At 68.6% G+C, this 57,671-nt stretch carries 47 protein-coding genes and 1 pseudogene (1 of these 48 running past the window's edge); 39 read left to right on the forward strand and 9 right to left on the reverse strand.

All coding sequences use genetic code 11. The features are described from left to right. Window positions 1-322: pseudogene (locus BW971_RS05625) on the forward strand (MFS transporter); the annotation flags it as partial. Between the two features lie 29 nt (window positions 323-351). On the opposite strand, the gene yaaA reads toward BW971_RS05625, so the two are convergent. Further along, the gene (yaaA, locus tag BW971_RS05630; RefSeq protein ID WP_076478141.1) at window positions 352-1,086 is read right to left on the reverse strand and encodes a peroxide stress protein YaaA; all 735 of its coding nucleotides are present in this window, start codon (window positions 1,084-1,086) and stop codon (window positions 352-354) included. A gap of 132 nt (window positions 1,087-1,218) precedes the next feature. Here yaaA and BW971_RS05635 point away from each other — a divergent pair, with 132 nt between their 5' ends. Continuing rightward, window positions 1,219-2,946 carry a proline--tRNA ligase gene (locus tag BW971_RS05635; protein WP_076478143.1) on the forward strand — a complete coding sequence of 576 codons (1,728 nt, stop codon included), beginning with the start codon at window positions 1,219-1,221 and terminating at the stop codon, window positions 2,944-2,946. A 6-nt stretch (window positions 2,947-2,952) separates the two neighbouring features. Here the strand turns inward: BW971_RS05635 and BW971_RS05640 are convergent, their stop codons facing one another. Together BW971_RS05640 and BW971_RS05645 are read right to left on the reverse strand one after the other, a co-directional pair. Continuing rightward, on the reverse strand, window positions 2,953-3,396 hold the full coding sequence (locus BW971_RS05640) for a ferritin-like domain-containing protein (RefSeq protein ID WP_076477516.1): 444 nt from the start codon (window positions 3,394-3,396) through the stop codon (window positions 2,953-2,955). Beyond that, complete coding sequence (locus tag BW971_RS05645) at window positions 3,393-3,935, reverse strand: hypothetical protein (protein WP_076477518.1); 543 nt, start codon at window positions 3,933-3,935, stop codon at window positions 3,393-3,395. The genes BW971_RS05640 and BW971_RS05645 overlap by 4 nt, the downstream gene beginning before the upstream one ends. Before the next feature lie 179 nt (window positions 3,936-4,114). Between BW971_RS05645 and rimP the strand changes: the two genes are divergently transcribed. From rimP to truB, 12 genes are all read left to right on the forward strand, one after another. After that, entirely contained in the window at window positions 4,115-4,783 is a 669-nt protein-coding gene (gene rimP, locus BW971_RS05650) for a ribosome maturation factor RimP (RefSeq protein WP_076477520.1), read from the forward strand. Next, window positions 4,780-5,775, forward strand: a complete 996-nt coding sequence (gene nusA, locus BW971_RS05655) for a transcription termination factor NusA (RefSeq protein ID WP_076477522.1) — start codon at window positions 4,780-4,782, stop codon at window positions 5,773-5,775. Before rimP ends, nusA begins: the two co-directional genes overlap by 4 nt. 101 nt (window positions 5,776-5,876) lie before the next feature. Continuing rightward, window positions 5,877-6,191, forward strand: a complete 315-nt coding sequence (locus BW971_RS05660) for a YlxR family protein (protein ID WP_076478145.1) — start codon at window positions 5,877-5,879, stop codon at window positions 6,189-6,191. A 67-nt stretch (window positions 6,192-6,258) separates the two neighbouring features. Continuing rightward, window positions 6,259-9,105 carry a translation initiation factor IF-2 gene (gene infB / locus BW971_RS05665; protein WP_076477524.1) on the forward strand — a complete coding sequence of 949 codons (2,847 nt, stop codon included), beginning with the start codon at window positions 6,259-6,261 and terminating at the stop codon, window positions 9,103-9,105. Window positions 9,106-9,343: 238 nt separating this feature from the next. Beyond that, window positions 9,344-9,796, forward strand: a complete 453-nt coding sequence (rbfA, locus tag BW971_RS05670) for a 30S ribosome-binding factor RbfA (protein ID WP_076477526.1) — start codon at window positions 9,344-9,346, stop codon at window positions 9,794-9,796. Next, entirely contained in the window at window positions 9,797-10,765 is a 969-nt protein-coding gene (locus BW971_RS05675) for a DHH family phosphoesterase (RefSeq protein ID WP_076477527.1), read from the forward strand. Next, window positions 10,762-12,153 (forward strand): MATE family efflux transporter, encoded by a 1,392-nt coding sequence (locus BW971_RS05680; RefSeq protein ID WP_076477528.1) that lies wholly within the window; start codon window positions 10,762-10,764, stop codon window positions 12,151-12,153. The genes BW971_RS05675 and BW971_RS05680 overlap by 4 nt, the downstream gene beginning before the upstream one ends. Window positions 12,154-12,232: 79 nt before the next feature. Then, window positions 12,233-14,872, forward strand: coding sequence for a LuxR C-terminal-related transcriptional regulator (locus BW971_RS05685; RefSeq protein WP_076477530.1), 2,640 nt, complete (start codon window positions 12,233-12,235; stop codon window positions 14,870-14,872). Window positions 14,873-14,918: 46 nt separating this feature from the next. Continuing rightward, on the forward strand, window positions 14,919-16,121 hold the full coding sequence (locus BW971_RS05690) for a DUF2235 domain-containing protein (RefSeq protein WP_076477532.1): 1,203 nt from the start codon (window positions 14,919-14,921) through the stop codon (window positions 16,119-16,121). A 58-nt stretch (window positions 16,122-16,179) separates the two neighbouring features. Continuing rightward, window positions 16,180-17,169, forward strand: coding sequence for a metallophosphoesterase family protein (locus tag BW971_RS05695; RefSeq protein ID WP_076477534.1), 990 nt, complete (start codon window positions 16,180-16,182; stop codon window positions 17,167-17,169). Beyond that, window positions 17,166-17,822 carry a 4'-phosphopantetheinyl transferase family protein gene (locus tag BW971_RS05700; protein ID WP_076477536.1) on the forward strand — a complete coding sequence of 219 codons (657 nt, stop codon included), beginning with the start codon at window positions 17,166-17,168 and terminating at the stop codon, window positions 17,820-17,822. The genes BW971_RS05695 and BW971_RS05700 overlap by 4 nt, the downstream gene beginning before the upstream one ends. A gap of 75 nt (window positions 17,823-17,897) precedes the next feature. After that, window positions 17,898-18,809, forward strand: a complete 912-nt coding sequence (gene truB / locus BW971_RS05705; protein WP_076477538.1) for a tRNA pseudouridine(55) synthase TruB — start codon at window positions 17,898-17,900, stop codon at window positions 18,807-18,809. A 6-nt stretch (window positions 18,810-18,815) separates the two neighbouring features. On the opposite strand, the gene BW971_RS05710 is transcribed toward truB, so the two are convergent. Beyond that, window positions 18,816-19,556, reverse strand: a complete 741-nt coding sequence (locus BW971_RS05710; RefSeq protein ID WP_083709327.1) for a metal-dependent transcriptional regulator — start codon at window positions 19,554-19,556, stop codon at window positions 18,816-18,818. A gap of 193 nt (window positions 19,557-19,749) precedes the next feature. Here BW971_RS05710 and BW971_RS05715 point away from each other — a divergent pair, with 193 nt between their 5' ends. From BW971_RS05715 to BW971_RS05735, 5 genes are all read left to right on the forward strand, one after another. After that, window positions 19,750-20,721, forward strand: coding sequence for a bifunctional riboflavin kinase/FAD synthetase (locus BW971_RS05715; RefSeq protein WP_076478149.1), 972 nt, complete (start codon window positions 19,750-19,752; stop codon window positions 20,719-20,721). A 139-nt stretch (window positions 20,722-20,860) separates the two neighbouring features. Beyond that, window positions 20,861-21,130, forward strand: a complete 270-nt coding sequence (gene rpsO, locus BW971_RS05720; protein WP_076477540.1) for a 30S ribosomal protein S15 — start codon at window positions 20,861-20,863, stop codon at window positions 21,128-21,130. Between the two features lie 465 nt (window positions 21,131-21,595). Next, window positions 21,596-23,869, forward strand: coding sequence for a polyribonucleotide nucleotidyltransferase (locus BW971_RS05725; RefSeq protein ID WP_076477542.1), 2,274 nt, complete (start codon window positions 21,596-21,598; stop codon window positions 23,867-23,869). Then, window positions 23,866-25,218: a M16 family metallopeptidase gene (locus BW971_RS05730; RefSeq protein ID WP_076477544.1), complete on the forward strand. Its 1,353-nt coding sequence runs from the start codon at window positions 23,866-23,868 to the stop codon at window positions 25,216-25,218. The genes BW971_RS05725 and BW971_RS05730 overlap by 4 nt, the downstream gene beginning before the upstream one ends. 148 nt (window positions 25,219-25,366) lie before the next feature. Further along, a complete protein-coding gene (locus BW971_RS05735; RefSeq protein ID WP_076477547.1) occupies window positions 25,367-27,901 on the forward strand; it encodes an alpha/beta fold hydrolase in 2,535 nt (844 codons plus the stop codon). A gap of 78 nt (window positions 27,902-27,979) precedes the next feature. Here the strand turns inward: BW971_RS05735 and BW971_RS05740 are convergent, their stop codons facing one another. Continuing rightward, window positions 27,980-29,455, reverse strand: coding sequence for an amino acid permease (locus BW971_RS05740; RefSeq protein WP_076478151.1), 1,476 nt, complete (start codon window positions 29,453-29,455; stop codon window positions 27,980-27,982). Between the two features lie 208 nt (window positions 29,456-29,663). On the opposite strand from BW971_RS05740, the gene BW971_RS05745 reads away from it, so the two are divergent. Then, the gene (locus BW971_RS05745) at window positions 29,664-31,484 is read left to right on the forward strand and encodes a putative nucleotidyltransferase substrate binding domain-containing protein (protein ID WP_234974287.1); all 1,821 of its coding nucleotides are present in this window, start codon (window positions 29,664-29,666) and stop codon (window positions 31,482-31,484) included. Window positions 31,485-31,572: 88 nt separating this feature from the next. Here the strand turns inward: BW971_RS05745 and ald are convergent, their stop codons facing one another. Then, window positions 31,573-32,682, reverse strand: a complete 1,110-nt coding sequence (gene ald, locus BW971_RS05750; protein WP_076478155.1) for an alanine dehydrogenase — start codon at window positions 32,680-32,682, stop codon at window positions 31,573-31,575. Between the two features lie 139 nt (window positions 32,683-32,821). Between ald and BW971_RS05755 the strand changes: the two genes are divergently transcribed. Continuing rightward, window positions 32,822-33,307, forward strand: coding sequence for an Lrp/AsnC family transcriptional regulator (locus tag BW971_RS05755; protein WP_076477549.1), 486 nt, complete (start codon window positions 32,822-32,824; stop codon window positions 33,305-33,307). A gap of 54 nt (window positions 33,308-33,361) precedes the next feature. Here the strand turns inward: BW971_RS05755 and BW971_RS05760 are convergent, their stop codons facing one another. Both BW971_RS05760 and BW971_RS05765 read right to left on the reverse strand, forming a co-directional pair. Continuing rightward, entirely contained in the window at window positions 33,362-34,561 is a 1,200-nt protein-coding gene (locus BW971_RS05760; RefSeq protein ID WP_083709334.1) for an NAD(P)/FAD-dependent oxidoreductase, read from the reverse strand. Beyond that, the gene (locus tag BW971_RS05765) at window positions 34,558-34,974 is read right to left on the reverse strand and encodes a bifunctional 3-phenylpropionate/cinnamic acid dioxygenase ferredoxin subunit (RefSeq protein ID WP_076477551.1); all 417 of its coding nucleotides are present in this window, start codon (window positions 34,972-34,974) and stop codon (window positions 34,558-34,560) included. The genes BW971_RS05760 and BW971_RS05765 overlap by 4 nt, the downstream gene beginning before the upstream one ends. Before the next feature lie 167 nt (window positions 34,975-35,141). Between BW971_RS05765 and BW971_RS05770 the strand changes: the two genes are divergently transcribed. The 13 genes from BW971_RS05770 (at window position 35,142) to BW971_RS05830 (ending at window position 50,108) form a co-directional block, all read left to right on the forward strand. After that, on the forward strand, window positions 35,142-35,942 hold the full coding sequence (locus BW971_RS05770; RefSeq protein ID WP_076478159.1) for an IclR family transcriptional regulator: 801 nt from the start codon (window positions 35,142-35,144) through the stop codon (window positions 35,940-35,942). Window positions 35,943-36,065: 123 nt separating this feature from the next. Further along, complete coding sequence (locus BW971_RS05775; RefSeq protein ID WP_143690220.1) at window positions 36,066-38,546, forward strand: GcvT family protein; 2,481 nt, start codon at window positions 36,066-36,068, stop codon at window positions 38,544-38,546. Next, window positions 38,547-39,689, forward strand: coding sequence for an N-methyl-L-tryptophan oxidase (gene solA, locus BW971_RS05780; protein ID WP_076477555.1), 1,143 nt, complete (start codon window positions 38,547-38,549; stop codon window positions 39,687-39,689). It begins immediately after the preceding gene. Next, window positions 39,686-40,834 (forward strand): aromatic ring-hydroxylating oxygenase subunit alpha, encoded by a 1,149-nt coding sequence (locus BW971_RS05785; protein ID WP_076477557.1) that lies wholly within the window; start codon window positions 39,686-39,688, stop codon window positions 40,832-40,834. Before solA ends, BW971_RS05785 begins: the two co-directional genes overlap by 4 nt. 90 nt (window positions 40,835-40,924) lie before the next feature. Next, window positions 40,925-42,409 (forward strand): aldehyde dehydrogenase family protein, encoded by a 1,485-nt coding sequence (locus BW971_RS05790; protein WP_076477559.1) that lies wholly within the window; start codon window positions 40,925-40,927, stop codon window positions 42,407-42,409. Between the two features lie 87 nt (window positions 42,410-42,496). Next, window positions 42,497-44,071, forward strand: coding sequence for an APC family permease (locus BW971_RS05795; RefSeq protein ID WP_076477561.1), 1,575 nt, complete (start codon window positions 42,497-42,499; stop codon window positions 44,069-44,071). Continuing rightward, window positions 44,072-45,676, forward strand: coding sequence for a GMC family oxidoreductase (locus tag BW971_RS05800; RefSeq protein ID WP_076477563.1), 1,605 nt, complete (start codon window positions 44,072-44,074; stop codon window positions 45,674-45,676). An 82-nt stretch (window positions 45,677-45,758) separates the two neighbouring features. Next, window positions 45,759-46,511 (forward strand): 4-hydroxy-tetrahydrodipicolinate reductase, encoded by a 753-nt coding sequence (gene dapB / locus BW971_RS05805; RefSeq protein WP_076477565.1) that lies wholly within the window; start codon window positions 45,759-45,761, stop codon window positions 46,509-46,511. Then, window positions 46,508-46,978 carry a hypothetical protein gene (locus BW971_RS05810; protein ID WP_076477567.1) on the forward strand — a complete coding sequence of 157 codons (471 nt, stop codon included), beginning with the start codon at window positions 46,508-46,510 and terminating at the stop codon, window positions 46,976-46,978. The genes dapB and BW971_RS05810 overlap by 4 nt, the downstream gene beginning before the upstream one ends. Window positions 46,979-47,028: 50 nt before the next feature. Further along, window positions 47,029-47,430 carry a flavodoxin family protein gene (locus BW971_RS05815; RefSeq protein WP_076478161.1) on the forward strand — a complete coding sequence of 134 codons (402 nt, stop codon included), beginning with the start codon at window positions 47,029-47,031 and terminating at the stop codon, window positions 47,428-47,430. 18 nt (window positions 47,431-47,448) lie between these two features. Then, on the forward strand, window positions 47,449-48,276 hold the full coding sequence (locus tag BW971_RS05820) for a thymidylate synthase (protein WP_076477569.1): 828 nt from the start codon (window positions 47,449-47,451) through the stop codon (window positions 48,274-48,276). Then, window positions 48,266-48,817, forward strand: a complete 552-nt coding sequence (locus BW971_RS05825) for a dihydrofolate reductase (protein WP_076477571.1) — start codon at window positions 48,266-48,268, stop codon at window positions 48,815-48,817. The genes BW971_RS05820 and BW971_RS05825 overlap by 11 nt, the downstream gene beginning before the upstream one ends. 40 nt (window positions 48,818-48,857) lie before the next feature. Continuing rightward, window positions 48,858-50,108 carry a winged helix-turn-helix domain-containing protein gene (locus BW971_RS05830; protein ID WP_083709336.1) on the forward strand — a complete coding sequence of 417 codons (1,251 nt, stop codon included), beginning with the start codon at window positions 48,858-48,860 and terminating at the stop codon, window positions 50,106-50,108. Here BW971_RS05830 and BW971_RS05835 read toward each other — a convergent pair. Beyond that, window positions 50,098-50,916 carry a tyrosine-protein phosphatase gene (locus tag BW971_RS05835; RefSeq protein ID WP_234974262.1) on the reverse strand — a complete coding sequence of 273 codons (819 nt, stop codon included), beginning with the start codon at window positions 50,914-50,916 and terminating at the stop codon, window positions 50,098-50,100. The two genes, BW971_RS05830 and BW971_RS05835, sit on opposite strands and share 11 nt — an antisense overlap. A gap of 210 nt (window positions 50,917-51,126) precedes the next feature. Here BW971_RS05835 and thyX point away from each other — a divergent pair, with 210 nt between their 5' ends. The 5 genes from thyX to BW971_RS05860 all read left to right on the forward strand — a co-directional run. Then, window positions 51,127-51,879, forward strand: a complete 753-nt coding sequence (gene thyX / locus BW971_RS05840; RefSeq protein ID WP_076477573.1) for an FAD-dependent thymidylate synthase — start codon at window positions 51,127-51,129, stop codon at window positions 51,877-51,879. Between the two features lie 62 nt (window positions 51,880-51,941). Beyond that, the gene (dapA, locus tag BW971_RS05845) at window positions 51,942-52,847 is read left to right on the forward strand and encodes a 4-hydroxy-tetrahydrodipicolinate synthase (RefSeq protein WP_076477575.1); all 906 of its coding nucleotides are present in this window, start codon (window positions 51,942-51,944) and stop codon (window positions 52,845-52,847) included. After that, window positions 52,844-54,895 carry a ribonuclease J gene (locus BW971_RS05850; protein ID WP_076477577.1) on the forward strand — a complete coding sequence of 684 codons (2,052 nt, stop codon included), beginning with the start codon at window positions 52,844-52,846 and terminating at the stop codon, window positions 54,893-54,895. The genes dapA and BW971_RS05850 overlap by 4 nt, the downstream gene beginning before the upstream one ends. Before the next feature lie 107 nt (window positions 54,896-55,002). Next, window positions 55,003-55,623: a TIGR03085 family metal-binding protein gene (locus BW971_RS05855; protein ID WP_076477579.1), complete on the forward strand. Its 621-nt coding sequence runs from the start codon at window positions 55,003-55,005 to the stop codon at window positions 55,621-55,623. Between the two features lie 114 nt (window positions 55,624-55,737). Next, a protein-coding gene (locus tag BW971_RS05860; protein WP_083709341.1) for an FtsK/SpoIIIE family DNA translocase crosses the window boundary here: on the forward strand, window positions 55,738-57,671 show its 5' portion. Its footprint extends 904 nt past the window's final position; only the first 1,934 of its 2,838 coding nucleotides appear in the window; the start codon lies at window positions 55,738-55,740; its stop codon lies beyond the right edge, outside the window.

A 57,671-nucleotide genomic window follows, 5' to 3' on the forward strand; every position in this document is an offset into this window, starting at 1 on the left:
CGAGATCGGACCGCTCACCGCGTTGGCCCAGGTGGCTCAGGACCTCGGTGGCGCGATCGGGTTGGTGATGGTCGGTGCCGTGGTCACCTCCCGGACGCTGTCGCTGGGTGGTACCACCGGCCCGGTCGAGACGATGAACGCCGACCAACTCGACGCCCTGGCCAACGGTTACGGGCTGGCGTTCGTCTGCTGTGCGGGGATCGCGGTGGTCGCCGGGGTGGTGGTGCTGTTCATGCGGTTCACCCCCGACGACGTGGCCGAAGGGCAGGCCGCGCAGGAGCGGGCCAACTCCGACCTCGACCCCGATGAACTGACGCACTGATCCCGGTGCCCGGAACCGGTCGCGTCGGCTCAGTCGGTGACGACGACGAGTTCCCGCTCGCCGGCGATCTCCACCCGCTGACCACCGTCGGCGATGACCGCGGCCACCGCGGCGATGTCACGCGGGTTGCGTCGGGTGACCACCAGGGACCGCGCCGCCACCCCCTTGTGGTGTTTGTTGAAGTGGCTGACCACCCCACGCGACCCGTCCGACTTCTCGGTGACCACCGTCGCGGTGATCGCCCCCGGCACCGGACCGAGCTGCTGATAGACCCCCGACCGCAGGTCGACGACGAGGTCGTCGGCGTGGGCCAGTGCCGGGCCCAGCACCGGTTTCCAGGTCGCGGCCAGCGTCGGGCGTCCGGGTAGCCGGGTGCCGCCGGACAGCCGGTACGTCGGGATCGGGTCGCCGGCCCGGACCGCGCCGAACAACGCCGACCCGATGGCCACCCGATCCCGGGTCTTGGCCCGTTGTGCCCGCGTCATCGACCGATGGTCGAACGCGTCGTAGAGCACCCCCGTGTACCGCTCGATGGCGGGCGCCGTCGGCGACGTCCACAACCGGGTGTTGCGTTCGATCTCGGCGTTCTTGGTGGTCCCCAGCACCGACGCCGCGGTGCTCGGATCGGCGGACAACCGCGCCGCCGCGTGCGCGATGTCGGTACGCACGTCGGTGAGCTCCGGCCAGGACAGTACGGTCAGATCCAGCGGGGCCCCGGTTCCGCCGTCGGTCTTGGTCTCCGACGGGGGCAACAGGATCAACACGGACGCCTCGTACGCACGGGTGACCACGTTAACGGCCTACGGCCGGACCGGGATCACGCGGTCCGCTGCGGGGTGACCGAGCGGCGGGAGATCGACGGCAGCCGTCTAGGCTGGTCGATCGTGATCACCCGCATGTCGCACCTCTTCCTGCGCACCCTGCGCGACGACCCGGCCGACGCCGAGGTCCCCAGCCACAAACTGCTGGTCCGCGCCGGATACGTCCGGCGCGTGGCCCCGGGTGTCTACAGCTGGCTGCCGCTCGGGCTGCGCGTGCTCAAGCGGGTCGAGGACGTGGTGCGCGACGAGATGAACGCCATCGGGGCGCAGGAGATCTCGCTGCCCGCGCTCTTGCCGCGCGACCCCTACGAGGTGACCGGCCGCTGGAACGAGTACGGCGACGCGTTGTTCCGGTTGCAGGACCGGAAGGGTGCGGACATGCTCCTCGGCCCCACCCACGAGGAGCTCTTCGCGCAGCTGGTGAAGGGGGAGTACTCGTCCTACAAGGATCTGCCGGTCATCCTGTACCAGATCCAGACGAAGTACCGCGACGAGGAACGCCCGCGCGCGGGCATCCTGCGCGGCCGTGAGTTCGTCATGAAGGACTCCTACTCGTTCGACCTCGACGAGGACGGACTGAAATCGGCCTATCACGCGCACCGGGAGGCCTATCAGCGCATCTTCGCCCGGTTGCTGGTCCGCTACGTCATCGTCGCCGCCACGTCCGGGGCGATGGGCGGCAGCGCGTCCGAAGAATTCCTGGCCGAGAGCGACATCGGCGAGGACACCTACGTCCGCTGCCCGGAATCGGGATACGCGGCCAATGTCGAGGCGGTGGTGACGCCCGCCCCCGAGGCGTTGCCCGTCGACGGGCTGCCTGCCGCGCAGGTCCACGAGACCGGGTCCACCCCGACCATCGCCACTCTCGTCGACTGGGCCAATGCCACCCTCGACGACCCGGTGACCGCCGCCGACACCCTCAAGAACGTGCTTCTCAAGACCCGCGTGCCCGGTGGCGACTGGGAACTGCTCGGCGTCGGCGTCCCGGGTGATCGCGAGGTCGACATGAAACGTCTCGAGGCGTCACTGGAACCCGCCGAGGTGGTGCTGCTCGATGACGCGGACTTCGCCGCGAATCCCTTCCTGGTCCGTGGGTACATCGGTCCGCCGGGACTGCAGGCCGCGGGCGTGCGGTATCTCGTCGACCCGCGGGTGGTGGATGGGACCACCTGGATCACCGGCGCCGACGAACAGGGCAAACACGTCGTCGGCCTGGTTGCCGGGCGCGACTTCACCCCCGACGGCACCATCGAGGCAGCCGAGGTCCGCGACGGCGACCTGTCGCCGGACGGGCAGGGCACGTTGGTGTCGGCCAAGGGTATCGAGATCGGCCACATCTTCCAGCTCGGGTACAAGTACACCGACGCCTTCGCCGTCGACGTCCTCGGCGAGAACGGCAAACCCAACCGGTTGATCCAGGGGTCCTACGGGATCGGAGTGTCCCGGTTGGTCGCCGTGATCGCCGAACAGCAGCACGACGACAAGGGCCTGCGGTGGCCTGCCGAGGTCGCGCCGTTCGACGTCCACGTGGTGATCGCCAACAAGGACGACGCGGCCCGCACCGGTGCGGAGGAACTCGCCGCCGATCTGGACGTCGCGGGCTTCGAGGTGCTCATCGACGACCGCACGGCATCGCCGGGGGTGAAGTTCAAGGACGCCGAACTGCTCGGCATGCCGACCGTGGTGGTGGTCGGCCGCGGTTTCGCCAACGGCGTGGTCGAGGTCCGCGACCGTTTCACCGGTGAGATCACCGAGGTGGCGCCGGACGCGGTGATCGGGACCCTGCGCGCCGCGCGGGGTTGAGACCGGTCAGCGCTGGGATCCGGCCCCCGGCAACGCGACGGTGGACGGTGAGATCTTCAGGGCCAGTCGCCACGTCGCCGCGCGGGTGGCGACGTCGGTGAGCCGGTCGAGTCCCAGTCGCCGCAGCGCGTCGGCATCCGCCTGCTCCAGCAGCGCGCGATATCCGGTCGCGCAGTCCTCCTCGAGGACCAGGGCGAGTCGGATGGCCGACTCGGCATCGGCGACCGGGAACGGCGGGTTGTAGCCCAGTGCGGCGGGCGGTGCCTGGGTGCCCCCCGCGGTGAGGGCCGCGGCCACCCGGTCGCGTGCCGCGCGGTGTTCGGTGATCGCCGTGTTCACCGCCGAGCGTCGGTTCTCCGCGGCCCGTGCGGCGACGACCCCGTAACCGAACACGGCCGCGTTCTCCGCTGCCAGTGCCGCGATGAGTGCCTTGGAGGCGGTGTCGTTCATGCCAACTGCACCTTCACCAGCGTCGCGACCGACGCGCTGATCGACCCCAGCATCCCTGCTCGGTACCCGTTCTGGGTGACCGCGAGGTCGCCCGTCGTCCGTGCGGTGGCGGTCAACCGGGAGCGCAGATCGGCCAGCGTCGGTGCCGCGGGTGCGACACCCGGTGCCGACGGCGGGGCGCTCGACGACGGTGACGCCTGATAGGCGGCGGGGTGCAGTCGCGCGATCTCCTGTTCGAGCACCGTCGCGTGGGTCTGCCGTTCGTCGGCGATCACCCGTAACGCGGCCGCGCGGTCGGGTTGGGTGGCGATCAGGGCACGTGCGTCGGCGGCGTCGGTCGCGGCGGCGATCGCCAGTGGTTGCAACGACTCCGCGGTCCGCTGCTCGGCGGAGATCCCGCCGTCGGAACAGGCGGACACGATGCCGGCACCCGCGATCCCCACGGCGGTGACCGCACCACAACGCATCAGGTCACGCCGGCTGAGCCGGGCGAACGACGGGGCGGGGGCGAGCCCGGCAGGGGGCTGACGTGTGGACACAGTCAGTCATAGTGCCAGTCGCGAGGCCACCGCCCGCACACCCACGCGCGATCGTCGGCCCGGTGTCCGTCGGTCTCCGGTGTGGTCGGGTGGTCGGTGACGCGCGTACTACGCTGGTCGAACGGCTGTCACCACGACGACAACGCCGATCCGACAACTCAATACGGAAGGGGCCGGAGATGTCAGCACTGGTCGAGGAGGTCACCTCGTTGCTCGAGCCGACGGTGGCCGCGCACGGGTTCGACCTGGAGGACCTGACCGTCACCGGGCCTCCGGCGCACCGGGTGATCACCGTGATCGTCGACAGTGACGAGGGCGGATCCCTCGACGCGCTCGCCGACCTCAGTCGCGAGCTGTCCACCCGGATCGACGACGCACCCGGACCCGAGGTGGCCGGGTTGGCCGCGTTCACCCTCGAGGTGACCACCGCCGGCGTGGGCAGGCCGCTGACCGCGCCGCGACACTGGCGGCGGGCCCGCGGTCGCAAGGTGGTCATCACCCTGACCGCCGGCGGTGCGCTCACCGCCCGGGTGGGTGCGCTGCACGACGACGCGTCCGGTGTGCAGGTCGTCGAGCGCACCCAACGTGGACCGAAGGTGCGGGAACTGTTGCTCACCGATGTCGCCTCGGCCCGGGTGGAGGTCGAGTTCGGCGATCCGGCGCCCGCCGAACTCCGACTCTGCGGCCTCGACGACGAGCAGATCGCCGCCCGGACGCAAACCGGTAGGGTGTCTCGGGCATCGGCCGCGTCCGACACCACCCGGTCCGAGGTCTCGAAGTCAGGGGTCGCGGACTCGGGGATCTCCGACGGGCCGGTGGTGCAGAGCGTAGAGAAGGGGAACAAGTGAATATCGACATTGCCGCACTCCGGATGATCGAGGCGGACAAGGGGATCTCGATCGACACGGTGATCACCGCGATCGAGACGGCGTTGCTGACCGCCTACCGGCACACCGACGGCAACGAGCCGCACGCACGCATCGACGTGAACCGCAAGACCGGTCTGGTGCGGGTGATGGCCCAGCAGGTCGACGAGTACGGCGACGTCATCTCGGAATGGGACGACACCCCCGAGGGTTTCGGCCGGATCGCCGCAACCACCGCCCGGCAGGTCATCCTGCAACGGCTGCGGGACGCGGAGAACGAGAAGACCTTCGGGGAGTACGTCACCCACGAGGGTGAGATCGTCGGCGGGGTGGTGCAACAGGACGCCCGCGCCAACGCGCGCGGAATGGTGGTGGTGCGCATCGGGGGTGACGCCGGTGGTACCGAGGGCATCCTGCCTCCCGCCGAACAGGTTCCCGGCGAGAGCTACAAGCACGGCGACCGCATCAAGTGCTACGTCGTCGGCGTCACCCGCGGTACCCGCGGCCCGCAGATCACCCTGTCGCGCACCCACCCCAACCTGGTGCGCAAACTGTTCTCCCTGGAGGTCCCGGAGATCGAGGACGGTTCGGTGGACATGGTCGCGGTGGCCAGAGAGGCCGGGCATCGTTCCAAGATCGCCGTGCACACCACGGTGCCGGGACTCAACGCCAAGGGCGCCTGCATCGGCCCGATGGGCCAGCGGGTGCGCAACGTGATGAGCGAGCTCACCGGCGAGAAGATCGACATCATCGACTACGACGAGGACCCGGCCGTCTTCGTCGGCAACGCGTTGTCGCCGTCGAAGGTCGTCTCCGAGACCAAGTCCGCGCGGGTGGTCGTCCCCGAGTACCAGCTGTCGTTGGCCATCGGCAAGGAGGGGCAGAACGCCCGTCTCGCGGCCCGGCTGACCGGGTGGCGGATCGACATCCGGTCCGATGCCGACGAGTCCGACGTCGCGGACGACGCAGGGTGATCGGCGGCCTGATCACCGATCCTGCGACGGCCGTGACAGGCCTGACTACGTTCGCGGCGACATAGACGGTAGACTGGCCGATGGTTCTGGGAATGATGACGATGTCCACACCCACGCGCACCTGTATCGGGTGTCGACGGCGGGATTCCGCGGTGAGGTTGCTGCGGTTGGTGGCAGAGTCGGACGGACACCCCCGGGTGGTCGTCGATCATCGTCGGACCAAGCCGGGCCGAGGCGCCTGGTTGCATCCGGACGCGCAGTGTCTGCGTACCGCGGTGCGACGTAAAGCCTTCGCCCCGGCGCTGCGTGTCGGTGGACTGGCCGTCGACACCGCAGAACTGGAGCGAGAGATCGCGACGGCATCTTCAAGGACAGGTAGCAGCGAACATGAGCACACCGTGAAGTACCCACGATGAGCACGTACTCGAGATAACCGAGGTCGTGGCGGCCAGCCCGCTCGACCTCACCCCAGTGAGGAGAGCAGTGGCAGGCAAGGCCCGTGTGCACGAGTTGGCCAAAGAACTCGGCGTCACCAGCAAGGAAGTACTCGCTCGGCTGAGCGAACAGGGCGAATTCGTCAAATCAGCCTCGTCGACGGTAGAGGCCCCGGTGGCCCGTCGTCTGCGTGAGTCCTACCCGCAGAAATCCGATACCAACGGTAAGGCGTCGGCCCCGGCCGCCGCGGCGCGCAAGCCCGCGGGCACGTCGGCCAAGCCCGGCCCCAAACCCGCCGCCCCCAAGCCGGCGGCGCCGTCGCCCACGCCGGCGGAGCAGCCCGCGCCGGCGGCGCAGACTCCGGCCGCCCAGGACCCGGCGCCGCAGGCTCCGGCCGCCCGGGCCGCGACCCCGGCGCCGACCAACCAGGGCCCTCGCCCGGGTGCTCCGCGACAGTCGACCCCGGCCGCCTCCGGCAACGGTGCCGCTCCCGCGGCACCTCAGCAGGATCGGCCGCAACAGAATCGTCCGGCCCCGGGTCCCGGCGGCCCCAAGCCCGGACCGCGTGCCCCGCGGGTCGGCAACAACCCCTACTCCTCGGCACCCACGCCGGCTCCACGGCCCGCGCAGCGGCCCGCTCCGGGTCAGGGTGGTCCCCGTCCGGCACCCGGTCAGGGTGGCCCGCGTCCCGGCGGTGGTCGTCCCGGTCCCGCGGGTCAGGGTGGTCCGCGTCCGAGCCCGGGCAGCATGCCCCCGCGTCCCAACCCGGGTGCGATGCCGTCGCGTGCGGCTCGTCCCGGACCGGGTGGAGCCCCGGGCCGGGGTCGTCCCGGCGCCGGCGCCGGTGGTCGGGGAGGACCCGGTGGCGGTGGCGGCGGTAACTACCGCGGTGGCGGCGGTGCCCCCGGTGGCGCACCGGGTGGTCCTCCCGGAGGTTTTCGCGGACGCCCCGGTGGTGGCGGTCGTGGTCGCGGCGGTGCCGCGGGCGCGTTCGGTCGTCCCGGCGGTGCCCCGCGCAGGGGCCGGAAGTCGAAGCGGGCGAAGCGCGCCGAGTACGAGAACATGCAGGCGCCCGCCGTCGGTGGTGTTCGGCTGCCCCGCGGCAACGGTGAGACCATCCGTCTCGCCCGCGGTGCCTCGCTGTCCGACTTCGCCGACAAGATCGACGCCAACCCGGCCGCTCTGGTCCAGGCGTTGTTCAACCTCGGCGAGATGGTCACGGCCACCGAGTCGGTGAACGACGAGACGCTGGAGCTGCTCGGCGGTGAGATGAACTACACCGTCCAGGTGGTCAGCCCCGAGGACGAGGATCGCGAGCTGCTCGACAGCTTCGACCTCAGCTACGGCGAGGACATCGGCGGCGAGGAGGACCTCGAGCAGCGTCCTCCGGTGGTGACCGTGATGGGTCACGTCGACCACGGTAAGACCCGACTCCTGGACACCATCCGCAAGGAGAACGTCCGCGAGGGTGAGGCCGGTGGCATCACCCAGCACATCGGTGCCTACCAGGTCGATACCGACCTCAACGGCGACCACCGCCTGATCACCTTCATCGACACCCCGGGTCACGAGGCGTTCACCGCCATGCGTGCCCGTGGCGCGAAGGCCACCGACATCGCCATCCTGGTGGTCGCGGCCGACGACGGAGTGATGCCGCAGACGGTGGAGGCGGTGAACCACGCCCAGGCCGCCGACGTCCCGATCGTCGTCGCGGTGAACAAGATCGACAAGGAGGGCGCGGACCCGCAGAAGATCCGCGGCCAGTTGACCGAGTACGGGCTGATCCCCGAGGAGTACGGCGGCGACACCATGTTCGTCGACATCTCCGCACGCGAGGGCACCAACATCGACAACCTGCTCGAGGCGGTGCTGTTGACCGCCGACGCGTCGTTGGACCTGCGGGCCAACCCGGACATGGACGCCCAGGGCGTCGCGATCGAGGCCCACCTCGACCGTGGCCGGGGTCCGGTGGCCACCGTGCTCGTGCAGCGTGGAACCCTGCGGGTCGGCGACTCCATCGTCGCGGGCGACGCCTACGGTCGCGTCCGACGGATGGTCGACGAGCACGGTGACGACGTCGAGGTGGCACTGCCGTCGCGTCCGGTGCAGGTGGTCGGTTTCACCTCGGTACCCGGCGCCGGCGACAACTTGCTCGTGGTCGAGGAGGACAGGATCGCCCGGCAGATCGCCGACCGGCGCAATGCGCGCAAGCGCAACGCGCTGGCCGCACGGAGCCGCAAGCGGATCAGTCTGGAGGACCTGGACTCGGCGTTGCGTGAGACCAGCCAGCTGAACCTGATCCTCAAGGGAGACAACTCCGGTACCGTCGAGGCCCTCGAAGAGGCCCTCATCGGCATCGACATGGGCGACGAGGTGCAGTTGCGCGTCATCGACCGTGGTGTCGGCGGTGTCACCGAGACCAACGTCAACCTGGCGGCGGCGTCGGACGCGATCATCATCGGGTTCAACGTCCGTGCGGAGGGCAAGGCCACCGAGCTGGCCAACCGCGAGGGCGTCGACATCCGCTACTACTCGGTGATCTACCAGGCCATCGACGAGATCGAGAGCGCCCTCAAGGGTCTGCTCAAGCCGATCTACGAGGAGGTCGAGTTGGGGCGGGCGGACATCCGCGCGATCTTCCGGTCGTCCAAGGTCGGCAACATCGCCGGTTGCCTCGTCACCTCCGGCATCATGCGGCGCAACGCCAAGGCGCGGTTGCTGCGTGACAACACGGTGGTCGCCGAGAACGTCACCATCGCGTCGCTGCGACGCGAGAAGGATGATGTCACCGAGGTCCGCGACGGCTACGAATGCGGTCTCACGCTCACCTACAGTGACATCAAGGTCGATGACGTCATCGAGAGTTACGAGCTGCGCGAGAAGGCGCGTGAGTGACGATGGCGTATCGACCGGACATCAAGGTCGATGACGTCATCGAGAGTTACGAGTTGCGCGAGAAGGCGCGTGAGTGACACTCGACGTCACCTGAAGAACTGAGAGAGAAGGCTCGCGAGACGGTCACCCGTTGATCGGTCACGACGAGCTCGGACGAACCCCCGGCCGGCACCGCCGGTCGGGGGTTCGTCCCCTTACCGCGGGCGTCCGTCGTCGCCCGCTGAGAGGACGGGGAGTCATGCCGGATCAGGCACGCGCACAACGGCTCGCCAAGCGCATCGCCGAGATCGTCGCATCGGCGATCGCCCATGAGATCAAGGACCCACGCCTGCGGTATGTCACCATCACCGACACCCGGGTCACCAACGACCTGCACGACGCGACCGTGTTCTACACCGTGATGGGCGCCACCCTCGACGAAGAACCCGATCACGAGTCGGCCGCGGCCGGGTTGGAGAAGGCCACCGGCATCCTGCGATCCAAGGTCGGGGCGGGCACCGGGGTGCGCTTCACCCCGACGCTGCAGTTCCGGCTCGACACCGTCGGCGACTCCGCCCGGCACCTCGAGGAGCTGATGGCCCGGACCCGCGCCAACGACGAACTGCTGGCCCGACAGGCCCAGAACGCCTCGCCCGCGGGCGACGCCGACCCGTACAGGGAGGCTCGCGCGGTCGACGAAGGCGACGTCTAGATGACCCCCGGCGTCGCGACCGGCGGCGGTGTCAGCGGCCTCGCCGACGTGCTGTCACAGGCGACGGCGGTGACGATCCTCTGTCACATCCGGCCCGACGCCGACACCATCGGCAGCGGGTTGGCCCTGGCCATCGCCCTGGACCGTCGCGGCGTCGACGTCGAGGTGTCCTACCCCGGCGGCGACCCGTTGCCCGCAGCCCTCGCCGATCTGCCCGGGAGCAAGTTCCTGGTCGAACCGGCTCAGCTGCACGGACACCCGGTCGCGGTGGCCGTCGATTGCGCGTCACCCGGACGTCTCGACGAACTCGCCGCGGTGTTCGAGCGGGCGGAGCATCGACTGGTCGTCGACCACCACGCCTCGAACCCGGGCTTCGGTACCGTCGCAGTGGTCGAGCCCGACGCGGACTGTACAGCCGAGTTGATCCTGGAGATCCTCGACGTGGCCGACGTCGACGTCGACGCCGATGTCGCGACCTGCCTGTACGCCGGACTGGTCACCGACACCGGGTCGTTCCGCTGGTGCCGCCCGCGATCCCACCTGATCGCGGCCCGACTCCTCGACCTCGGCGTGGACGGCCAGCTCTGGTCCCGTCGACTTCTCGACACGCACTCGTCGGGATGGTTGTCCATGGTGTCGGCCGCACTCGGCTCCGCCACGGTGCTGCCCGACGCATTCGGCGGTGAGGGCCTCGTCTACGCGCATGTCACCCTCGAACAGGCCGCCGGTCTGAGCTGGGAGGAGGCGGAGAGCATCATCGACCTGATCCGCACCGTCGACCAGGCCGAGGTGGCCGCCGTCTTCAAGGAGACCGCACCGCAGGTGTGGTCGGTGTCGTTGCGGTCCACGTCGATCGACCTCGTCCCGTTGGCCCGACGCCTCGGTGGCGGGGGACATCCGCACGCCGCCGGTTACAGCGACACCGGCAGCGCCGACGACATACTCGCCGATCTCGTGCAGCTGGTGTGACCACCGCGTCGTCCGATCCCCCGGAGGTCGCGGGCGGCCCGGTGAGTATCCGTCGGGTGACCGTGTTGTCGGTGTCCGCACTCGCGGTCCTCGTCGCCGAGCCGCTCTATCTCCTGCTCGACCTGGGTGTCGTCGGACGGCTCGGTGCGCTCCCGCTGGCCGGGCTCGGTGTGGGCACCCTGGTTCTCGGCGTCGTCAGCACTCAGCTGACCTTTCTGTCGTACGGCACCACCGCCCGCTCGGCACGCCGTTTCGGTGCGGGTGACCGGGCTGGTGCGGTGGCCGAGGGACTCCAGGCCAGCTGGATCGCGATCCTGGTCGGCGGAGCCGTCGTGGCCGTCGTCGAGGTCGCAGCGCCGACGATTCTCGGTGCGCTGGCCGGTGATCACCAGACCGCTGCGGCCGCGACCTCGTGGCTGCGGATCGCGGTCTGCGGCGTCCCGCTCATCCTGCTGTCGATGGCCGGTAACGGATGGCTCCGCGGCATCCAGGACACCCGCGCACCGATCGTCTACGTGACGGTGGGACTCACGATCTCGGCCGTGTTGTGTCCCGTGCTGGTACACGGTCTGCTCGGTGCGCCGCGGCTCGAGTTGCCGGGCAGCGCCGTCGCCAACCTGGTGGGCCAGAGCGTCAGCGGGGCGGCGTTCGCGGTGCGGGTGCTGCGGGAGAACTCCCGCGGTCTGCGACCCCGGCCCGCCGTCATCCTCGCGCAACTGACCATGGCCCGCGACCTCGTGCTCCGCAGCCTGTCGTTCCAGGCCTGCTTCCTGTCCGCCGCGGCGGTGGCCAGCCGATTCGGGGTGGCCTCGGTGGCCGCCCACCAACTCGTACTGCAGCTCTGGAACTTCGTGTCATTGGTGCTGGACTCCTTGGCCATCGCCGCGCAATCACTGGTGGGGGCCGCTATCGGTGCCGGATCGGCGAGAACGGCACGTCGGGTGGCACGCACGGTGACCATAGGGTCGGTCACCGTGGCGTCGGTGCTGATGCTGATCTTCGTCGTCGGGCACGCCGGTATCCCTCGTCTGTTCACCACCGACGGTGCGGTGCTCGCGCAGGCAGGGGTGCCGATGTGGTTCTTCGCGGCGATGTTGCCGGTCGCGGGGGTGGTGTTCGCCCTCGACGGGGTACTGCTCGGTGGGGGTGACGCCGCGTTCCTCCGCACCGCGACCCTCGGTGCGGCACTGCTCGGGTTCCTGCCGTTGATCTGGTTGTCCTACGCCTACGGGTGGGGGCTGGCGGGGATCTGGACCGGACTGTTGACGTTCATGGTGCTGCGCCTGCTCACCCTCGTCTTCCGGATACGTGGTGACGGCTGGACCGAGGTCCCGATAGCCGTCGACTCGTCACCGACGAATTCATCGGGTACGGTCGGCGATCAGTGATTCTTCGATAACCGCGTCCCATCACATATCTGCTGCATAGCAGGCATTTCGGACCGGATTCGCGATACCATTCGGGCTCATGAATCGCCGTTGGCCGGTGGTCGAGCGAGAACGCGAATTCCAGACCATCCGGTCGTCCCTCATCTCCGCCACCGGCGTGTGCGGAGTGGTGCTGACCGGGGATGCCGGCGTGGGCAAGACGACCCTGGCCCGCCAGGTGACCTCGACCCTCGACCACGCGGTCCGGTGGGTGGCAGGCACCGAGTCGGCGCGCACCATCCCGTTGGGGGTCTTCGCGCATCTGGTGGACGCGTCCACCTCCAGCGACCCGGTCACCTTTCTGTCGGCGGCGCGTCAATCGCTGTTGGCGGCCGGGCAATCGGTGATCGTGGGTGTCGACGACGCCCACCTGCTCGACGAACTCTCGGCGACCCTGCTGCACCAACTCGCCATCGACCGGTCCGCGCACATCATCGCCACCGTCCGCGACGGTGAGGCGGTGCCGGACGCGGTCACCTCACTCTGGAAGGACGGCCACCTCGACCGCATCGATCTCACGCCGTTCACCCAGGAACAGAGCATCAGCTACATCGAGGCCGTGCTCGGGGGACCGTTGGAGGGGCTCAGCGCCGACCTGATGTGGCGGGCGTCCGGGGGCAACGCGCTGTTCTTGCACCACCTCGTCGAGGGGGCGTTGGAGGCCGACACCCTGCGACAGGTGCGCGGGGTCTGGCAACTGCGGGGTCGCACCGCGGTGACCTCCGAGCTGGCGTCGTTGTTGGAGAGTCGCATCGACAACCTCGGCGGTGCCGTGTCGACGATCCTCAAACTGCTCACCCTGTGTGAACCGATCGATCTGGATGTGCTGACCACTCTGGTGGACGAGGACGCGGTGGACGACGCCGAGATGCGGGGACTGATCCGCATCGAACGGGAGGGACGCGGTCTGCAGGTCCGCTACACGCACCCGCTCTACGGTGACGTGGTCCGTCGCCGACTGGGATTCACCGCCTCCCGGAGGCTGCGCGGGCAATTGGTGGCCGTGCTGCGCACCCGGCGATCCGCAGCGCCCGCCGACCGCATCCGACTCGCCGAACTCGCCCTCGACAGTGACGAGACCGTGGACAAGGCGCTGTTGCAGTCCGCGGCCAACGACGCCATCACCATGGCCGACGCGCAGTTGGGACAGCGGTTCGCCGAGGCGGCCTTGGCAGCCGGGGCAGGGCTGCCCGCGGCTGACCTGCTGGCGCGCGCGCACCTGTGGCAGGGGCATCCGCACGAGTCCGAACAGACGCTGTCCGCCTACGACCCCGACACCCTCGACGACCTGGAGCTGTGTCGTTGGGGGCTCACCCGGATCTGCAACCTGTGGTGGGCGATGGGGGACGCCGACCGGGCCGAACAGATCCTCACCATGGTCTCCGGTCGCGTCACCGAACCGGTGCTGCAGGGGATCATCCGCGCGGTCGAGTCGGCGTGTGCGGTGTTCGCCGACGACCTCTCCCGCGCCGAGAGGCTCGCGACCGCCACCCTCGACGATCCGGCGGCGACCCCGTGGGCAACCGAATGGGCCTGCTTCGGCGGGGGTCTGGCCCTCGCGCTGAGCGGTCGCGGGTTGAGTGTCGACGCCATCGCCGCACGCGGCCGGACCGTCGTGGGGCGGACGGACGGATTCCTCCGCTATCCAGCCGGTCTGGGCGAGGTGCTGGCGTTCACCCTGACCGGTCGGTTGGCGCAGGCGCGGCAGGCGGCGGGTCGGTTCACCGAGTTCTCTTCTGCCGGACAACTGCACGCCTGGGCGATGGCGGCGCTGTTGATCGCCACCGTCGACATCGCGGAGGGACGATTCGACACCGCCATCGGCCGGCTCCGCCAGATCCTGGCCGTCCTGGACACCCAGGTTGCGGCCGCCTGGGGGTATCCGGCGCGGGTGTTGCTGGTGCAGGCCTACGCGGCGACCGGTCGCGCCGACGACGCAGACCGCACGTTGGCCGACGCCATCCGGCTGATGGGTCGGTATGTCGCGGTCTTCGCCCCGCAGCTCCAGCTGGCCCGGTCGTGGGCGGCCGCGGCGCAGGGTGTGGTCGGTGACGCCGTCGACATCGCCCGGCGAACAGCCGATCTCGCGCGGGACTCGGGTCAGCGCGCGATGGAGGCCGAGGCCCTGCACACCGCTGCGCGATTCGGGGACACCGACGTCGCCGATCGTCTCGGCGTCCTCGCCGACGAACTCGACGGCGACCTGGTGACCGCGCACCACCGGCACGCGCGGGCGCTGGCGGATGGTGACGGTACCGAACTCGACGCCGTGGCCGCGGATTACGAGCGGATCGGTGCGCTGTTGTCCGCGGCCGACGCGGCGGCACAGGCGGCCACCGCACACGACCGGCACGACAGGCGCGGCGCGACCTCGACGTCGGCGGCCAACGCCACCCGGCTGGCGGCGCGGTGTTCGGGTGCCACCACTCCCGCGCTGCGGGCAGCGGCGCAACCGCTACCGCTGACGATGCGTGAACGGGAGATCGGCACGCTGGTCGCGGCCGGGTTCAGCAACCGCGCCATCGCCGACCGGTTGACCGTCTCCGTGCGCACCGTCGAGGGCCACATCTACCGCGCCTGCACCAAACTCGACGTGTCCGACCGGGCGGGATTGGCCGACGTGCTCGGGGGTCAGACATCCGACACAGTCGGGGGTCAGGCCTCCGACCGAATCGGGTAGTCCACTACTCAGGTGCATCCGGGACATCGGGAGAAGGGTGACGGCCATGAAGAACATCGTCATCTGTTGTGACGGCACGTGGAAGAAGTCCGATGACGTCAACGCGTCCAACATCGAGAAGATCGCCCGGGTCGTCGACACACGCCGACACGATGGTGTCGATCAGATCGTGTACTACAACGCTGGTGTCGGCACCGGGGCCACGCGGTTCGAGCGACTCGCCGGTGGCGCATTCGGCCTCGGGTTGGACGAGGCGATCGTGTCCTGCTACCGATTCCTGGCCCTCAACTACGAGGTCGGTGACCACGTCTACGTGTTCGGGTTCAGTCGCGGTGCCTACACGGCGCGGAGCCTGATCGGCATGATCGACCGACTCGGACTGCTCACCCCCACCGGCGTCGCCCGAAACCTGTTGCCCCAGGCCATCGAGCTCTATCGCGGGCGGTTGCCGATGGTGTCGCGTCCCGCACACTTCGCCGGCAGCGGCACCGCACCCGATCCGACCGAACTGGAGGCTGCCCGGGCAGCCTTCCGTGCCCACTGCCACGACTCCCGCGACGTCATCATCCGCTTCCTCGGGGTGATGGACACGGTCGGAACCCTGGGCGTTCCGGGACTCACCAACCGGCGGTACCGGTTCCACAACGTGGATCTGTGCACCAGTGTGGTCACCGCCCGTCACGCGCTGGCGATCCACGAGCGTCGGCGGGCGTTCGCGCCTGCGGTGTGGACCGCGCCGCCCACGCCACCCGGCACCGCGGCACCCGAGACTCCCGACGTCAAGCAGGTCTGGTTCGACGGCGTGCACAGTGACGTCGGTGGTGGTTACGCCGACTGCGGACTGTCCGACACCGTCCTGCGCTGGATCCTCGGGGAGGCGGCCGTCTGCGGTCTGGTCATCGACGACGACCTGCTGGCCATCGTCGCGCCGCCCGACGGCGTTCTGGTGCTGCACGATTCGATGACCGGGTGGTATCGCGCGGCCAATCTGCTCGGTGTGCTGACGGGTGTGTTCCGCGCCGCCGCTCGTACCGGTGGACGATTCCGTCTCGGTTGGCGGGTGATGGAGGTTCGACGCGGTGAGCACGACGATCTCGCGATCATGATCTGGGACCCGGCCTACCAGCGTTCGATCGCGCGACAGGACGGATCGTTCCGCTCGGGCCGCAACGTGTTCGCCTGGTACGGCATCCTCGAGCGGATCCCGGTGTCGGTGGACCTGCGCCGCGAGCGGTCGACGCCGCGGTGAACCACTGTCCGGCCATCGGTATGGTCGAGCAGAGGCGACCACAGGAGAAGGGGTGGGAGTGGCGACACTCTGGGCGGTCAGCGATCTGCACGTCAGCCATCGCGGCAACGAATCGGTGCTCGACGACATCCGTCCCAGCGATGACGACGACTGGCTGATCGTCGCCGGCGACGTCTCCGAACGCACCGACGACATCGCCGAGACGCTGCGTCGGCTCAAGGCGCGATTCCGGACCGTGGTCTGGACCCCGGGCAACCACGAGCTGTACACCACGGCCAAGGATCCGATGCAGATCCACGGTGTGGCCCGGTACGACTACCTGGTGCAGATGTGCCGCGACCTGCACGTGGTCACCCCGGAGGACATCTACCCGGTGTTCGACCCTGGCAACGGTGACCGTCCGGTGCGGGTGGTGCCGATGTTCCTGCTGTACGACTACACGTTCCGACCGGCCGGTACCAGCACCAAGTTGGAGGCCCTGGCGCTGGCCAGGGAGAACAACGTGGTCGCCACCGACGAGTTCCTCATCTCGCCGGAGCCGTACCCGACCCTCGACGCGTGGGGGCGCAACCGCATCCAGACCACCCTGGCGCGACTCGAGGCGCTCGATCCCGACGAGCCGAAGGTGCTGGTGAACCACTGGCCGTTGCGTCGGGAACCCACCGATGCGTTGATGTACCCGGAGTTCGCCCTCTGGTGCGGTTCCGAACTCACCGCGGACTGGCACCGACGCTTCAACACCGTCTGCTCGGTGTACGGACACCTGCACATCCCGCGGACCACGTGGTACGACGATGTCCGGTTCGAGGAGGTGTCGCTGGGGTACCCACGTGAATGGCGGCGCCGCGGCAAACCCGATCCGCTCCTGCGGGCCATCGTGCCCGATCCCGGTCTGCGTCCGGATCATCTACCCGAGCACGGTGTCCGTTTCGACCTGCCCCCCGACTACGCGGAGAGAGCGCAGGAATTCCGGGACCGCGTCGCGCGCCGACGCGCCGAACGCGCGGCGAGTCGGGCCGGTGGGTCGACCGGAGAGGAATCATCGTGATCGAGCGCGTCGTCCCCGCCGAGGTCGCCTCGGCCGAGAGCTTCGGCGATCCGCCCGACGCGTCCGCCCTCGCCGCCGAGTCGCCGATCGTGGCGCGCGCGGTCGACAAACGGCGCCGCGAGTTCGTCACCACCCGCCACTGTGCCCGGATCGCGTTGGGCAAGCTCGGGATGGAGCCACAGCCCATCATGCGCGGCGAGAACGGCGAACCGTTGTGGCCCGCGCGGGCGGTGGGCAGCCTCACCCACACCGACGGGTACCGAGCCGCGGTCACGGCGTGGTCGTTGCAGGTCCGTTCGCTGGGCATCGACGCCGAACCCCACGACGCCCTGCCCGAGGGTGTCCTCGACCACGTCAGCCTGCCCGCCGAACGCCACGTCCTCGCCGCGCGCGACCCCGACCTGCACTGGGACCGGATCCTGTTCTGCGCCAAGGAGGCAACGTACAAGACCTGGAACCCGCTGACGCACCGCTGGCTGGGATTCGAGGACGCGCACATCACGTTCGAACAAGTCGGGAACGCGTATGGCACGTTCCACTCGGAACTGCTCGTCGACGGGCGCACCGACGACGGGGGAGCACCGTTGACCGCCTTCGACGGGCAGTGGTTGGTCGCCGACGGGTACATCCTCACCGCCATCTGTCTGCGCTGACGGGCGAACCACACCTCGGGACCACCCGACCGACGCCTCGGAGTCGACATCCCCGCCGGCTGGCACAATCCTCCTGTGTCCTCCCGTGCCCACCGCTCGCATCTCGATCACGCAGGCCTCGTCGTCGTCGACAAGGCACGCGGCGTCACCAGCCACGACGTGGTGGCCCGCTGCCGCAAGATCTTCGACACGCGTCGTGTGGGTCACGCGGGCACGCTGGACCCGATGGCCACCGGGGTGCTGGTCATCGGTATCGACCGCGCCACCAAACTCCTCGGCCTGTTGTCGCTGACCAGCAAGGCCTACGCCGCGACCATCCGTCTCGGCGCGAGCACCGACAGCGACGACGCCGACGGCGAGATCCTGACCACCGCCGACGCCTCCGGCGTCACCGACGACGAGATCACCGTGGCGATCCCCGCCTTCGTCGGGGATATCGAGCAGGTGCCCGCCCGGGTCAGCGCCATCAAGGTGGACGGCCGGCGGGCGCACAGTCTGGCCCGCGGCGGCCACGAGTTCGAACTCGCCGCCCGGCCGGTGACGGTCAGCCGCTTCGACGTCGGACAGATCCGTCGTACGGACGCACACGTCGACGTCGACGTGGTGATCGAGTGCTCGTCGGGCACCTATGTCCGTTCGTTGGCCCGCGACCTCGGCGCGACGCTACGGGTGGGCGGTCATCTCACCGCGCTGCGCCGGACCGCGGTCGGTCCGTTCACCCTCGCCCATGCCCGGACCATCGACCGGCTCGCCGCCGAACCGGCCCTCGGTCTCGACATCGACGAGGCCGCGAAACTGGCCTTTCCGCACCGCGACATCACGGCCGACGAAGCCGAGTCCATCAGTCAGGGGCGATGGCTGGATCCGGTGGGTATCGCGGGTACGTACACGGTCATCGACCCCGACGGCAGGGCGATCGCCCTGGTCGAAGAGTCGGGGAAGCGGGCCGCGTCGGTGATGGTGGTGCGGCCGGCGACGCTGCGCTGACCGCGGTCAGTCGACGGTCAGCCAGATGGCCTGCGCGGCGATGTCGCCGAGGTCGACCGCGGTGGTGCCGTCGAGCGAGATGGCGATGGTGCCTGCGAAGGGGCGTTTCTCGCTGACCGTCACCACGGTGTCCAGTGCGATCCCCACTGAGTCGAAGTACCGCAACATGTCGGGGTCGTGGTCGGCGATGCGGGCGACCCTGCCCGACTGACCGGCCGCGAGGTCGGAGAGCAGGGTGGCCTCGGGGGTGGGCACCGACCCCTCGATGGTCGGAATCGGATCGCCGTGCGGGTCGCGCACCGGATGCCCGAGTTTGCTGTCGATACGGTTCATCAGCCGGTGCGACACCGCGTGTTCGAGCACCTCGGCCTCGTCGTGCACCTCGTCCCACCCGTAACCGAGCTCGCGGACCAGGAACGTCTCGATCAGCCGGTGGCGACGCACCATCAGCACCGCGGCCTGGCGCCCGGCCTCGGTCAGCGTCACCGCGCCGTAGCGCTCGTGACTGATGAGGCCCTGGTCGGCGAGTTTGCGGACGGCCTCGGACACCGTCGACGGCGACACCCCGAGCTTCTCGGCCAGCAGCTTGGTGGTGATCTTCGCCGGGGCCCATTCCTGCGCGGTCCAGATGACCTTCAGATAGTCCTGGGTGACCGCCGACAACTCGGTCACCGCGGCGTCGAGTTCGGTGCCCCGGAGTTCGGTACCACCGTGCTCACCGTCGTTCTGGGTCTCGGTGTCGATCATGCTCCGAGCTTAGGTCCACCTGTGCGCGGTGGTGCACGGTGTCGGTCGGCCGGGGCGTTCCGGATCGGCCCGCGGCACCCGGACCGGGGTGGCCCACAGCGCGGCCGGGTGATCGGACAGGAGCCGTGAACAGATGACGAACCGTGTCCGCACCCCACTGGTTGCCGGTGGCGGCCCACCGTAGGCTGTGGTCGTGCTGCGATGGCGAGGCGTGGACGATGTGCCGGCCGACTGGGGTCGGTGCGTGGTCACCATCGGTGTCTTCGACGGGGTACACCGCGGACACGCACAATTGATCCGTACCGCCACCGAAGCCGCCCGCGAGCGCGGTGTGCCGACGGTGTTGATGACTTTCGACCCGCATCCGGCGGAGGTGGTCCGGCCGGGCACCCATCCGCCGCAGTTGTCCACCCTGGCCCGACGCGCCGAACTCGCCGAGGAACTCGGTATCGACGTCTTCCTGGTGATGCCGTTCACGGCCACGATGGCCGCGCAGGCACCGAAGGATTTCGTGCACCAGATCCTGGTGGAGCGACTACACGCCGCCGATGTGGTGGTCGGCAGCAACTTCACCTTCGGCAAGAAGGCCGCAGGTAACGTCGACACCCTGCGCGACCTGGGGTCGGCGTTCGGGTTCGAGGTGCAGGCGGTGTCGTTGCTCAGCGTGCACGCTGTGACGTTCTCGTCGACCTACATCCGATCGTGCGTCGCCGCAGGGGATGTCGAGGCCGCCGCGGAGGCGCTGGGTAGGCCGCATCGGGTGGAGGGTGTGGTGGTCCGCGGTGACGGCCGCGGTCGAGAACTGGGTTTCCCCACCGCCAACGTCGCACCGCCCATGTACTCGGCCATTCCCGCCGACGGTGTCTACGCGGCGTTCTTCACCGTTCTCGGTCAGGGCCCGATGATGGGTCAGGTGGTGCCGGGGGAGAGCTATCAGGCCGCGGTGTCGGTGGGATCGAACCCGACCTTCTCCGGGCGCACCCGCACCGTGGAGGCGTTCGTTCTGGACGCCGACGCCGACCTGTACGGCCAACATGTCGCGGTGGACTTCGTCGCGCGGATCCGCAGCATGGTCAAGTACGACACCCTCGACGCCCTGCTCGAGCAGATGCGCGACGACGTGGAGCGATCCCGCAGTCTGCTCGCCGCCCATCGTTCCGACTGACCTCGCGCCGCCGATTTCGATTGCGGACGGCCGCGCTGGTAACGTCTCCTGGCGGTATGTGCTGCGGTCCGCGGCGGCCATATCCCCGGCCTGTGGGCCACGTGTGAGAACGCGGCACTGAGAAATTGGGAGTACCACCATGGCGTTGACCGCCGAGCAGAAGAAGACCATCCTGACCGAATACGGTCTGCACGAGAGCGACACCGGCTCACCGGAAGCTCAGGTCGCGTTGCTGACGAAGCGCATCACCGACCTCACCGAGCACCTCAAGGAGCACAAGCACGATCACCACAGCCGTCGCGGGCTGTTGCTGTTGGTCGGACGTCGCCGTCGGTTGCTCAAGTACGTCGCCAAGGTGGACGTGCAGCGCTACCGTTCGCTGATCGAGCGCCTGGGCCTGCGCCGCTGACCTCCTGCGTCGCTGATTCGCAGCCGGCCGTTCGCCGGCCGCCATCGATTCTCGTCTCGCCCCCGATGTCACCCGACATCGGGGGCGAGGTGTGTCGGTGCCCGCTGCTCGACGGGTGTCGACGGTGTGGGACCTGACCGGGGTCAGGGGCGCTCGGTGCTATCCTTCGAGCGAACCTCGTGCCAGGTACTGCGAGCGTGAACGCGGAGATCTCGACGCGCGACGCCTGTGCGGTCCTCGGTAGTGGCGGCCGGAGTGCTGTGTGTGAACACGCATCTCCGACCGCTTCGATCGAAGGCCGTAGACATGGCAGCGGAGTCGATTTCTCCGGGCGACCTCATCACCGCCGGGCCCCGACAACCGGGTGCCGGACCTTCCCTCGCAGTCCGCCGACGGGTTCCCGGTGGCGACCCACGCCGCCGGACACGAGCATGCCCTCCTGCAGGGCGCTGAGAGGAACCATAAGTGTCCGATACCGACACCGACTTGTACGACGACTCCATCACCGAGGCCACCGCCGTGATCGACAACGGCAGCTTCGGCACCCGCACCATCCGTTTCGAGACCGGTCGGCTGGCCCAGCAGGCCGCCGGTTCGGTCACCGCCTATCTCGACGACGAGACCATGCTGCTCTCGACCACCGCGGCGTCGAAGCATCCGAAGGAGCATTTCGACTTCTTCCCGCTGACCGTCGACGTGGAGGAGCGGATGTACGCCGCGGGCCGCATCCCCGGATCCTTCTTCCGACGCGAGGGCCGTCCGAGCACCGACGCGATCCTCACCTGCCGTCTCATCGACCGCCCGCTGCGCCCGTCCTTCGTCGACGGTCTGCGCAACGAGATCCAGGTCGTGGTGACGGTGCTGAGCCTCAACCCACAGGACCTGTACGACGTGGTCGCCATCAACGCCGCCTCGGCGTCCACCCAGATCGCCGGTCTGCCGTTCTCCGGCCCCGTCGGTGGTGTGCGCGTCGCGTTGATCCCGACGGCGGAGAACAAGGCGGGCCAGTGGGTCGCCTTCCCGACCGTCGAGCAGCTCGAGGACGCCGTCTTCGACATGGTCGTCGCCGGTCGCGTCGTCGCCGGTGAGGGTGATACCGCGGACGTGGCCATCATGATGGTCGAGGCCGAGGCCACCGACAACGTCATCGAGATCATCGACGGTGGGGCACAGGCGCCCACCGAGGCGATCGTCGCCGAGGGCCTCGAGGCCGCCAAGCCGTTCATCGCCCGCCTCTGCGAGGCGCAGAAGTCCCTGGCCGCCGCGTCGGCCAAGGAAACCGGGGAGTTCCCGCTGTTCCCGGCGTACTCCGACGACGTCTACGCCGCCGTCGCCGATGCGGCCACCGATCGGTTGGCGAAGGTGCTGACCATCGCGGGCAAGGCCGAGCGCGACGACGCCACCGACGACCTCAAGGCCGACATCCTCGACTCGCTCGGTGAACGATTCGAGGGTCGGGAGAAGGAGATCGGCGCCGCGTACCGGTCGCTGACCAAGAAGTTGGTCCGCCAGCGCATCCTCGCCGATCACTTCCGCATCGACGGCCGCGGCATCACCGACATCCGTGCGCTCTCGGCGGAGGTCGGGGTGATCCCGCGCGCTCACGGCAGTGCCCTGTTCGAGCGTGGAGAGACCCAGATCCTGGGCGTCACCACCCTCGACATGGTGAAGATGGCCCAACAGGTCGACTCGCTCGGCCCGGAGACGTCCAAGCGCTACATGCACCACTACAACTTCCCGCCGTACTCGACCGGTGAGACCGGCCGCGTGGGTTCGCCCAAGCGTCGCGAGATCGGTCACGGGGCGCTCGCGGAGCGGGCCCTGATCCCCGTGCTGCCGAGTGTGGAGGAGTTCCCCTACGCCATCCGTCAGGTCTCCGAGGCGCTCAGCTCCAACGGATCCACCTCGATGGGCTCGGTGTGCGCGTCGACGCTGGGTCTGCTCAACGCCGGCGTGCCGCTGAAGTCCCCGGTCGCGGGTATCGCGATGGGTCTGGTCTCCGACGAGGTCGACGGTCAGGCGCGCTACGTCGCCCTGACCGACATCCTCGGTGCCGAGGACGCCTTCGGTGACATGGACTTCAAGGTCGCGGGCACCAAGGACTTCGTCACCGCCCTCCAGCTCGACACCAAGCTCGACGGCATCCCCTCGCAGGTGCTGGCGGCCGCGCTGAGCCAGGCCAAGGACGCGCGCCTGACCATCCTCGACGTCATGGCCGAGGCCATCGACGAACCGGATGAGATGAGTCCGTTCGCGCCGCGTGTCACCACCGTCAAGGTGCCGGTCGACAAGATCGGCGAGGTGATCGGGCCCAAGGGCAAGACGATCAACAGCATCACCGAGGAGACCGGCGCCAACATCTCCATCGAGGACGACGGCACCGTCTTCGTCGGTGCCACCGACGGTCCCTCTGCGCAGGCGGCCATCGACCGCATCAACGCGATCGCCAACCCGCAACTGCCCAAGGTCGGCGAGCGTTTCCTGGGTACCGTGGTCAAGACCACGGCGTTCGGCGCGTTCGTCTCGCTGCTCCCGGGTCGCGACGGCCTGGTCCACATCTCCAAGCTGGGCAAGGGCAAGCGCATCAACAAGGTCGAGGACGTGGTGAACGTCGGGTCCAAGCTGCGCGTCGAGATCGCCGACATCGACGATCGCGGCAAGATCAGCCTGGTCCCGGTGGACGACGACGCCGAGAAGGCCGACGCGGATCCCGCCGTCGTCGGTGCCGCGACCGAGTGACACCGCGACCCACGGGTCGCACCTCCCGCTCGCCGGCGCCCGCGGTCATCACCGCGGGCGCCGGCGAGCGGGTACGCAAGACCGTTCTGAGCAACGGGATCCGCGTCGTCACCGAGTACATCCCGGGTGTCCGGTCGGCCTCGGTGGGGTTGTGGGTGGGAATCGGCTCGCGCGACGAGAAGCCATCGGTGGCCGGTGCCGCACACTTCCTGGAGCACCTGCTGTTCAAGGCCACCCCCACCCGCGACGCAGCATCCATCGCCGAGCAGATGGACGCCATCGGCGGCGAGTTGAACGCCTTCACCTCCAAGGAACACACCTGCTTCTACGCGCATGTGCTCGACGATCACCTCGAGCAGGCGGTGGATGTGGTCTGCGATGTGGTGTTGCGCGGTCGGTGCCGTCGCGCCGACGTGGATCTCGAACGCGACGTGGTGCTCGAGGAGATCGCAATGCGCGACGACGATCCCGAGGACCTGCTGGCCGACGAGTTCATGACCGCGATGTTCGGCGATCAGCCCATCGGGCGTCCGGTCATCGGGTCCGCGGAGTCGATATCCGCGATGACCCGCGAACAACTGCACTCGTTCCACACCCGTCGGTACACCCCCGACCGGATGGTGCTGGCCGTCGCGGGCAACGTCGACCACGCCGCGGTGGTCGCGCAGGCCCGCAGATCCACCGGATCCGGCCGGGGTGTCGTCACGACACCGTCGCGCCCGGTCGTCGCGCGCCGGCCGGCGGGCGGTGTCACCACCGAGGCGAACCTGCGGCTGACCCATCGGGAGACCGAACAGGCCCACCTGCTGCTCGGCATGCCCACGCCCGGCCGCGGTTCGCCCGACCGGTGGGCGTTGTCGTTGCTCAACGTTGCCGTTGGCGGCGGACTCAGTTCCCGGCTCTACCAGGAGATCCGCGAGGAACGGGGATTGGCGTACTCGGTGTACTCCACGGTGGACACGTTCAGCGACGTGGGTACGTTCTCGGTCTACGCGGGCTGTTCCCCGGACAGCCTCGGGGAGGTGGTCGGGATCATCCGCCGCATCCTCGAACAGGTCGCCGTCGACGGCATCACCGACGCGGAGGTGGATCGGGCCAAGGGCGCGTTGCGCGGCGGAATGGTGCTCGGGCTGGAGGACTCCCAGTCCCGCATGCACCGGCTCGGTGGCAACGAACTCGCCGATCGCCGGCGTCGGTCGCTGGCCGACACCCTGGACCGGATCGATCGGGTGACCCCGGCCCAGTTGCGCAGGGTGGCGGCGCGGGTCCTCGATCAACCTGCGGCGACGGCCGTCGTCGGTCCGTTCCGATCGGTTCGACGCCTACCCGCGGAGGTGAGACGCCGCTGAGTGACTGCGCGTCGGGAGAGTCATCGGTAACATCGTCGGACGGGCAAGCGACGTACAAGTGACCGATCGACGTCGGCACGGCGTGTGATCCGGGTGGGGACCCGGTCGTCGAGCCGTCGACAACGTTTCCGTGGGGGGAACTCTGAAGATGACGGGTGGAACTCTGTTGTGGGCGGGCCGCGAGGCGCTCGCCGTGGACCGCTCGACGGGGAGCTTCGTACCCCGCCCGAACACCGTGGGCTGGCTCCTGTCGCAAGCCGCCCGACAGCGTCCCGACGCGCTCGCGGTCGTGACGTCCACCGGGTCGGTGACCTACCGTCAGCTGGTCGACGGAGCCGTCGACGTCGCCCGTCACCTCGGCGATCGGCATTCGCTCGCCCCCGTACCCGTGCACCAGGACGGCGGCACGGCCGCGATCACCACCGCACTGGGAGCCCTGATCGCCGGACGGCCGTTGGTGCTGGTCGACCCGGGGCTGCCGGACCAACGGGTGGACACCATGCTGCGTCTGGCGGAAGCGGAGTCGATGACCCGAACGGCGTACGCCGGTGCGGTGCGCGACGTCCGTGCCGACGATCTGGCCCTCATCGGATTCACCTCAGGGTCGACCGGAGCTCCCAAGGGAGTCTTGCTGAGCCAGTCGGCCTGTGTGGCCAAGGCCACGGACGTGGTGTCAGGTCAGGGACTGTGCGCCGACGACGTGCTCGCCAACCTGCTGCCGCTCGGATTCGGCGCCGGTATCACCACGCTGTTGGCCGGACTGGCGTGCGGGGCGACGGTCCTGTGTATCGATCCCCGCGACACCGCGGCCGCGACGCTGTTGTCGACCCTGCGTCGTCGACGCGCCACCACCGTGCAGGCCTCGGCCGCCTTGGTCCGCGCGCTGGGCAACGCGGCGTCCGGCGGCGCCTCGCCGGTCCCCACGCTGCGTCAGATCACGCTGTACGGCGAGGCTCCGTTCGGCGCCGACATGATGCGCGCCCGGGAGGCGCTGGCCCCCGCGGCGACCCTGGTCAACTGGTATGCCACCACCGAGGCAGGTGTGGTGGCCATGGCGACGTTCCCTCCGGGTGTCCCGATTACCGATGGTCGGCTGCCCGCGGGTGGGCCGGTCGCCGGCCGGCGCTTGCGCATCTGTGACGAGGGCGGACGCCGGGTTCCGGACGGAACGGTCGGCGAGGTCGTCGTATGTGGAAGTGGATTCGCCGATGGCTATCTGCATCTCGCATCGGACCGGTTCGCCCCGGACGGTACCTGGTACCGCACCGGTGACCGCGGGTTCCGTGACGCGCGCGGGGTACTGCACCTCGTCGGTCGGGTCGACGACGCGGTGAAGATCCGCGGTTATCTGGTCGAGCCCGGTGACGTGGCCGCCGCCCTGCGGGGCATCGCCGTGGTGTCGGAGGCCGCCGTCGTCGCGAGGTACGAGCAGGGGCGCACGGAACTGGTGGGGTATGTGGCCGGGCCCACGGTGCCGAAGACACTCGGCGATGACGAGATCAGGACCGCTTTGCGCGCCCAGCTGCCCGAATGGATGGTGCCGCGTCATCTGGTCCTGATGACCGAGCTGCCCCGCAACGAGCGGGGCAAGGTCGACCGCTCCGCCCTGCCCGCGCCGCGCGCCCAGACGCCGGCGCGCCGTCGCGCGCACCGGGGCGATCTCGTCGACGTCGCTGTGGCCCTCGCCGTCGCAGAAGCATTGCGTCGCGACGACATCACCGACGATCAGGATCTGGTGGCGCTCGGCGCGGATTCGTTGGCGCTGACCACCATCATCAGCACACTGCGCGCCCGCCTGCACGTCGACATCGACCTCGCGACGTTCGGCGCGACACCCACCGTCACGACCCTCACTGCGACGGTCCGCGACGCGCTGGACAACAGTGTCCGCACCCGGTCGATGCACCCGGTGTTGGTACCACTGCGCACGTCGGGGACGGGGACACCTCTGTTCTACGTGGTCGGAGCCGGAGCGCCGGCGGTGTCGGCGATGGCGTTGGTCCGCCACCTCCCCGCCGACCGCCCGGTCTATGCGTTGCAGGCCCACGGGTTGGAGTCGCGGGGCAGGCCGGATCGGACGATTCGTGACATGGCCGACCGCTACCTCGACCTGCTCGGTGAGGTGCAACCGGACGGTGGCTATCTGCTGGCGGGACATTCGATGGGTGGGGTGGTGGCCCTGGAGATGGCCGCGCAGCTCGCCGACCGTGGCCGAACCGCGAAGCTGGTGGTCGCGGTGGACGCGATGCTCAGTGAGCGCATGGTCGACTCGCTGCCGGTGACCACGGGGGCGGATCACGTCACGGACGACGAGCGGGTGCCCGATGCGGAGTCGGAGCGTTTCGTCCCCGACATCACCCTCTCGGCGTGGAGTCTGGCGACGATCGTGGTGAAGCAGTTGGTGGCCGGAAGGGTGCAGTTCGAGCCGCTGACCCAATGGATGATCTTCTACAACCGTGGTCTCCGGATGTTGCGACGTCACCGCATCCGTCGGCTGTCCGATGTGCCGGTGGTGCTGGTCAGATCGCGTGGGAACCGGCAGCCGGCGATGTGGTGGCGCGCGATCACCACTGGTCCGGTCACCGAGACCGTGGTAGACGGTGAGCACAACGACCTCGTTCGGGACCCACACGTCGCCCAGGTCGCCGCGGTGATCACGGGCGCCGTCTCGGACGTCGACTGACCGCGCGACCGTCCACGAACGCCGAAGCGGGGTCGACCACGTGGTCGACCCCGCTCCCGGAGCACGAGTGTCAGCGCGTCACTGGGGCATCGTCCAGGCCGGACCCAGCTTTCCGCCGGTGTGGCTGCTGACGTTGCCGCGAATGGCATACCAACCCCCCACCATCACCACGGCGATGAGGGGTACGCCGACCACCACCACATAGAAGTCGACCTTGTCGTCACTGAGCCAACCGGAGATCGCCAACGCGACGATGACACCGACCAGGAACACCAAACCGATGATGGAGGTGTACGGATAACCCGGTGCCTGGAAGGGACTCTTGGGGATCACTCCGCGATTGACCAGCTGACGTAGACGTAACTGACAGGCGAAGATCGTGCCCCAGGTGAACACGATGCCCAGCGACGACGCCTCCAGGGCGATGTCGAACGCCTTTCCGGGCGCGACGACGTTCAGGACGACGCCGAGGACGTAGACGATGGACGTGATGCCGATACCGGCCCACGGCACCCCGTGGCTGCTCATCTTGGTCATGAACTGCGGCGCCTGCTTGGACATGCCCAGGCTCCGCAGGACACGGCCCGTGGAGTACAGGCCGGAATTCAGGCTGGACATCGCGGCCACGATCAGCACGGCGTTGATGACGTCACCCATCCACCCGAAACCGAGGCGGCCGAAGACCGTCACGAAGGGGCTCTCACCGCTGGTGAAGTTCGACGTGGGCAGCATGCAGACCAGCAGCAGGATCGACCCGCAGTAGAAGACCGCGATACGGAAGACCACCGCGTTGACCGCCTTGGGCACCTCTTCTTTGGCGTTGGTCATCTCGCCGGCGGCGACGCCGACCATCTCGATCGCGGAGTAGGCGAAGACCACGCCGCTCATGACCAGAATGGGTCCGTACCAGTTGTAGGGATCAGCAGTGGGCCAGAACCCACCCTCGTTGTTCCAGAGGTTGGAGAACCCGGCCTGATGACTGCCGACGTGGACCGTGCCCAAGACCACCACCAGCCCGACGATCAGGAACAGCACGATGGCGCCGACCTTGAGTGCCGAGGCCCAGAACTCGAACTCACCGAAAGCCTTGGCCGACATCAGGTTGACCACCAACACCACCACCAGCGCGATCAGCGCGCTGGCCCAGGTCGGCATGTCGGGGAGCCATTTGGTGATGTAGACACCGACGGCGGACAACTCGGCGATGCCGGTCAGCGCCCAGTTGAGCCAGTACATCCACCCGGTGACGTAGGCGGCCTTCTCGCCGAAGAACTCCCGCATGTAGGACACGAACGCACCGCTGGTGGAGCGATGTAGTACCAGCTCGCCGAGTGCCCGCATGAGGAAAAACGCCATCAGGCCGGCGAAGGCGTAGCTGAACAGCAGTGCCGGGCCCACCGAGTGCAGACGTGAGGCCGAGCCCAGGAACAGTCCGGTTCCGATCGCACCGCCGATCGCGATCATCTGGACCTGGCGGCTACCCAGAGACTGTTTGTAACCGACCTGTTCGGCATCGAGGCCGCTGGGGCCTGTCGTCTGTGTCTCTGATGACATCGGCATCCTCCTGCTCGTGACGCAACACTCCCGCGAAGCGCGATGAGCGTGAATGATTCCCGAACGATGTTTCATCGATATGAACAAAGCGGACAACGATGTTTCGGGTTCGTCTGTGGGTGACTCTGGACGAATACTGCCCGATCCCGACGCATTCGGTGGCATTAACGCGATCCGAGTGTCGTGGGAGAATGACCCGGTGCCCGATCTGGCCGTATTGCTGGCAGACCATCCGCCGTTCGACGCTCTCTCCGAGAGGGAGCTCGACCGGCTCCTCGCTCGTGCCGAGGTGGTCGACGTCCCCTCCGGTGCAGAGATCTTCAACGGTTTCACCACGCCCGCCGACGACCTCCGAGTCGTGCTGTCCGGTCAGGTGGAGTTGTGGAACACCCAGGGATACGCACCCGAGGGTCCGGACGAGACGCTGGGACCGGGCGGGGTCTTCGGCTACTCGTCACTGCTGACCGGGTCGATGAACGGTCCGCTGGCCATCGCCGTCGGTCCCGTCCGGATCTGTCGGATCCCGGGAGGTACCGCGCGATCGTTGTTCTCGGCTCCCAGCGGTGCGGAGTTCCTGGCCAAGCAGCTGGCGGTGCCGCGGCGTAGGTCGCCCTCCAATGCCGGTCACGGCACGGTCGACGAGTTGATCCACTCGGCACCGGTGGTCGGCGACTCCGCGATGACCGTGCAGCAGGCGGCATCGATGATGACCGACCGGAAGCAGGATCATGTGGTCATCCCCGCGGGCGACGGTACCTTCGGGGTTCTCACCGACGCCGACATCCGGTCGCGGGTGGTCGCCGCGGGACGCGATCCGTTCACTCCGGCGCGTGAGGTGATGACCCACCCCGCGGTGACCGTCTATCAGCGCACACCGGCGTCGGAGGCGTTGACCGAGATCCTCGAGCACGGTCTGAGTTGTGTACCCGTGTTGGATCCCGCGGGGCAGTTGCGCGGGGTGGTGGGGCCCTCGGACTTCATCGCCGCACCGGCGGGTCCGAGCATGTCGCTGCGTCGTCTCGTCGACCGCGCCCGTACCGTCGAGGACCTCAAACAGCAGGCCCGCCGGATGCCGTATCTCGTCGACGATCTGGTCCGTCGCGGGCAACCCTCCTACGAGGTGACCACCGTGCTGTCCTTGGTCAACGATGCCGTGGTGCGCCGAGCGTTGGAACTGGTCCTGGACCGTCACCCGGAGCTGGATGGCTCGGAGCTCACGTGGCTGTCGTTGGGCAGCAACGCCCGTCGTGAACCGGTGCTGAGCTCCGACATCGATTCGGCTGTGTCCTTCGACGATTCGGTCGACGACGACCGCATCGCCCTCTACCGCGGGGCGTTTCGGCAGGTCGACGATGTTCTACGCGGATGCGGACTGGCCATTGATGTGAACGGGGCCATCGCCTCGATGCCGTTGTTCGCGCGCACCCACTCCCAGTGGCGGGCCGCGGCCCAGCAGTGGCTGAACGCACCGCTGGACGACAAGGGCATGATCTTCACGTCGTTGCTGCTCGACGGCCGGCCGATCTGGGGTGATCGGGGACTGACCGCGGTGGGTGAGGTGTTCTCGGATCTGCGCTCGCACAGCGGGACTCTGCGACTGCTGCTCGCCGAGACGTTGACCAGCAAGGCGAGGCTGCGCTCGATGCGTGACGTGCTGGCCCGCCGCGGTGGCACCTTCGACATCAAAGCGCATGCGCTGGCCCCGCTCGTCAACATCGCGCGCTGGGCGGCGCTGAGCGTGGAGTCCACCGAACTCGACACCCGGAGTCGGTTGATGGCGGGTGCGGGCAGCCCGATGTTGACCGAAGACAACGCCACCACACTGGTGGAGGTCTTCGACGTGCTGCAGAAGCTGCGCATCACCTATCAGGTCGCTCAGCACGAGCGCGGTGAGAAACCCACCGACGTACTGAGCATGCGGCGGTTGTCCCCGCTCGACCGGAGCCTGGTGGCCCAGGCGGTGCGGGAGATCGCCGGAGTGCAACGTCGGATGGCCAATCTCTCGCAGTACGCCCCGGTCGGGGACTGACGCGGTTGTTGCCGCGACACTTCTCGCTTCCTGCGACGCGTGATCTCTGTCGCGGGAGGCGAGAAGTGCCGCGCGAGGCCGATCCCGCTCAGACGAGCGGCGACTCGGCGAGCGGGATGTCCAGCGCCTCGGCGACGTGGTCGGACAGCAGACCGCCTGCGTGGGTGCTGAGGCCGGCCGCGAGGCTGGCGTCCCGGCGGCAGGCCTCCGCCCACCCCAGTTCGGCCAGTCGCAGCACGTAGGGCAGTGTCGCGCCGGTGAGCGCCATCGTCGATGTCCGGGCGACGGTGCCGGGCATGTTGGCCACGCAGTAGAACACGGTGTCGTGCACGCTGAAGGTCGGGTCATCGTGGGTGGTGGGTCGCGAGTCCTCGAAGCAGCCACCCTGGTCGATCGCGATGTCGACCAGCACCGCGCCCGGCTTCATCTGTGCGACGAGACCGTTGGGCACGAGCACCGGAGCTTTGGCGCCGGGGACCAGCACCGCACCGATCACCAGGTCGGCCTCCTTGACGGCCTCGGACAACGCCAGTGACGTGCTGTAACGGGTGTGTACTCGGCCGTGGAAGCGGGCGTCGATGGCTCGCAGCTTGCCGATGTCCAAGTCGAAGACGGTCACCTGGGCGCCCATCCCCACCGCGATGGTCGCGGCGTTCACCCCACTGACGCCACCACCGATGATCACCACGTCGGCCGGGGGCGTGCCGGGTACGCCGCCCATCAGCACGCCGCGCCCACCCATGGACCGCATCAGGTGGTACGCACCCACCTGGGGCGCGAGTCGTCCGGCGACCTCGCTCATCGGCGCCAACAGCGGCAGTGTCCCGTCGGGGGCCTGCACGGTCTCGTAGGCGATCGCGGTGGTGCCCGAGGAGAGCAGCGCATCGGTGCACGGACGACTCGCCGCGAGATGCAGATAGGTGAAGATGGTCTGCTCGGCCCGCATCAGCGCGTACTCGGCGGCGATGGGCTCTTTGACCTTGAGCAACAGGTCGGCCTGCTCCCACACCGCTGCGGCGGTCCCCAGGATCTGTGCGCCTGCCTCCTTGAAGTCCACATCGGCAATGGCCGAGCCGACCCCGGCGCCCGCCTCGATCACCACCTCGTGGCCGCGGCGGGTCAGTTCTGCGACACCCGCGGGAGTCACCGCCACCCGGTACTCGTTGTTCTTGATCTCGGTGGGGATGCCGACGCGCATGAGGTGCTCCTTGGACGATCGGAATGTGCAGCGGATGGTCCAAGGATGAAGGATCATCGGTAGACACACAATCAATGTGTAGATTGTTCTGAAACATCGCAATTATAGCGAACGAAAGTCAAGCAGAAGGAGCAGGTCGATGGTCACGCCGAATGATCTTCGGGCCGCCGCGCCGGAGTTGGACACCACCGATCGGGCGCTGCTGCGCGTCCTGCGGTCCGACGCCCGGATGGCCAACAACGCCATCGCCGAGAAGGTGGGGATCGCGCCATCGACCTGTCACACCCGTATCCGCCGCCTGCTCGATCTGGGGGTGATCCGGGGGTTCTTTGCCGATGTCGACCCCACCGCGGTCGGTAAGCCGTTGCGGGCGATGGTCGCGGTCAGCCTGCAGTCGGACGCACGCGGGCGTATCCGGCACTTCGCAGGCGAGATCGGCCGCAGCGCCGACGTCATCGACGTGTTCTTCCTCGCGGGCACCGACGACTACATGCTGCATGTGGCGACCGCGGACACCGAGAGCCTCCGGGTGTTCGTGGAGATGCTGAACTCTCGGCCCGAGGTCGCCGGTACCACCACGTCCCTGGTGTTCGAGCATCTCCGCGGTGGGGCGCCGCTGTTCTGAGGCGGTGCACCGAGCCGGCTGTCGGAGGAATCCCGGTGACTGGGTCCACGGGGGTTAGACGGCCAGGGCGGAGGTGGCCAGCCGGGCGTCCATCCGTTTGCGGATGCGGGTGAAACCGCGGGCGGCGTCCACCCCGATGGCGGCCACCGGGTCGTCCGGGTCTCCATAGACGGCCAGGTACTCCGAGCCGGTGTCGAGCGGGGTGTGGAGTGCGCCCGTGACCACCGTCGGCGCCTGCCCGGCGGGGACGCTGCCACACACCTGGATCCGGTGACCGTGCTGGTCGCTCCAGAAGTACACGGCACGACGACGGGGCGGAGTCGATCCCAGGATCGCTGCGGCCGCGCGTCGGCCGTGTTCCACGGCGGCACTCCAGTGTTCGTGACGGTGATGCCATCCGGTCAGCGGGTCGAACACCCGCGCACAGTCGCCGACCGCGTACACCCGGGGCATCGAGGTCGCACAGTTCTCGTCGGTGACGAAGCCGTCGTCGATGGCCAGACCCGACGACGCGGCCCATTCGGTCTCCGGCCGAGCCCCGATCCCGATGACGACCGTGTCGGCGGCGAGCACCGTGCCGTCGGCGAGGGTCACCGACCGGACCCGGCCCTCCCCGTCGGGGTTCAGGGTGGACACCGCGGTGCCGGTCAACACGGTGATGCCGTGGGCGCGATGCACATCCAGAGTCCACTGAGCCACGTCGGGGCCGAGGGCCGAGGCGCCGGGAGCCTGGGACGCCTCGACGATGGTCACCGATGCACCGAGCGCGGCCGCAGTCGCGCCGACCTCGGCGCCGATGAAACCCGCACCGATCACCACCACCCGCCGCGATGTCACCAGCGACGCCCGGAGCTCGCTCGCGTCCTGCAGTGTGCGCAGCGTGTACACCCCGGCCAGGTGATCGCCGATCAGACCTCGCGCCCGGGCGCCGGTGGCGACCACCACCGAGTTCGCGGACACCGGTGCACCGTCGTCGAGATCTATGCGATACGCGGCCTCCACCGCCGTGATGCCGATGGCCCGGGTGTCGGTACGCCACCGCAGTCCGGCGACCTCCTCGCTGGACAACAGCGCATGATCATCGACCGATATCGCCCGGTGCAACGCCTCTTTCGACAACGGTGGGCGGTCGTACGGATGATGGGGTTCCGCTCCGATCACCGTGATCGGTCCGGTGACACCCGCCGCGAGCAGATCCCGTGCTGCGGTGGCCCCCGCCAGCCCGGCACCGACGATCGCGACCGAGCCGATCATGCGGCGTCGACGTCGCGTGCGTGGGTGATCTCGACGTAGACCGCGCCCTCGACCACCCGCACCGCGTGGGTCACGACCGGGCGGCTCGCCGGCGGGCCCGACGGCACACCGGTGCGCAGGTCGAAACACGCCTCGTGCAGGGGGCACTCCACGGTGCAGTCCTCCACCCAGCCGTCGGCCAACGAGGCGTCCTGGTGGGTGCACGTGTCGTCGATGGCGAAGAAGCCCTCATCGGTGCGGAACACCGCGATGGGCGCCGCGCCCGGGGGATTGATCCGCAGCGCCTCCCCGAACTGCACCGAGTCCGTCGTCCCGGCGTAGACGAGGGTGCTGCTCGTGGCCTGCTCGCTCGTCTGGTCGACATTCGACGCATCGGTGGACCGGGCCGGAGCGAGGGAGGGAGTCTCGGACATGATCGAACCTCGGGATTCTTGCGGAGTGTATTTGTTGCGACCATTGCAACCGGATGCGTACTACGCAACACACTGACAAAACCCGACGCGTCCGTCAAGCCCGCCGCGCCGGCGTTGCGCAGGGTGCACCTGCGCCGATGCGACAGCCGCCCATAGGGTGGGTGACCATGGCACCAGGCGACGGCGGAGTTGCGGGCGGGGACACCGGGTCCAAGGGCGCGTCGATCCAATCGGTCGACCGGGCCCTCGAGGTGCTCGAACTGTTGGCCCGACTCGGTGAGGGCGGTGTGTCGGAGATCGCCGAACGCATCGGTGTGCACAAGTCGACGATCTCCCGGCTGATATCGGTGCTGGAGAGTCGCGGCTACGTCGAGCAGGTCAGTGACCGGGGCAAGTACCGCCTCGGGTTCACCATCATCCGACTCGCCGGATCCACCATGGCGTCCCGTGACCTGGCCCGGGAGAGCAAGGACGTCGGCGAGGCGTTGGCCGCCGAATGTGGTGAGACGGTCAACCTCGCGGTGCTCGACGGGGACCGCGCCGTCAACATCACCCAGGCCGCGGGTTCCGCCGGAATAGCGTTGCGCACGTGGGTCGGGCAGAACTCGCCCGCGCACGCCACGTCGAGTGGCAAGTCCCTTCTCTCCGGACTGTCGGACGAACGGTTGACCGTGGTGCTGCCGGAGCGGCTGGAAGGGTTCACCGCGACGACGATCGTCGAGCGGTCGACCCTGCTCGCGCAACTTCAGCAGGTCCGGTCGTCGGGGTGGTCGAGCGTACGAGACGAACTCGAGGACGGGTTGACCGCCCTGGCTGCCCCGGTGCGTGACCACACCAACGCCGTGGTCGCGGCGCTGAGCATCTCCGGGCCGAGTTTCCGTCTCGGTCCCGAGGCGGTCGAGGGGCTCGCCGATCGCGTCCGCGTGGCGGCGGCCGAGATCAGCACGCGCCTGGGTCACGCGGGCTGAGCCCGCGCCGCGCCGCCGCATCGCTTGACACCGGTCGGAGGTGGGCGCAGCATTTGTTGCACAGTGCACACTGCGTTGCGCTGTATGCAACAGCCTCGCTCATGCTGATGAATCGGAGTCTCGGTGTCCGCTCAGTCCTCACCCCCTCGTGTCGTCATCGTCGGTGCCGGCATCGTGGGCACCTCCCTCGCAGATGAATTGACCGCACGCGGGCATCACCGCGTCACCGTCCTCGACCAGGGTCGGCTGCCGACCACCGGTGGCTCGAGTTCGCATGCTCCCGGTCTGGTTTTCCAGACCAACCCGTCGCGGACGATGGCACACTTCGCCACCTACACGGTGCAGAAGTTTCGTGGTCTGAACAGCCGAGACCATCTGTGCTTCAACACCGTCGGCGGCCTCGAGGTGGCCACCACCCCGGCGCGACTGTTGGACCTGCACCGCAAACTCGGGTGGGCCAAGGCCTGGGGGATCCCGGCGGAGATGGTGGACCCGTCGACGTGCGCACAGCGGTATCCGCTGCTCGATGCCGACGCCGTCCTCGGCGGGTTGTACACGCCGACCGACGGTCTGGCCGGCGCGGGCGCGGCGATCGACGCGCAGACCGTACGGGCGACCGAACGCGGGGCGGTGTTCCGCGGTGAGCAGACGGTGGTCGAGGTGCTGCAGTCCGCGGGACGGGTGACCGGCGTCCGCACCACCACGGACACCTTCGACGCCGACATCGTGGTCTCGTGCGCGGGGTTCTGGGGTTCCGAGCTCGGCGACCTGGTCGGCCTGCGGGTTCCCCTGGTGCCCATGGCTCATCAGTACGTACACACCGCTGACGTGACCGCGCTCGCCGATCTGCCGACCTCGGGCGCACCGGCGGATGCCGGGCTGCCCATCGTCCGTCATCAGGACGACGACCTCTACTACCGCCAGCACGGGTCGCACATCGGCATCGGGTACTACGGCCACCGGCCGATGCCGGTGGACATGACCGCACTGGGCGACGACACGCGCGACCAGCCGATGCCCTCGATGTTGCCGTTCACCGGCGACGATTTCGCCTCCGCCTGGCGGGAGTCGCAGCGTCTGCTGCCGCCGCTGCGCGACACCACACTCGCAGGCGGCTTCAACGGTGTCTTCTCGTTCACCCCCGACGGCGGGCCGATGATGGGGCGACACCCCGGACTCGACGGCTTCTGGGTCGCCGAGGCCGTGTGGGTGACCCACTCCGCAGGCGTGGCCCGCACCATGGCCGAGTGGATCACCACCGGGACGCCGGACGTGGACCTGCACGGGTGTGACATCGCCCGTTTCACCGACATCGAGCTCGATCGCGACGTGGTGCTCGACCTCTCGTCGCAGGCGTTCGTCGAGGTCTACGACATCGTCCATCCCCGTGAACAGCGCACCGTACGCAGGGATCTGGCCCGCGGCCCGTTCCACGCGGCGCACCGCGAGCGCGGCGCCGTGTTCGGGCAGGGCCGGGGCTGGGAACGACCGTTGTGGTTCGAGTCCAACGCCGATCTGCCGGTACCGCCGCACATCCCGGCCGACGGCTGGGCGATGCGGCACTGGTCACCGATCGTCTACGCCGAGGCCCGAGCCACGCGAGAACGCGTCGGGCTCTACGACATGACGTCGTTGATGCGGGTGGAGGTGACCGGCGCCGACGCGGCAGCCGTTCTCGATCGCGTGGTGACGCGCAAGGTCGACCGACCGGTCGGTGTGGTGGTCTACGCCCTCATGCTCGACCACCGCGGCGGGATCCGCAGCGACGTCACGGTCGCGCGCACGGCCGCGGACCGGTTCCAACTCGGGGTCAACTCGCCGATGGACGTGGACTGGCTGCGTCGTCATGCCGCGGCCGCGGTCGCGGACGGCGCCGATGTCCAGGTCACCGACATCACCGCATCCACCTGCTGCGTGGGGGTCTGGGGACCGCGGGCGCGCGCGCTCGTCGAGCCGCTGACCCCTCTCGAGCTCGACGATCTCGGCGTGTACCGGTGCGCGACGACCACCGTCGCCGACATCCCGGTGACCATGCTGCGGGTGTCCTACGTCGGCGAGTACGGCTGGGAGGTCTACACCGACACCGACCGCGGCGCCGAACTGTGGGACGTCCTGGCCGCCGCGGGCGACGACCTCGGCGCCGTCTGGGCCGGCCGAGGGGCACTGGACTGTCTCCGCATCGAGAAGGGCTATCGCTCCTGGGGTCATGACATGACCACCGAGGACACCCCGGTGGAGGCCGGGTTGTCGTTCGCGATCGGCAACGGCCACAACCACATCGGTGACGGCGCATCCGACCGGCCGGCCACCCGCATCCTGCAGACCCTCGTCGCGGACGTCGCGGCGTCGATGGCGATGGGTCACGAACCGATCCTGTGCGACGGGGTCGCGGTCGGTTACATCACCTCCGCCGCGTTCTCGCCCACCCTCGGTCGGGTCATCGCCTACGGGTGGACGCCGCCCGACGTGCGGCCAGGGGACGCGGTGACCGTCGAATACTTTGGTGCCGCACAGATTTTCACCGTGTCCGAGCCGGTGAGTGTGGACCCCTCCGGCGATCGTGTCCGCGGTCGGGTGACCGTACCCGCCGGTGAGGTGGCCTGAGTGAGCGCCCCGCGCCACGACGTCATCGTGCTGGGCCTGGGCGGGATGGGCTCGGCCGCCGCCTACCACCTGACCCGGCGTGGGTACTCGGTGCTCGGCCTGGAGAAATTCGGACCGGCCCACGACCGCGGCTCCAGTCACGGCGGTAGCCGCATCATCCGTCAGTCCTATTTCGAGGACCCCGCGTATGTGCCCCTGCTGCTGCGGGCCTACGAACTGTGGGAACAGCTCTCCGTCGACTCCGGCCGGGATGTCCACTCGCTCACCGGTGGTCTGTTCGTCGGGCCACCGGAATCAACCACGTTCGCGGGGTCGCTGCGTGCCGCGCAGGAATGGGGACTCACACACGAGGTCCTGGATGCAGCGGACGTGCACCGCCGGTTCCCGACCATTCGGCCGGAACCGGGACAACTCGCGCTCTACGAGGCCAAAGCCGGCTTCGCCCGCCCGGAGCTGACGGTTGCCGCCCACCTGGATCTGGCCGCGCGGGCCGGCGCGGAGCTGCATTTCGACGAAGCCGCGCTCACCTGGACCGACAACGGCAGCGGTGTGCGGGTCACCACGGCGGCCGGCGAGTACAGGGCCGACCAACTGGTCATCTGTCCGGGGGCATGGGCACCGGACATCCTCGCCGACCTCGGCGTGCCCATCACCATCGAACGACAGGTCATGTACTGGATCGAGCCGTCGGGGCCCGCCGACCGGTGGGCCGACATGCCGATCTATATCCACGAGACCGATGCGGTGGAACAGATCTACGGCTTCCCGGCCATCGACGGTCCGGCGGGTGGCGCCAAGGTGGCGTTCTTTCGCAAGGGCGTCGAATGCACCCCCGAGACGATCGACCGGCAGGTACACGAGGAGGAGAAGGCGCAGATGCGGCACCGCGTGCAGCGGCTGCTGCCGCACCTGGACGGCCCCGTCCTCGACAGCGCCACCTGTATGTACTCGACCACTCCGGATCACAATTTCGTGATCGCCCGGCATCCCCGACATTCCGCGGTCAGCGTCGCCTGCGGGTTCTCCGGTCACGGTTTCAAGTTCGTTCCCGTGGTCGGCGAGATCCTCGCCGACCTCGTGGCCGACGGCCGCACCGATCACCCCATCGGACTCTTCGACCCCACCCGGATGGCGCAACTATGACTCTCACCGACGACGCACGGGCTCACCCTGACACCGCCGACGGACCCCTGATCCGCACTCTCGGCGGTGACTCCTATGTCGATCCCGCCGTGTTCGCCGCGGAGCAGGACCGCATCTTCGAGAAGATGTGGTTCTGCGCCGCCCGATCCGTTGACCTCGCCGCGCCCGGCAGCTTCCGTCGGGTCACCGTCGGCGCCGAGAGCGTGCTGGTCGTCCGGGGACGTGACGCGACGGTTCGTGCCTTCCTCAACAGCTGTCGGCACCGCGGCGCGCTGATCTGCACCGAGGAGGCGGGCCACGTGCGGCGCAACCTGCAATGTCCCTACCACGCCTGGACCTATGGGCTGGACGGCAGACTCATCGCCGCGCCCAACCTCAGCTCACTGGGTGAGATCGACCGGACCGAGTTCGGCCTCGTCGCCGTGGCCACCCGCGAGTGGCTCGGGTACACCTGGGTCTGCCTGGCCGACGAGCCGCCCGACTTCGAGGAGACGGTCGTCGGTGCCGTGGTCGAACGTCTCGGTGACATCGGGATGATCGAGGCCTACCGGACCGACGAACTCGCCCTCGGGCGACGGGAGACGTACTCGGTGCGCTCCAACTGGAAGCTCATCGTCGAGAATTTCATGGAGTGCTACCACTGCGCGACCATCCACCCCGAACTCACCGAGGTGCTACCCGAATTCGCCGACGGCCTGGCCGCCCAGTACTTCGTGGGGCACGGGGCCGAGTTCGGCCGGGATGTGCAGGGATTCACCGTCGACGGCAGTGCCGGCGTCGGGGCGCTGCCCGGGGTGGAGGAAGACCAGGACCGGCGCTACTACGCCATCACCGTGCGTCCGCAGGTGTTCGTCAACCTGGTTCCCGACCACGTCATCGTGCATCGGATGTACCCCATGGCCGTCGATCACACGGTCGTCGAGTGCGATTGGTTGTTCGCGCCGGAGGTGGTCGAGTCGGGTGTGGACCTCGACCGGTCGGTGGAACTGTTCCATCGCGTCAACCAACAGGACTTCGACGCCTGCGAACGTACCCAGCCGGGCATGTCGTCGCGGGCCTACCGGTCGGGCGGGGTGCTGGTGCCCGCCGAACACCACATCGCCGAGTTCCACGATTGGGTGACGTCCGCCATCGAGGGTGCATAGGGTTTAAGGTCGTGGTGCCCTGGCGTGGTGCGACGGTGCAGCTCCGGGGCCATGGGACCGGTCAACTGAACACCCGAGGGGGACGAGCGCGTGGCGGATCTGCTGATCGGCGGCAAGTGGGTGGAATCGGGATCGGGTGCGACCCGTGACTGCATCAACCCCGCCGACGGCTCGGTGATCCGTCCGGTCGACGAGGCCACACCCGACGACGCCCGCGCGGCGGTGGCCGCGGCGCGGACCGCATTCGACGACGGTGCGTGGTCCACCAGCCCGGTGGCCGATCGGGTGGCGATCCTGTATCGGATCGCCGACCTGCTGGAACGGGACAAGCAGGAGATCGCGCGCGCGGAGACCCTCGACACCGGCAAGACGCTGGCGGAGAGCGAGATCGACATCGATGACGTGGTCGCGGTGTTCCGTTATTACGGTGCGCTCGCCGCGGTCCGGTCCGATCGTGCCGTCGACGTGGGTGACCCGGCGGTCATCAGCCGCGTGGTCGCCCAGCCGGTCGGGGTCTGTGTGCTGATCGCGCCGTGGAACTATCCCCTGCTGCAGATCTCCTGGAAGGTGGCACCGGCCATCGCGGCCGGATGCACGATGGTCCTCAAACCCAGTGAGGTGACACCCCTCTCGACCATCGCACTGACCAGGATCCTGGAGGAGGCGGGGGTCCCGGACGGGGTGGTCAACCTCGTCAACGGTGCCGGATCCGATCTGGGTGCGGCCCTGACCGACAACCCCGACGTCGACCTCATCTCGTTCACCGGTGGGCTCAGGACGGGGACGGTCATCGCTGAGAGTGCCGCCGAGCACGTCAGCAAGGTGGTGGTGGAACTCGGCGGCAAGAACCCGCACATCGTGTTCGCCGACGCGTGCGCCACGGACGAGTCCTTCGCGGCCTCGGTGGACCAGGTCGCGACGGGGGTGTTCCTGCACTCCGGTCAGGTGTGCAGCGCCGGTACCCGCGTCATCGTCGAGGCATCGATCGCCGACCGGTTCGTCGACGCCCTCGTCGACCGCGCCCGCACGGTGGTGATGGGCCCGGGACTGGATCCGAACAGCAGGACCGGTCCGCTGGTGTCGCAGACGCAGCTGGACAAGATGATCGACTTCGTCCGACTGGGCGTCGACGAGGGGGCGGTGCTGCGCACGGGCGGGCAACAACCCGACGACCCGGCGCTCGGGGACGGATACTTCTTCCTGCCGACCGTCTTCGACCGGTGCGACCGCACGATGTCGATCGTGCAGACCGAGACCTTCGGCCCGATCCTCACCGTCGAACGGTTCGACACCGAGGAACAGGCCCTGACGCTCGGCAACGACACCCAGTACGGCCTCGCGGCCGGTGTGCGCACCGCGGATCCGGCACGTGCGGATCGGATGGCGCGTGGGCTCCGCCACGGCACGGTGTGGATCAACGACTTCGGCTACTACACACCTGCGGCCGAATGGGGTGGTTTCGGCAAGTCCGGCAACGGACGCGAGCTCGGGCCATCCGGACTGGCGGAATACCAGGAGCTCAAACACATCTGGAACAACACCACGGCGCCTGCCGCCGGCTGGTTCGCACCATGACACCGATGTCGTAGTTCCGCGTCCAGTTCGTCGCTCTGGCCGGCTCATGCCTCGTCAGACCAGTAGGGATCTCTCGGAGGGACTGTCATGACAACCAAGGAGCCACCTGCCGTGTCGGCCGAGTCCGACACCGGTATGGGAGATTTCGGTTACAAGGAGAGCCTGGATCGCAGCATCGGCAAGTTCGCCAGCTTCGCGGCCGGGGTGAGCTACATCTCGATTCTCACCGGAACCTTCCAGCTTTTCTACTTCGGGATGGGCAACGCCGGACCCGCCTACCTGTGGAGCTGGCCGATCGTCTTCCTCGGACAGCTCGCGGTGGCGCTGTGTTTCATGGAACTCGCCGCCAAGTACCCGATCGCCGGGTCGGTGTACAACTGGGCGAAGATCCTCGGCAACAAGCTCGTTGGTTGGTTCTCCGGGTGGATGATGCTCACCGCGTCCATCGTGACCATGTCGGCGGTGGTGTTGGCCATCGACTCCACCCTGCCCAAACTGTGGAGCGGCTTCCGCATCCTCGGCAGCGACGACCTCAGCGTGGTGTCGCCGTCCAACGCGGTGCTGCTGGGCTCCATCCTGGTCGCCGTCACCACCGTGATCAACGCCTTCGGTGTGAAGTTGATGGCCAGGATCAACAGCGCGGGTGTGTTCATCGAGCTCATCGCCGCGGTGTTGATCGCCGTGATCCTGGCCTTCAACATCACCCGCGGACCGTCGGTGTTCTTCTCCAGCAACGGATACGGCGCCGGGGTGAGCGGCGGTTACCTCGGTGCGTTTCTCATCGCGTCGCTGGCGTCGGGCTATGTGATGTACGGCTTCGACACCGCCTCTTCGCTGGGCGAGGAGACGATGAATCCGCGCAAGACGGCCCCCACGGCGATCCTGCGGGCCATCCTCGCCTCCTTCGTCATCGGCGGCGCGATCCTGGTCTTCGCGATCCTCGCGGCGCCGAACCTGCAGGACCCGAAGCTCGCCCAGCAGGGTGGGCTGCAGCAGATCGTGCTGGACGTGATGTACGGGCCGGTCGGCCGGATCTTTCTGATCTGCATCGTGATCGCCGTGTTCGTCTGCACGCTCGCGGTGCACACTGCCGCCATCCGGATCACCTTCGCGATGGCCCGCGACAACGCGCTGCCGTTGGGTGAGCAGCTCGCCCGTGTCCACCCGAAGTACCAGACGCCGGTGGTCCCGGCGGTCACCATCGGGGTGCTGTCGGTGCTGATCCTGGTGATCAACATCAACCAGCCGACGATCTTCGTGCTGCTCACCTCGGTGGCGATCATCATGATCTACATCGCCTACCTCATGGTGACCGGTCCGATGCTGGTGCAGCGGATCAAGCGGAACTGGCCGCCGAAGGACCTGAAAGAGGGCGGGTACTTCACGCTCGGCCGCTGGGGTCTTCCGGTCAACATCGTCGCGGTGGTCTGGGGGATCGGTATGGCGCTCAACCTGGCCTGGCCACGCACGGCGGTCTACGGCGTCGGTTGGTACAACACCTGGGCGGCGTTTCTCTACATCGGGGTGATCGGTGGTGCCGGGCTGCTCTGGTACTTCACCGTCGGGTCGCGGCACATCGGTACGTTGTCCTCGCACGCGGCCGAGACCGCGAAGCCCGCGGCCGAATCCGCCGCACCAACTAGTGAACCCGAGGGAGTGTAGATGCCGGACCCGTTGCGCGACAACCACATCACGGCGGGCGAATTCGACTACGTGATCGTCGGCGGGGGTACCGCGGGATGTGCGCTGGCCGCGCGATTGTCGGAGGACCCGGAGGTGCGTGTCTGCCTGATCGAGGCCGGACCCAGTGACGTCGGTGACGACAACGTGCTGGTGCTCAGCGAATGGATGCACCTCCTCGACTCCGGTTACGACTGGGACTACCCGATCGAGCCGCAGGAGCGCGGCAACGACTTCATGCGTCACGCCAGGGCGAAGGTGCTCGGTGGCTGTTCGTCGCACAACTCCTGCATCGCGTTCTGGCCGCCGTCGGAGGGCCTCGACGAGTGGGCGGCGAGCGGGCTGACCGGATGGAGTGCGGCGGAGATCCTGCCGTTGGTGCGCCGACTGGAACGCAACGACGCACCCGGCGACCACGGCCACGACGGGCCGGTGCGGTTACGCGACGTTCCGCCGCTGGACCCGTGCGGCACCGCGGTGTTGGCGGCGGCCGCCGAGGCCGGACTGCCGACGGTGGGGTTCAACCGCGGACAGACCGTGGTCAACGGTGCCGGCTGGTTCCAGATCAACGCCGACGAGGACGGCACCCGGATGTCGACCAGTCACGCATACCTACACCCGATCCTGGAGCGCCGCAGCAACCTGGAGGTACGCACCGGGTGCTGGGTCTCCTCGGTCGTGTTCGACGGAGACGAGGGGGAGGGCAGCACGGCGGTCGGGGTGCGGTATCAGCGCCCCGACCTGACGGGTTTCGACGTGGTGGGGGCGCGCCGTGAGGTTGTGGTGACCTCGGGTGCGATCAACACCCCGCAGTTGCTGATGCTCTCGGGCATCGGCCCCGCGGACCAGTTGCGCGAGTTCGGTATCGACGTGCGCGCCGACCTGCCCGGGGTGGGAGCCAACCTCGACGACCACGTGGAGGGTCTGGTGTTCTGGGACGCCGCCAAGCCCATGGTCACCAGCTCCAGCCAGTGGTGGGAGATCGGGTTGTTCACCTCGACCGGACTCTCACCCGATGCCGACGCGGCGGGCCTGCCGGACCTGATGATGCACTACGGCAGTGTGCCCTTCGACATGAACACCCTGCGTAGGGGGTATCCGACCACCGACAACGGTTTCTGTCTGACACCCAATGTCACGCAGGGCTATTCACGTGGCACGGTTCGACTGCGGAGCCGGGATTTCCGGGACCGCCCACGGGTCGATCCTCGTTACTTCACGGACCCGGATGGTCACGACGAGGCGGTGATGGTCGCCGGGGTCAGACTCGCGCGCCGCATCGCCGAAAAACCGGCCCTGCGTGATTGGGTCGCCGCGGAACTCGCACCCGGCCCCGACGCGATCTCCGACGACGAGATCGTCGACTACCTGCACAAGACGCACAACACCGTCTACCACCCGGCGGGCACCGCCAAGATGGGTACCGACGACGACCCGATGGCCGTCTTGGACGCCGAACTGCGAGTCCGCGGGGTCCGGGGTCTGCGGGTGGTGGATGCGTCGGCGATGCCCAAGCTACCGGCGGTGAACCCCAACATCACCGTGATGGCCATGGCCGAGAAGTGTGCCGACCTGATCCGCGGCTAGTCGCCGGTTCCTTTCGGCCCGAGCACGCGCCGTAAACTCGGCATCCGGACAGTCTCCGGGGTGACGAGCAGAGGAGTGGGTTGTGGTCGACCACATCAAGGTGGGTGTGCTGGGCAGCGGTGGCAAGGTGGGACAGGCCATCGTCGACGCGGTGCGGGCGGCCGACGACCTCGAGTTCACGGTGGGGGTGGACCGCGACGATCCGCTGTCGGACTTCGTCGACTCCGGCACCGAGGTCGTGGTCGACTTCACCCACCCGGATGTGGTCATGGGGAATCTCGAATTCCTCATCGCCAGCGGCATCCACGCCGTGGTGGGGACCACCGGATTCGACGACGAACGCATCAGCGCCCTGACCACCCGACTGGCCGACAGCCCGTCGGTGGGGGTGCTCGTGGCCCCCAACTTCGCCATCGGCGCCGTGCTCAGCATGCGGTTCGCCCAACAGGCGGCCAAGTACTTCGACTCCGTCGAGGTGATCGAACTGCACCACCCGCAGAAGGCCGACGCACCGTCGGGTACCGCCTACCGCACGGCCCGGTTGATCGCCGAGGCTCGGACCGCGGCGGGAGTGGGACCGAGCCCGGACGCCACCACCACCGAACTGGCCGGTGCCCGCGGCGCCGACGTGGACGGCGTGCACGTGCACTCGGTGCGATTGGCCGGCCTGGTCGCGCATCAAGAGGTGCTGCTGGGAACGCAGGGGGAGACGCTGACCATCCGGCACGACTCGATCGATCGGTCGTCGTTCGCGCCCGGCGTGTTGCTCGGTGTGCGGGAGATCGGGAGCCGCCCGGGGCTGACCGTCGGGCTCGACGAGCTGCTGGATCTGTGACCACTCCCCGCCAGAAGGACGCCCGCCCGATCGTCATCGGGATCGTCGTCCTGGTGGTGGTCCTGGCCTTCTACTTTGCCCTGCTCGGCCAACGCGGTGTGGACCTCATCGCGACCGGCACCGTGGTCGGGATCGGTATCGGTATCGGAGTGCTGATCCTTCCGCTGCTCGGGGTGTGGATGGTGTGGACCACGTTGCGCGCCGGCCTGGCCCACCAGCGGCTCGCGCGCAGGATGGTCGAGGAGGGCCGGGAGCTCGACGTGTCGTCGCTGCCCCGCCGGCCATCGGGACGGATCGAACGTGACGCCGCCGACGCGCTGTTCGCGCAGGTCAAGGTCGAGTGGGAGGCTGACCCGGACGACTGGCGCAACACCTATCGGATCGCTCGGGCCTACGACTATGCCGGCGACCGCACCCGGGCCCGCAAGATGATGCGCCGCGCCGTGGAGCAGGAAGCCGCATCGTGACCGCACGGTTGTTGGTGGTGCACCACACGCCGTCGCCACATCTGCAGGCGATGTTCGAGGCCGTGGTGTCGGGCGCGACCGATCCGGAGATCGAGGGCGTGGAGGTGGTGCGCCGGGCCGCGCTGGCGGTGTCGGCGACCGACTTCCTGGACGCCGACGGCTACCTGCTGGGCACCCCCGCGAACCTGGGATACATCTCCGGTGCGCTCAAGCACGCCTTCGACTGCGCTTACTACCAGATCCTCGACTCGACCCGCGGCCGTCCGTTCGGGCTGTACCTGCACGGCAACGAGGGCACCGAGGGGGCGGAGAACGCGATCGATCGGATCACCGCCGGACTCGGCTGGACCAAGGCCGCCGATTACGTCATCGCGTCGGACAAGCCGGACAAGGCGGCGCTGGAGGCGTGTTGGGAACTGGGCGCGAGCGTCGCCGCCGGGTTGATGGGGTAGGTCTCTAGACTGGCGGGCGTGACCTCCACAGCTCCGCGGACGACCGGGATCATCCCCACCCCGTACGAAGACCTGTTGCGACTGGTGTTGGAGGACGGTACGCCGAAGTCCGATCGCACCGGGACCGGGACGCGGAGTCTGTTCGGCCACCAGCTCCGCTACGATCTCGGTGCTGGGTTCCCGCTGATCACCACCAAGAAGGTGCACCTCAAGTCGATCATCTACGAGCTGCTGTGGTTCCTGCGCGGCGACTCGAACATTGGCTGGCTCCACGAGCACGGGGTGAGCATCTGGGACGAATGGGCAGACGACAACGGCGACCTCGGACCGATCTACGGCGTGCAGTGGCGCAGTTGGCCCACCCCGTCCGGCCAGCACATCGACCAGATCAGCGCCGCCCTCGACCTCCTCAAGACCGACCCCGACTCGCGGCGGAACCTGGTGTCGGCGTGGAACGTCGGTGAGATACCACAGATGGCGCTGCCGCCGTGCCACGCCTTCTTCCAGTTCTACGTCGCCGACGGCAAACTGTCGTGCCAGCTCTACCAGCGCAGCGCCGACCTCTTCCTCGGGGTGCCGTTCAACATCGCGTCGTACGCGCTGCTCACCCACATGATGGCCGCGCAGGCGGGTCTCGACGTCGGCGAGTTCGTCTGGACCGGCGGCGACTGCCACATCTACGACAACCACGTCGAACAGGTGGGCACCCAGTTGTCCCGGGAACCGTACGAATACCCCACGCTCCGTCTCGCCCGGCGGGATTCGCTGTTCGACTACGAATTCTCCGACGTCGAGGTGGTCGGATACCGCAGCCATCCCGGCATCAAGGCACCCGTTGCCGTCTGAGGGTGTCTCGCAGGTCGCGGGAGTCGCGCTGATCTGGGCTGCGGACCGTCGCGGTGCGATCGGTCGGGCGGGTGAGATCCCGTGGCGCATCCCCGAGGACCAGAGGCGATTCCGAACACTCACCCGTGGTCATCCGGTGATCATGGGCCGCAAGACCTGGGATTCGCTCCCATCACGCTTCCGACCGCTGCCGGACCGGCGGAACCTGGTGGTGACCCGTGATCCCGCGTGGTCCGACGACGGCGCCGAGGCGTTCACCGATCTCGCCGCCGCGGTGGCCGCTGCCGGGGAGGGACGACTCACCATCATGGGTGGCGGCCAGATCTACGCGGCGGCCATGGACATCGCCGATGTGCTGTACGTCACCGAGGTGGACGTGCAGGTCGACGACGCCGATGCGTTCGCCCCGGCCGTCGACCCCGACGTCTGGCAGGTCGCCGAACAATCGGAGTGGCTGACCTCCACGACGGGAACCCGGTACCGCTTCGTCGATCACCGACGGATCACTGTCGGTGCCGCGCGGCACACTGACCGACCATGACCGACATGCCGGCGGAGACCGCCGACCCGGGACCGGTCTAGTGGGTCCCACCGGGCCGACGCTGACCGCCGCCCAGGCTCGCCGCACTGCCCTGGCCGCACAGGGTTTCGCCGACCCGTTGCCCCGCGGCGCGGTCACCCGGCGGCACCTCAGCCGGGTGCTGGACCGCATCGCCCTGCTGCAGATGGACTCGGTCAGCGTGGCCGTGCGCGCACACTACGCACCCCTGTTCAGCAGGCTGGGGCCCTACGACCGCGAGCTCCTCGACCGTGCTGCGTGGGCCCCTCCGACCGCCCGGTCCCCGCGCCTGCTCGCCGAATACTGGGCGCACGAGGCCGCCCTGATCCCCGTACGGGACTGGCCGCTGTTCCGGTGGCGGATGGACGACTACCAGCATGGCCGATATCAGGGTGGTCGGGCGTGGTCGGCGAAGCAGCACGCGCTGCGTGCCGACATCCACGCGGTGATCGCCGAGTCCGGTCCGGTGTCCAGCGGGCAGGTCGAGGATCTGCTCGGCATGGCCAAGCGGGTGCGGCGCGGCACCTGGTGGGACCGCAGCGACGTCAAGCACATGTGCGAGATCATGTTCGCCGCAGGTGAGCTGTCGGCGGTACGTCGTAGCGGGTTCTTCCGTCACTACGACCTGGCCGCCCGCGTGGTCGGCGAGGAGATCGCCGGACGCGAGGTCGGTCGCGACGACGCGGTGACCGCGCTCGTCCGACGGGCTTTGCACGCGCTGGGGGTGGCCACCGAGGCCGACATCCGCGACTACTACCGATTGCCGGTGACCGACACCAAGCACGCACTGCAGGCACTGACCGACGCCGCCGAGGTGGACCGGGTACAGGTCCGCGGGTGGGGGCAGCAGGCCTACGCGGATCCTACGAGGACCACGCCGCGACGGGTCGCGCGCAGCGCGTTGCTGTGCCCGTTCGACCCGCTGATCTTCCACCGCCCCCGCACCGAACGCCTCTTCGGTTTCCACTACCGCATCGAGATCTACGTCCCCGAACCGAAGCGGGTGCACGGCTACTACGTGTTCCCTTACCTGCTGAACGACGAGTTGGTTGCCCGTGTGGACCTGAAGACCGATCGGGCCGCAGGCGTGTTGCGGGTGCTCGGCGCGTGGGCGGAACCCGGGCTCCTCGACGCCGGGGTCGACGCGAACACCGCGGCGGTGTCGCTGGCCGCCGACCTGCGGCTGATGGCCGACTGGCTCGGCGTCGAGCGGGTGCAGGTCGTCGACAACGGCGACCTCGCGCCCGCGCTGCGCCGGGTGATCAGCGGCTGACCCGCGGGGTCATCGGCACCAGCAGGGCGTCGCGCAGGGCGTTGAGGTCGCCGTCGGTCAGACCCAACCCCCTGGCCGCGTAGCCCGCGAAACTCCCGTAGCGCTGGTCGGCCAGGGCGAAGGACGACCGCAACCAGGACGCGTTGACCCCGTTGAGGCGGTCGGCCGCGCTGGTGTGCCGGTAGGTGTTGGAGTCGAGGTAGTCCTGCTCGACCTTCGCGCGGTCCACCCCGAGCAGGGTGAGCAGCACCGCCGACACCCAGCCGGTGCGGTCCTTACCCGCCGAGCAGTGGAACAGCGTGACCTTCCCCTGCGCGGCCTGCCGGGCGATCTGCCGCACCGTGTTGCCGATGGCCAACCGGGAACCGGGGTCGAGTACGAACGCGCGATACGCCGAGTTCAGATCCACGAGAGTGGCCGGTGCGGTGGTGCTCAACACGTCGTGGACGGTGACGGTGGCACCGGGTATCGGCCGGTCCGGCTGTACGGCACGCTCGACAACCGTCCGCAGGTCGATGATCGAGCCGACCTTGCGCTGCCGCAGGACGGCGACGTCGGACGGGGTCAACGAGGCCAGATTGTCGCTGCGGATCAGCAGCGTGGGCGACACCAACCGGCCGTCCGTCGTGGTGTAACCGGCGAAGGTGCGCGCGTTGGGCGCGCCCTGCAGATGCACGGACGGATTCGCGATCGGCGCCGCAACCGGTGCGGCGGCGGCGGGACCGGCGAACACCGTGAGCGCGGCGGCGACGACCATGATCAGCGCACTGATCACCGTCGTGAAGTGAGACTTCGATGACGTGAACACGAGACCATAGCACCCCATCTCGGCGCGGCTGGCAAGTAACGGACCGGGTCCGCGATCGGGGCGGACGACAATTCGTCTGCTCGTCGCCGGTCGTTCATCTGCTCCGGTCGCTCGGCATCGGCAACGGGTTAGCCGCTGAGGCGGGGCGTCGTGGACAATCGCAGGGCGCCGGGGCGATGCCGGGGCAGGCGCAACGAGGGAAGGACGACCGTGTCGGAACTGGTGCCGTTGAGAGTGCAGATGGTCGCCCATACGGCCTTCGAGCCGCCCGCGGACATTCCCTGGTCGACCGACGCCGACGGTGGGGAGGCGCTGATCGAGTTCGCGGGTCGGGCGTGCTATCAGAGCTGGGACAAGCCGAACCCGCGCACCGCCACCAATGCGGGGTATCTCCGGCACATCCTCGAGGTCGGTCACCTGTCGTTGCTCGAGCACGCGTCGGTGACCTTCTACATCACCGGGATCTCCCGCTCCTGCACCCACGAACTGATCCGCCACCGGCACCTGTCGTATTCGCAGTTGTCGCAGCGGTTCGTACCCGAACACGACTCCAACGTGGTCTGCCCGCCCGCCATCCGTGGCGACGAGGAACTCGAGGCCATGTTCGTGGCGGCCACCGACGCGGCCCGCGCGGCCTACACGGAACTACTGACTGCGTTGGAGGCCAAGTTCGCCGACGTCCCGAACGCGATCCTGCGCCGCAAACAGGCCCGGCAGGCCGCGCGGTCGGTGCTACCCAACGCCACCGAGACCAAGATAGTGGTCACCGGAAACCATCGCGCCTGGCGCCATTTCGTCGCCATGCGCGCCACCGAACACGCCGACGTGGAGATCAGGCAACTCGCCATCGAGTGTCTGCGGCAGCTGACGGTGGTAGCGCCCACGGTGTTCGGCGACTTCGAGATCGGCACCCTGTCCGACGGCACCGAGGTCGCGACCTCGCCGTTCGCCCTCGAGGGCTGAGCGGCACGACGTCCGGTGTGCGAATGCGGAGGTGAGAGCCTGCCGGGGTAGCCTTTGTCCTCATGAGCACAGGGGAGACTCCGGGGGTGCCGCACCCTTTCGGCACCGTGTCGGTCGCGATGGTGACACCGTTCACCGCGGACGGAAAACTGGACCTCGACAAGGCCGCGGAGTTGGCCGATCGACTGGTCTCGAACGGCTGCGACGGGTTGGTCGTCTCGGGTACGACGGGCGAATCGCCGACCACCACACCCGAGGAGAAGTTGGCGCTGCTGCGGGTGGTCCTCGACGCGGTGGGCGACCGGGCCCGGATCACCCAGGGGGCGGGCAGTTACGACACCGCCGAGAGCGTGCGGTTCTCGATAGCGGCGGAAGAGGTCGGGGCGCATGCGTTGTTGCTGGTGACCCCGTACTACTCGCGGCCACCGCAGGCCGGGGTGCTCGCACACTTCAGCACGATCGCCGACGCCACCGGTCTGCCGGTGATGCTCTACGACATCCCGCCCCGGTCGGTGGTGCCGATCGCCTACGAGACGTTGCTCCGGCTGTCGGAGCATCCGCGCATCCTGGCAGTCAAGGACGCGAAGGGTGACCTGAACGCTGCCGCGTCGCTGATCGCGGATGGGCGCCTGCAGTATCTGTCCGGCGAGGACGCACTCAACCTGGCCTGGCTGGCGGTCGGCGCGGTGGGATTCGTCAGTGTGATCGGGCATCTGGTGCCCGGTCGGCTGCGTGACCTCCTGGATGCCGTCGACAAGGGAGACCTGGTGCGGGCGCGGGAGATCAACGTCTCGATGATCCCGTTGGTGGACGCGATGAGCAGACTGGGTGGAGTGACCATGACGAAGACCGCACTGCGACTCGTCGGTTGCGACGTGGGCGGGCCGCGCCTGCCCCAAGTGCCCGCAGATCCCCTGCAGATCGAAGCGCTGCATGCCGACCTCGTTGCCGCGCAGGTGATCTCGTGACCGATAACTCAGCCCGCAGGCGTGGCCGTGCCGTTCGGCGTGCGGCCGGACCACCCGACCCGGAGGCGGCCGAGAAGGCCGCCCAGAAGCGGGGTGCCGAGAAGAAGGCTGCCGAGTCCACGGCCGCGACGACCACGGCTGCGGCGACCACGGCGGGGGCCGGGGTCGAGCAGAGTCGCGACGGTGGCCGACAGGGTGGTGGCGACAAGAACAGCGGCGACAGGAAGAGCAGGGGGCAGCAGTCCGGCGGGGGCGGAGCGCGTCAGAACCGTTCCGGCGGGGGCCGGAACGGTTCCCGTCCCTCCGCCGACAAGGGTGGCAACAGCGGTGCGCAGCAGGGCGGTGAGCGCGGTACCGGCGACACCAGCGATCGCCTCGGTCTGCCCCGCAAGCTCCCGCGCGGTGGGCTGCGGGTGGTCGCCCTCGGCGGGATCGGTGAGATCGGCCGCAACATGACCGTCTTCGAATACGACGGCAAGCTGCTCATCGTGGACTGTGGCGTGTTGTTCCCCGAGGACGCACAACCCGGCGTGGACCTGATCCTGCCGGACTTCCGCTACATCGAGGACCGGTTGGGCGACGTGGAGGCGGTGGTGCTGACCCACGGTCACGAAGACCACATCGGCGCGCTGCCGTTCCTGTTGCGTCTCCGTTCGGACATCCCGGTCATCGGATCCAAGTTCACCCTCGCCCTGGTCGCGGCCAAGTGCAAGGAGCACCGCCTGCGTCCGAAGCTCATCGAGGTGGTCGAGGGCGAGAAGACCCAGAACGGACCGTTCGAGTGCGAGTACTTCGCTGTCAACCACTCGATCCCCGACGCGCTGGCCGTGGCGATCCGGACGCCTGCGGGCGTGGTCCTGCACACCGGTGACATCAAGCTCGACCAGCTGCCGTTGGACAACCGGTTGACCGATCTGGCCGGTTTCAGTCGCCTCGGTGACGACGGCGTCGACCTGTTCCTGGTCGACTCCACCAACGCCGAGGTTCCCGGATTCGTCACCCCCGAGCGCGAGATCGGGTCGGTGCTCGACCAGGTGATCGGCCGGGCCAGACATCGCGTCATCGTGGCCTCGTTCGCCTCACATGTGCACCGCATCCAGCAGATCGTCGACGTGGCGCAGGCGCACAACCGCAGGGTGGCCTTCGTCGGCCGGTCGATGGTGCGCAACATGCAGATCGCCCAGGATCTCGGGTACCTGCGCGTGCCCGACGGCGTGGTCGTCGACATGGACACCGCCGCCACGCTGCCCGATCACCGGGTGGTCCTGATCTCCACCGGCTCGCAGGGTGAGCCGTTGTCGGCGTTGTCGCGGATGGCCCGCGGCGAACACCGACAGATCAACATCCGCGCCGACGACCTCGTGGTGCTGGCGTCGTCGCTGATCCCCGGCAACGAGAACTCGGTGTTCGCGGTGGTCAACGGCCTGGCCAAACGCGGTGCCACCGTGATCACCCAGCAGAGCGCCAAGGTGCACGTGTCCGGCCACGCGTCGGCGGGGGAGTTGCTGTACCTCTACAACGCCGTCCGACCGTCGAACGTCATGCCGGTGCACGGCGAATGGCGCCACCTGCGGGCCAATGCGGCGTTGGCCGTGGCCACCGGGGTCAGCGAGGATCGCGTGGTCCTCGCCGAGGACGGTGTGGTGGTCGACCTGGTCGACGGGCGGGCCTCCGTGGTCGGTCGGGTCCCGGTCGGATACGTCTACGTGGACGGGTTGTCCGTCGGTGACGTCGGTGAGTCCACGCTGTCAGAGCGGCTGGTCCTGGGTGAGGGCGGGTTCATCGCCATCACCGTGGTCATCGACAAGACGACCGGGAAGTTGGTCAGCCCGCCGGAGGTGTCGGGGCGCGGATTCTCCGACGATCCGACCGCCCTCAAGGAGGCCGCCGATTTCGTCGACAGGGCACTGGACACGCTGGCCGCCGAAGGTGTCACCGACACCCATCGGATCGCGCAGACGATCCGGCGCACGGTCGGTCGCTGGGTGGCCGACACCTACCGCCGCCGCCCGATGATCGTCCCCACGGTGCTCGCCGTCGGTGAGTGAAACGAGCCGCGCCATGCTCACCGTCGGTGAGTGAAACGAGCCGCGCCATACTCACCGTCGGTGAGTGAAACGAGCCGCGCGGCGGTGAGTCTGCCTAGGGTGGGCTGATGACCGCAGCCCGCTCGGAACGTGCCGCCATCGTCGAGACCCTGTCGGTCGTCGGACCGGATGCGCCCACCCTGTGTGAAGGGTGGACCACCCGTGACCTCACCGCACACATGGTCGCGCGCGAGTGGCGCCCCGACTCGTTGCCGGGGATCGCGGTGCCACTGCTGTCGGGGTACACCACGTCGGTGCAGAACGGGTTCGCCGGTCATCACTACGCGGATCTGTTGGACAAGCTGGCGTCCGGTCCGCCGCTGTGGTCGCCGTTCCGCTTCGTGGACCGACTGGCGAACGTCGGCGAGTTCTTCGTACATCACGAGGATGTGCGGCGGGTACAGCCGGGGTGGACAGTTCGCGATGTGGAACCCGAGGTGCAGAGTGCTCTGACCTTGCCGGTTCGCACCCTGGGCAAGGTGATGTTGCTGTCGTCGCCCGTGTCGGTCCGGCTCCGCACCCCGGACGGTCGCACCCTGGTCTCGGCCGGGTCGGGACCCGGGGTCGACGTGGTGGGGGACCCCGGTGAACTGCTGCTGTTCGTGTTCGGACGGGACGAGACCGAGGTGGCCTTCGACGGTGACGAGGATGCCGTGGCCGAACTGAAGGCCGCCGACCGGTCGTTCTGAGCGGGCCGACCGACCTGGGAGATCCTCGCCGAGCGCATCACGAAATGGATACGCGGGCCGTGAGGGGTGTTGTGGGTGAGGCTGGTGTGACTGGTACCCACTATTGTGATCGCCATGGCATCCAAGTCCACGACCCGCGGATCGACCACGCGCACCCGAGCGGCCTCGGGGTCGCGGTCGGGGTCGTCGGCACGGCGGGCCTCGGCGTCGCCGTCGCGACGGTCCGGCACCACACGGTCGACCCCGGCGCGATCATCGGCCGTCCGTTCGTCATCGGGTCGTTCGTCATCTGGGCGATCGAAACAACAACCCGCCGGACGTGGACGTGCGGCTGTCGCCGAGCGTCCCGCGGTCGGCGTGCGTGCGGGAAAGTCCGTCGGTCGCGGCATCGGGTCAGGGTTCACACTGCTCGCCCGCGGGGTGGGCGGCATGGTGCGTATGGGCGGACATCGATCGGACGACGCGATCGAGGACCCGACGGCCGCGCGCCGTCGGGCCACCGGGGAGGACGCACTCGAGGCCGATACGCCGTCGCTCGATGTGGACCACACCCACCGCCGTGATGCGACGGCCCTGGTCCTGCTCGCGTTGGCCATCGTGGTCACCGCTGCGGTCTGGTTCGGTGCCGGTGGACCGTTGGGTGCCTTCGCCGACGCGGCGATCCGAGCGGTGATCGGATCGGCGGCCGTGTTCGCGCCGATCATCCTGGTGGTGATCGCGGTGGTATTGATGCGCCGCCCGCCGAACCCCGCCAAGCGCGGACGCTATCTCGGGTCGGCGATCCTCGTCGGACTGCCCATCACCGGACTCTGGCATCTCGTCGGAGGTGCTCCCATCGACTTCGCCGGACGCTCCCATGCGGGCGGGTTCGTCGGCTTCGCGGTGGCCGGACCGTTGACCATGGGTGTGACCGCCTGGTTGTCGGTCCCGCTGCTGGTGTTGTGCCTGTTCTTCGGGGTGCTGCTGTTCACCGGGACCACGGTGCGTGAGCTCGCCGACCGGCTCAACGGCTACTTCGGAGTGGGTACGGGTGGGGGCGCCCACGACGACCTGGACGACTGGGATCACGACGAACCGGACGATGACGAGGCCTCGTTCGATGACGACCCGGACGGCGATCTCGACGAGACGTCCGATCGGACCTGGTCGACGGGTGCGCTGCCGTACGGCGATCCGTATCAGAACTACCCACCGGACGAGCCCGCCCGCCGGGCGGGTTCGCGGTCGCGACGATCGCGGGACTCCGAACCCCTCGACGAGGCGGTCACCGAGGAGATCCCGGATCTGACCACGATGCCCACCGAACCGGTGGTGGCTCCCGAACCGAAGCGGGCCCGCACCCGACGCCCGGCGAAGGCGACCGCCCCGGTCGCCGACCCGGATCCGGTGGCCGCCGTCGACTCCGACGCGGAATTGGTGCCAGCCCAGATCGTGGACAAGCCGCTCGACGGTGACTACCGGCTTCCGCCGGCAACACTGCTGGTCGACGGTGATCCGCCGAAGACCCGGAGTTCGGCAAACGAGGACATGATCGACCGGATCACCGCCGTGCTCGAGCAGTTCAAGATCGACGCCGCGGTCACCGGTTTCACCCGCGGGCCGACGGTCACCCGATACGAGGTGGAGCTCGGTCCGGGCGTGAAGGTGGAGAAGATCACCGCGCTGCAGCGCAACATCTCCTACGCCGCGGCCACCGAGAACGTACGGCTGCTGGCCCCCATCCCGGGGAAGTCGGCGGTGGGCATCGAGGTGCCCAACACCGACCGGGAGATGGTGCGACTGGCCGACGTCCTGAAAGCGCCGGACTCGCGCAAGGACTCTCATCCCCTGGTCATCGGGCTGGGCAAGGACATCGAGGGCCATTTCATCTCGGCGAACCTGGCCAAGATGCCGCACCTGCTGGTGGCGGGTTCCACCGGTTCGGGTAAGTCGAGCTTCGTGAACTCGATGCTGGTGTCGTTGCTGACCCGCGCCACCCCCGACGAGGTCCGGATGATCCTCATCGACCCCAAGATGGTCGAGTTGACGCCGTACGAGGGCATCCCGCA

This window comes from Williamsia sterculiae (assembly GCF_900156495.1).
GTDB classification, from domain to species: domain Bacteria; phylum Actinomycetota; class Actinomycetes; order Mycobacteriales; family Mycobacteriaceae; genus Williamsia_B; species Williamsia_B sterculiae.

Bases quoted from the DNA above. Each gene is read 5' to 3' on its own strand.
- BW971_RS05635 (WP_076478143.1), top strand. From the start codon at position 1,219: ATGTCGCACCTCTTCCTGCGCACCCTGCGCGACGACCCGGCCGACGCC.
- BW971_RS05640 (WP_076477516.1), bottom strand. From the start codon at position 3,396: ATGAACGACACCGCCTCCAAGGCACTCATCGCGGCACTGGCAGCGGAG.
- rimP (WP_076477520.1), top strand. From the start codon at position 4,115: ATGTCAGCACTGGTCGAGGAGGTCACCTCGTTGCTCGAGCCGACGGTG.
- BW971_RS05660 (WP_076478145.1), top strand. From the start codon at position 5,877: ATGTCCACACCCACGCGCACCTGTATCGGGTGTCGACGGCGGGATTCC.
- rbfA (WP_076477526.1), top strand. From the start codon at position 9,344: ATGCCGGATCAGGCACGCGCACAACGGCTCGCCAAGCGCATCGCCGAG.
- BW971_RS05675 (WP_076477527.1), top strand. From the start codon at position 9,797: ATGACCCCCGGCGTCGCGACCGGCGGCGGTGTCAGCGGCCTCGCCGAC.
- BW971_RS05685 (WP_076477530.1), top strand. From the start codon at position 12,233: ATGAATCGCCGTTGGCCGGTGGTCGAGCGAGAACGCGAATTCCAGACC.
- BW971_RS05690 (WP_076477532.1), top strand. From the start codon at position 14,919: ATGAAGAACATCGTCATCTGTTGTGACGGCACGTGGAAGAAGTCCGAT.
- BW971_RS05710 (WP_083709327.1), bottom strand. From the start codon at position 19,556: ATGATCGACACCGAGACCCAGAACGACGGTGAGCACGGTGGTACCGAA.
- rpsO (WP_076477540.1), top strand. From the start codon at position 20,861: ATGGCGTTGACCGCCGAGCAGAAGAAGACCATCCTGACCGAATACGGT.
- BW971_RS05735 (WP_076477547.1), top strand. From the start codon at position 25,367: ATGACGGGTGGAACTCTGTTGTGGGCGGGCCGCGAGGCGCTCGCCGTG.
- BW971_RS05740 (WP_076478151.1), bottom strand. From the start codon at position 29,455: ATGTCATCAGAGACACAGACGACAGGCCCCAGCGGCCTCGATGCCGAA.
- ald (WP_076478155.1), bottom strand. From the start codon at position 32,682: ATGCGCGTCGGCATCCCCACCGAGATCAAGAACAACGAGTACCGGGTG.
- BW971_RS05755 (WP_076477549.1), top strand. From the start codon at position 32,822: ATGGTCACGCCGAATGATCTTCGGGCCGCCGCGCCGGAGTTGGACACC.
- BW971_RS05760 (WP_083709334.1), bottom strand. From the start codon at position 34,561: ATGATCGGCTCGGTCGCGATCGTCGGTGCCGGGCTGGCGGGGGCCACC.
- BW971_RS05765 (WP_076477551.1), bottom strand. From the start codon at position 34,974: ATGTCCGAGACTCCCTCCCTCGCTCCGGCCCGGTCCACCGATGCGTCG.
- BW971_RS05770 (WP_076478159.1), top strand. From the start codon at position 35,142: ATGGCACCAGGCGACGGCGGAGTTGCGGGCGGGGACACCGGGTCCAAG.
- BW971_RS05785 (WP_076477557.1), top strand. From the start codon at position 39,686: ATGACTCTCACCGACGACGCACGGGCTCACCCTGACACCGCCGACGGA.
- BW971_RS05795 (WP_076477561.1), top strand. From the start codon at position 42,497: ATGACAACCAAGGAGCCACCTGCCGTGTCGGCCGAGTCCGACACCGGT.
- BW971_RS05800 (WP_076477563.1), top strand. From the start codon at position 44,072: ATGCCGGACCCGTTGCGCGACAACCACATCACGGCGGGCGAATTCGAC.
- BW971_RS05815 (WP_076478161.1), top strand. From the start codon at position 47,029: ATGTTCGAGGCCGTGGTGTCGGGCGCGACCGATCCGGAGATCGAGGGC.
- dapA (WP_076477575.1), top strand. From the start codon at position 51,942: ATGAGCACAGGGGAGACTCCGGGGGTGCCGCACCCTTTCGGCACCGTG.
- BW971_RS05855 (WP_076477579.1), top strand. From the start codon at position 55,003: ATGACCGCAGCCCGCTCGGAACGTGCCGCCATCGTCGAGACCCTGTCG.